This window comes from Pseudomonas sp. 05N36 (assembly GCF_056397385.1).
Genome location: NZ_JBFTNH010000025.1, coordinates 1 through 56,511, shown reverse-complemented (window position 1 = coordinate 56,511; position 56,511 = coordinate 1). Strand labels below are relative to the sequence as shown.

52 protein-coding genes (1 of these 52 only partly in view) are annotated in these 56,511 nt (G+C 58.9%); 25 read left to right on the top strand and 27 right to left on the bottom strand.

The features are described 5' to 3' along the window. The 3 genes from rpoD to rpsU form a co-directional block, all read right to left on the bottom strand. Positions 1-1,735, bottom strand: partial view of an RNA polymerase sigma factor RpoD gene (rpoD, locus tag AC1DIH_RS25215; RefSeq protein WP_429538946.1) — the 5' portion only. It extends 113 nt beyond the left edge of the window; the window shows 1,735 of its 1,848 coding nt (coding positions 1-1,735); its start codon is at positions 1,733-1,735; its stop codon lies beyond the left edge, outside the window. A 67-nt stretch (positions 1,736-1,802) separates the two neighbouring features. Continuing rightward, entirely contained in the window at positions 1,803-3,764 is a 1,962-nt protein-coding gene (gene dnaG, locus AC1DIH_RS25210) for a DNA primase (RefSeq protein WP_477773690.1), read from the bottom strand. A gap of 489 nt (positions 3,765-4,253) precedes the next feature. Continuing rightward, on the bottom strand, positions 4,254-4,469 hold the full coding sequence (gene rpsU, locus AC1DIH_RS25205; protein WP_002551877.1) for a 30S ribosomal protein S21: 216 nt from the start codon (positions 4,467-4,469) through the stop codon (positions 4,254-4,256). A 199-nt stretch (positions 4,470-4,668) separates the two neighbouring features. Between rpsU and tsaD the strand changes: the two genes are divergently transcribed. Next, positions 4,669-5,694: a tRNA (adenosine(37)-N6)-threonylcarbamoyltransferase complex transferase subunit TsaD gene (gene tsaD / locus AC1DIH_RS25200; RefSeq protein WP_054594322.1), complete on the top strand. Its 1,026-nt coding sequence runs from the start codon at positions 4,669-4,671 to the stop codon at positions 5,692-5,694. 35 nt (positions 5,695-5,729) lie between these two features. Here tsaD and plsY read toward each other — a convergent pair whose 3' ends face one another. Continuing rightward, positions 5,730-6,299, bottom strand: coding sequence for a glycerol-3-phosphate 1-O-acyltransferase PlsY (gene plsY, locus AC1DIH_RS25195; RefSeq protein ID WP_145014434.1), 570 nt, complete (start codon positions 6,297-6,299; stop codon positions 5,730-5,732). 74 nt (positions 6,300-6,373) lie between these two features. Between plsY and folB the strand changes: the two genes are divergently transcribed. Both folB and folK read left to right on the top strand, forming a co-directional pair. Further along, entirely contained in the window at positions 6,374-6,727 is a 354-nt protein-coding gene (gene folB / locus AC1DIH_RS25190) for a dihydroneopterin aldolase (protein WP_477773689.1), read from the top strand. Next, complete coding sequence (gene folK / locus AC1DIH_RS25185; RefSeq protein WP_477767330.1) at positions 6,718-7,236, top strand: 2-amino-4-hydroxy-6-hydroxymethyldihydropteridine diphosphokinase; 519 nt, start codon at positions 6,718-6,720, stop codon at positions 7,234-7,236. Before folB ends, folK begins: the two co-directional genes overlap by 10 nt. 90 nt (positions 7,237-7,326) lie before the next feature. On the opposite strand, the gene AC1DIH_RS25180 is transcribed toward folK, so the two are convergent. The 11 genes from AC1DIH_RS25180 to AC1DIH_RS25130 form a co-directional block, all read right to left on the bottom strand. Next, the gene (locus AC1DIH_RS25180; RefSeq protein WP_477773688.1) at positions 7,327-8,556 is read right to left on the bottom strand and encodes a multifunctional CCA addition/repair protein; all 1,230 of its coding nucleotides are present in this window, start codon (positions 8,554-8,556) and stop codon (positions 7,327-7,329) included. A 63-nt stretch (positions 8,557-8,619) separates the two neighbouring features. Next, complete coding sequence (locus AC1DIH_RS25175; RefSeq protein WP_477773687.1) at positions 8,620-10,182, bottom strand: SpoVR family protein; 1,563 nt, start codon at positions 10,180-10,182, stop codon at positions 8,620-8,622. Next, entirely contained in the window at positions 10,179-11,450 is a 1,272-nt protein-coding gene (locus AC1DIH_RS25170; protein ID WP_054594316.1) for a YeaH/YhbH family protein, read from the bottom strand. Before AC1DIH_RS25170 ends, AC1DIH_RS25175 begins: the two co-directional genes overlap by 4 nt. A gap of 207 nt (positions 11,451-11,657) precedes the next feature. Next, positions 11,658-13,580: a PrkA family serine protein kinase gene (locus tag AC1DIH_RS25165; RefSeq protein ID WP_019693927.1), complete on the bottom strand. Its 1,923-nt coding sequence runs from the start codon at positions 13,578-13,580 to the stop codon at positions 11,658-11,660. Between the two features lie 288 nt (positions 13,581-13,868). Next, complete coding sequence (glpE, locus tag AC1DIH_RS25160) at positions 13,869-14,198, bottom strand: thiosulfate sulfurtransferase GlpE (protein ID WP_477773686.1); 330 nt, start codon at positions 14,196-14,198, stop codon at positions 13,869-13,871. A gap of 33 nt (positions 14,199-14,231) precedes the next feature. Then, the gene (locus AC1DIH_RS25155; RefSeq protein ID WP_477773685.1) at positions 14,232-15,113 is read right to left on the bottom strand and encodes a symmetrical bis(5'-nucleosyl)-tetraphosphatase; all 882 of its coding nucleotides are present in this window, start codon (positions 15,111-15,113) and stop codon (positions 14,232-14,234) included. Further along, on the bottom strand, positions 15,113-15,493 hold the full coding sequence (gene apaG, locus AC1DIH_RS25150) for a Co2+/Mg2+ efflux protein ApaG (RefSeq protein WP_477773684.1): 381 nt from the start codon (positions 15,491-15,493) through the stop codon (positions 15,113-15,115). Before apaG ends, AC1DIH_RS25155 begins: the two co-directional genes overlap by 1 nt. Positions 15,494-15,611: 118 nt before the next feature. Then, complete coding sequence (gene rsmA, locus AC1DIH_RS25145) at positions 15,612-16,430, bottom strand: 16S rRNA (adenine(1518)-N(6)/adenine(1519)-N(6))-dimethyltransferase RsmA (protein WP_477773683.1); 819 nt, start codon at positions 16,428-16,430, stop codon at positions 15,612-15,614. Then, the gene (gene pdxA, locus AC1DIH_RS25140) at positions 16,427-17,416 is read right to left on the bottom strand and encodes a 4-hydroxythreonine-4-phosphate dehydrogenase PdxA (RefSeq protein WP_477773682.1); all 990 of its coding nucleotides are present in this window, start codon (positions 17,414-17,416) and stop codon (positions 16,427-16,429) included. The genes rsmA and pdxA overlap by 4 nt, the downstream gene beginning before the upstream one ends. Then, positions 17,413-18,735: a peptidylprolyl isomerase SurA gene (gene surA, locus AC1DIH_RS25135; RefSeq protein WP_477773681.1), complete on the bottom strand. Its 1,323-nt coding sequence runs from the start codon at positions 18,733-18,735 to the stop codon at positions 17,413-17,415. Before surA ends, pdxA begins: the two co-directional genes overlap by 4 nt. Continuing rightward, positions 18,710-21,511 (bottom strand): LPS-assembly protein LptD, encoded by a 2,802-nt coding sequence (locus tag AC1DIH_RS25130; protein ID WP_477773680.1) that lies wholly within the window; start codon positions 21,509-21,511, stop codon positions 18,710-18,712. The genes surA and AC1DIH_RS25130 overlap by 26 nt, the downstream gene beginning before the upstream one ends. A 130-nt stretch (positions 21,512-21,641) precedes the next feature. Here AC1DIH_RS25130 and AC1DIH_RS25125 point away from each other — a divergent pair, with 130 nt between their 5' ends. Genes AC1DIH_RS25125 through AC1DIH_RS25115 form a run of 3 tightly spaced genes read left to right on the top strand, consistent with a single transcriptional unit; the run spans position 21,642 to position 24,104 of the window. Beyond that, positions 21,642-22,667: an aminoglycoside phosphotransferase family protein gene (locus AC1DIH_RS25125; RefSeq protein WP_477773679.1), complete on the top strand. Its 1,026-nt coding sequence runs from the start codon at positions 21,642-21,644 to the stop codon at positions 22,665-22,667. Next, positions 22,664-23,335 carry an N-acetylmuramate alpha-1-phosphate uridylyltransferase MurU gene (gene murU / locus AC1DIH_RS25120; protein ID WP_477773678.1) on the top strand — a complete coding sequence of 224 codons (672 nt, stop codon included), beginning with the start codon at positions 22,664-22,666 and terminating at the stop codon, positions 23,333-23,335. Before AC1DIH_RS25125 ends, murU begins: the two co-directional genes overlap by 4 nt. 1 nt (position 23,336) lies before the next feature. Continuing rightward, positions 23,337-24,104 (top strand): TerB family tellurite resistance protein, encoded by a 768-nt coding sequence (locus AC1DIH_RS25115; protein ID WP_477773677.1) that lies wholly within the window; start codon positions 23,337-23,339, stop codon positions 24,102-24,104. 187 nt (positions 24,105-24,291) lie between these two features. Here the strand turns inward: AC1DIH_RS25115 and AC1DIH_RS25110 are convergent, their stop codons facing one another. Beyond that, positions 24,292-25,284 carry an alpha/beta hydrolase family protein gene (locus AC1DIH_RS25110; RefSeq protein WP_477773676.1) on the bottom strand — a complete coding sequence of 331 codons (993 nt, stop codon included), beginning with the start codon at positions 25,282-25,284 and terminating at the stop codon, positions 24,292-24,294. 74 nt (positions 25,285-25,358) lie between these two features. Here AC1DIH_RS25110 and AC1DIH_RS25105 point away from each other — a divergent pair, with 74 nt between their 5' ends. The 10 genes from AC1DIH_RS25105 to trpE all read left to right on the top strand — a co-directional run bounded on the left by AC1DIH_RS25105 (position 25,359) and on the right by trpE (position 37,766). Further along, the gene (locus tag AC1DIH_RS25105; protein ID WP_477773675.1) at positions 25,359-27,755 is read left to right on the top strand and encodes a PAS domain-containing sensor histidine kinase; all 2,397 of its coding nucleotides are present in this window, start codon (positions 25,359-25,361) and stop codon (positions 27,753-27,755) included. A gap of 40 nt (positions 27,756-27,795) precedes the next feature. Next, positions 27,796-28,425, top strand: coding sequence for a response regulator (locus AC1DIH_RS25100; RefSeq protein ID WP_017341106.1), 630 nt, complete (start codon positions 27,796-27,798; stop codon positions 28,423-28,425). Positions 28,426-28,776: 351 nt separating this feature from the next. Then, positions 28,777-29,901, top strand: a complete 1,125-nt coding sequence (locus tag AC1DIH_RS25095; protein ID WP_477773674.1) for an ABC transporter ATP-binding protein — start codon at positions 28,777-28,779, stop codon at positions 29,899-29,901. A gap of 46 nt (positions 29,902-29,947) precedes the next feature. Further along, entirely contained in the window at positions 29,948-30,988 is a 1,041-nt protein-coding gene (locus AC1DIH_RS25090; protein ID WP_477773673.1) for an ABC transporter substrate-binding protein, read from the top strand. A gap of 194 nt (positions 30,989-31,182) precedes the next feature. Beyond that, positions 31,183-32,430, top strand: a complete 1,248-nt coding sequence (locus AC1DIH_RS25085) for an ABC transporter permease (protein ID WP_477773672.1) — start codon at positions 31,183-31,185, stop codon at positions 32,428-32,430. A gap of 13 nt (positions 32,431-32,443) precedes the next feature. Beyond that, positions 32,444-33,268, top strand: a complete 825-nt coding sequence (locus AC1DIH_RS25080) for an ABC transporter permease (protein ID WP_477773671.1) — start codon at positions 32,444-32,446, stop codon at positions 33,266-33,268. Positions 33,269-33,483: 215 nt separating this feature from the next. Beyond that, the gene (locus tag AC1DIH_RS25075) at positions 33,484-34,632 is read left to right on the top strand and encodes an iron-containing alcohol dehydrogenase (protein ID WP_477773670.1); all 1,149 of its coding nucleotides are present in this window, start codon (positions 33,484-33,486) and stop codon (positions 34,630-34,632) included. Positions 34,633-34,724: 92 nt separating this feature from the next. Next, complete coding sequence (rpe, locus tag AC1DIH_RS25070; RefSeq protein ID WP_019693907.1) at positions 34,725-35,399, top strand: ribulose-phosphate 3-epimerase; 675 nt, start codon at positions 34,725-34,727, stop codon at positions 35,397-35,399. Continuing rightward, entirely contained in the window at positions 35,396-36,214 is an 819-nt protein-coding gene (locus AC1DIH_RS25065; RefSeq protein ID WP_477773669.1) for a phosphoglycolate phosphatase, read from the top strand. The genes rpe and AC1DIH_RS25065 overlap by 4 nt, the downstream gene beginning before the upstream one ends. 70 nt (positions 36,215-36,284) lie before the next feature. Beyond that, positions 36,285-37,766 (top strand): anthranilate synthase component I, encoded by a 1,482-nt coding sequence (gene trpE, locus AC1DIH_RS25060; RefSeq protein WP_103319664.1) that lies wholly within the window; start codon positions 36,285-36,287, stop codon positions 37,764-37,766. Between the two features lie 175 nt (positions 37,767-37,941). Here trpE and estP read toward each other — a convergent pair whose 3' ends face one another. Then, the gene (estP, locus tag AC1DIH_RS25055; RefSeq protein WP_477773668.1) at positions 37,942-39,852 is read right to left on the bottom strand and encodes an esterase EstP; all 1,911 of its coding nucleotides are present in this window, start codon (positions 39,850-39,852) and stop codon (positions 37,942-37,944) included. A gap of 399 nt (positions 39,853-40,251) precedes the next feature. On the opposite strand from estP, the gene AC1DIH_RS25050 reads away from it, so the two are divergent. The 4 genes from AC1DIH_RS25050 to AC1DIH_RS25035 all read left to right on the top strand — a co-directional run bounded on the left by AC1DIH_RS25050 (position 40,252) and on the right by AC1DIH_RS25035 (position 43,506). Next, a complete protein-coding gene (locus AC1DIH_RS25050; protein WP_019693903.1) occupies positions 40,252-40,845 on the top strand; it encodes an aminodeoxychorismate/anthranilate synthase component II in 594 nt (197 codons plus the stop codon). 9 nt (positions 40,846-40,854) lie between these two features. Beyond that, positions 40,855-41,904 (top strand): anthranilate phosphoribosyltransferase, encoded by a 1,050-nt coding sequence (trpD, locus tag AC1DIH_RS25045; RefSeq protein ID WP_054594295.1) that lies wholly within the window; start codon positions 40,855-40,857, stop codon positions 41,902-41,904. Beyond that, positions 41,901-42,737 (top strand): indole-3-glycerol phosphate synthase TrpC, encoded by an 837-nt coding sequence (trpC, locus tag AC1DIH_RS25040; protein ID WP_427544811.1) that lies wholly within the window; start codon positions 41,901-41,903, stop codon positions 42,735-42,737. Before trpD ends, trpC begins: the two co-directional genes overlap by 4 nt. Before the next feature lie 67 nt (positions 42,738-42,804). Then, complete coding sequence (locus tag AC1DIH_RS25035) at positions 42,805-43,506, top strand: lipoate--protein ligase family protein (protein ID WP_216743856.1); 702 nt, start codon at positions 42,805-42,807, stop codon at positions 43,504-43,506. On the opposite strand, the gene crp is transcribed toward AC1DIH_RS25035, so the two are convergent. Continuing rightward, positions 43,503-44,147, bottom strand: a complete 645-nt coding sequence (crp, locus tag AC1DIH_RS25030; protein ID WP_054594293.1) for a cAMP-activated global transcriptional regulator CRP — start codon at positions 44,145-44,147, stop codon at positions 43,503-43,505. The two genes, AC1DIH_RS25035 and crp, sit on opposite strands and share 4 nt — an antisense overlap. Before the next feature lie 235 nt (positions 44,148-44,382). On the opposite strand from crp, the gene AC1DIH_RS25025 reads away from it, so the two are divergent. Beyond that, positions 44,383-44,805 (top strand): OsmC family protein, encoded by a 423-nt coding sequence (locus AC1DIH_RS25025; protein WP_017138086.1) that lies wholly within the window; start codon positions 44,383-44,385, stop codon positions 44,803-44,805. 238 nt (positions 44,806-45,043) lie between these two features. Continuing rightward, the gene (speD, locus tag AC1DIH_RS25020) at positions 45,044-45,838 is read left to right on the top strand and encodes an adenosylmethionine decarboxylase (protein ID WP_054594292.1); all 795 of its coding nucleotides are present in this window, start codon (positions 45,044-45,046) and stop codon (positions 45,836-45,838) included. A gap of 76 nt (positions 45,839-45,914) precedes the next feature. Here speD and coq7 read toward each other — a convergent pair whose 3' ends face one another. From coq7 to hemJ, 6 genes are all read right to left on the bottom strand, one after another. Next, complete coding sequence (gene coq7 / locus AC1DIH_RS25015) at positions 45,915-46,562, bottom strand: 2-polyprenyl-3-methyl-6-methoxy-1,4-benzoquinone monooxygenase (RefSeq protein ID WP_019693897.1); 648 nt, start codon at positions 46,560-46,562, stop codon at positions 45,915-45,917. Between the two features lie 198 nt (positions 46,563-46,760). Further along, entirely contained in the window at positions 46,761-47,099 is a 339-nt protein-coding gene (locus tag AC1DIH_RS25010) for a histidine triad nucleotide-binding protein (protein WP_007906873.1), read from the bottom strand. Between the two features lie 88 nt (positions 47,100-47,187). Next, the gene (locus AC1DIH_RS25005) at positions 47,188-47,976 is read right to left on the bottom strand and encodes an SDR family NAD(P)-dependent oxidoreductase (protein ID WP_477773667.1); all 789 of its coding nucleotides are present in this window, start codon (positions 47,974-47,976) and stop codon (positions 47,188-47,190) included. 62 nt (positions 47,977-48,038) lie between these two features. Further along, positions 48,039-48,959 (bottom strand): DUF805 domain-containing protein, encoded by a 921-nt coding sequence (locus AC1DIH_RS25000; RefSeq protein ID WP_477773666.1) that lies wholly within the window; start codon positions 48,957-48,959, stop codon positions 48,039-48,041. An 81-nt stretch (positions 48,960-49,040) separates the two neighbouring features. Beyond that, positions 49,041-50,009: an NAD(P)H-dependent flavin oxidoreductase gene (locus AC1DIH_RS24995; RefSeq protein ID WP_477773665.1), complete on the bottom strand. Its 969-nt coding sequence runs from the start codon at positions 50,007-50,009 to the stop codon at positions 49,041-49,043. A 34-nt stretch (positions 50,010-50,043) separates the two neighbouring features. After that, complete coding sequence (gene hemJ, locus AC1DIH_RS24990; RefSeq protein WP_477773664.1) at positions 50,044-50,475, bottom strand: protoporphyrinogen oxidase HemJ; 432 nt, start codon at positions 50,473-50,475, stop codon at positions 50,044-50,046. Positions 50,476-50,770: 295 nt separating this feature from the next. On the opposite strand from hemJ, the gene argC reads away from it, so the two are divergent. Next, a complete protein-coding gene (gene argC, locus AC1DIH_RS24985; protein ID WP_477773663.1) occupies positions 50,771-51,805 on the top strand; it encodes an N-acetyl-gamma-glutamyl-phosphate reductase in 1,035 nt (344 codons plus the stop codon). 168 nt (positions 51,806-51,973) lie between these two features. Beyond that, positions 51,974-52,324, top strand: coding sequence for an iron-sulfur cluster insertion protein ErpA (gene erpA, locus AC1DIH_RS24980; protein ID WP_007906865.1), 351 nt, complete (start codon positions 51,974-51,976; stop codon positions 52,322-52,324). Positions 52,325-52,391: 67 nt separating this feature from the next. Here the strand turns inward: erpA and AC1DIH_RS24975 are convergent, their stop codons facing one another. Beyond that, positions 52,392-53,483 (bottom strand): anhydro-N-acetylmuramic acid kinase, encoded by a 1,092-nt coding sequence (locus AC1DIH_RS24975; protein ID WP_477773662.1) that lies wholly within the window; start codon positions 53,481-53,483, stop codon positions 52,392-52,394. 3 nt (positions 53,484-53,486) lie between these two features. Continuing rightward, a complete protein-coding gene (locus AC1DIH_RS24970) occupies positions 53,487-54,905 on the bottom strand; it encodes a peptidoglycan DD-metalloendopeptidase family protein (protein WP_477773661.1) in 1,419 nt (472 codons plus the stop codon). 209 nt (positions 54,906-55,114) lie between these two features. On the opposite strand from AC1DIH_RS24970, the gene tyrS reads away from it, so the two are divergent. Beyond that, entirely contained in the window at positions 55,115-56,314 is a 1,200-nt protein-coding gene (gene tyrS, locus AC1DIH_RS24965; RefSeq protein ID WP_477773660.1) for a tyrosine--tRNA ligase, read from the top strand. Here tyrS and AC1DIH_RS24960 read toward each other — a convergent pair. Further along, on the bottom strand, positions 56,301-56,511 hold a 211-nt coding region (locus AC1DIH_RS24960), incomplete at its 5' end, for a hypothetical protein (protein ID WP_477773659.1). The two genes, tyrS and AC1DIH_RS24960, sit on opposite strands and share 14 nt — an antisense overlap.

The window sequence follows — 56,511 nt, the reverse complement described above, 5'->3', positions numbered from 1 at the left end:
CAACCTCCTCGAGGGTGTGGTCGGTATTCATGTCGATACCGAAGCGCATGCGCAGAACCTTGGCTTCACGGGCAGTGAGGCCGGAGAGAACTTCGCGAGTCGCTTCTTTAAGGCTCTCAACGGTAGCAACATCGATTGGCGACTGCATGGTCGAGTCTTCGATGAAGTCACCCAGATGGGAGTCTTCGTCATCACCGATCGGGGTTTCCATGGAGATCGGCTCTTTAGCGATCTTCAATACCTTGCGGATCTTGTCCTCAGGCATTTCCATGCGTTCACCCAGCTCTTCCGGGGTCGGTTCGCGACCCATTTCCTGCAACATCTGGCGGGAAATGCGGTTGAGCTTGTTGATCGTCTCGATCATGTGCACCGGAATACGGATGGTGCGGGCCTGGTCGGCGATCGAGCGAGTGATCGCCTGACGGATCCACCAGGTGGCATAAGTCGAGAATTTGTAGCCGCGGCGGTATTCGAACTTGTCTACCGCTTTCATCAAACCGATGTTGCCTTCCTGGATCAGATCGAGGAATTGCAGGCCACGGTTGGTGTACTTCTTGGCGATGGAGATCACCAGACGCAAGTTGGCTTCGACCATCTCTTTCTTCGCGCGGCGGGCCTTGGCCTCACCGATCGACATGCGACGGTTGATGTCCTTGATCTCGGCAATCTTCAAGCCGGTTTCGGCTTCAAGTGCGGTCAGCTTCTGCTGGCAGCGAACGATGTCGGCTTGCAGGCGACCAATGGCTTCAGCGTATTTGCTTTTGCCTTTGGCCAGCGCTTCGGTCCAGCTTTCGTCAACTTCGTTGCCCGGGAACTGGCGCAGGAAGTCGGCACGCGGCATGCGTGCATCACGAACGCAAAGCTGCATGATCGCGCGCTCTTGCTGACGCAGACGATCCAGGGCGCTACGTACACGCTCAACCAGGCCTTCGAATTGCTTCGGAACCAGTTTGATCGGCATGAACAGCTCAGCCAGTGCCAACATCTCGGCAATGGCCTGCTTGTTTTCACGACCGTACTTTTTCAGCGCCTTGCGGGTGATTTCCGCTTGATCGGCCACTGCGCCAAAACGCTGCGCAGCGATGACCGGATCCGGACCGCTTTCGGCTTCTTCTTCGTCGTCACTGGCTTCAGCGTCGTCGTCATCGGTGTCGTCATCCGCTTTCACGGCTTTCGGGTCGACAGGCGGCGGCACTTCTGCAGCAGGTGGCGCAATGCCGTCGTCCGGGTCGATATAACCGCTCAGGACGTCGGACAGGCGGCCACCTTCGGTGGTGACGCGAGTGTATTCGGAGAGAATGTGGTCAACCGTGCCAGGGAAGTGCGCAATTGCGCCCATCACTTCACGGATGCCCTCTTCAATACGTTTGGCGATTTCGATTTCGCCTTCACGTGTGAGGAGCTCTACGGTACCCATTTCGCGCATGTACATGCGCACCGGGTCGGTAGTGCGACCAATGTCGGTCTCAACCGCTGCCAACGCTGCCGCCGCTTCTTCTGCGGCTGCTTCGTCGGTATCGGCGTCGGCCAGCATAAGGGAATCCTTATCTGGCGCAACCTCGAATACGTTGATCCCCATGTCATTGATCATGCGGATGATGTCTTCCACCTGTTCCGGATCTGAAATATCCTCCGGCAGGTGGTCGTTGACCTCCGCGTAAGTCAGGTAACCCTGCTCACGACCAAGGGTGATCAACTCTTTGATACGAGACTGCTGTTGCGCTTTTCCGGACATAACACCCTATCCACTGAAGGTCTTGGCGGGCAAAAAACAAGCCGAGGATTATACCTTAGCTATGACCTCACGCGCCACTTGAGGTCGGGTTTGATGTGGAAACATTCCGTTTTAGTAGGTCGCGCATCTGATTTGCTATTTGATGCGCTTCCTCGGCAGTCAATCCTGGCTGCCGTGCTTTCTTGATAAGGTCGTCGAGGGTCTGCGTGTGCTGACCGGCTGATAACCTAGTAATGGTGTCTAAAAACTGTTGTTCAAGGTTGTCGCCTTCAATTAGCCACTCCTTTTCTGCGAGTGCTTTAAGCAGGCGTCCTTGCTCGGTTCCATGCCAGCGGGCCATTAGCTGGATAGAGTTTAGCTTAGGATTTTTTTGCACAGCCTCGATCAGGGCTATTAGCAGTTGCGCATAAGTGTTGCTTTCATTTGCGAAGTGGTCGGCGGTTTCAACTTTACCGGCCAGTTGCGGGTGATGAATTAGCGTGCGCAACGCAATCAAGGTGGGGGCCTCGACAGCAATCGGAATGCGGGGAGGGCTGCGCTCATCGCGTTTGCCTTTCTTGTCCCAGGGTTTGTTATCCCACTTCTTGCCGCCGCTGCCCGGTTTTTTCGGCGTCCACTCCTGTTGAGGTATGTAGGCCTCTTGCGGTTGGTGGTAGTCGGAATAATCCGGCATGGCGTCGTAATCGATGCCAGGGTCGTAGGCGGGAGGAGCATCCTGTGGTGCGCTGTGCACCAGTTGGCTGACGGCTTCGCTGTTCAGGCCGGTAATTTCGGTCAGGCGCTGGCGCATCAGGGTGCGCAGGTTGGCCCCCGGCACTTTGTCGATCAGCGGCGCGGCAAGGGTGGCCATGTGGGCCTTGCCTTCGAGCGAGCGCGGATCGGACTCCTCGGTCAGTTGCTGAAAGAAATAGTCGGCCAATGGCTGGGCGTGTTGATTGATGCGCGCGCGAAAGGCGTCAGTGCCTTCGGAGCGGATCAGCGTGTCCGGGTCTTCGCCTTCGGGCAGGAACAGGAAGCGCGCACGCCGTCCGTCTTGCAGGCTCGAAAGCGTTGACTCCAGGGCGCGCCACGCGGCATTGCGGCCAGCCTGGTCGCCGTCGAAGCAGAACAGCACGTTGGGCACCACGCGAAACAGCCGCTTCAAGTGTTCTTCGCTGGTGGCGGTGCCGAGCGTGGCAACGGCATTGCGCAAGCCTTGCTGGGCCAGGGCGATGACGTCCATGTAGCCTTCGACGACGATGATTTCGTCGAGATTGCGGTTGTTCTTACGTGCTTCATACAGGCCGTAGAGTTCCTGGCCTTTATGAAATACCGGGGTTTCCGGTGAGTTCAGGTATTTCGGTTTGTCATCGCCCAGTACCCGGCCGCCAAACGCGATGATCCGCCCGCGGCTGTCGCGAATCGGGAACATCACGCGGTCGCGAAAGCGATCATAGCGTTTGCCGGTTTCGGCGTTCTCGATCAGCAGGCCGGCGTCGATCATGGCTTTTTGTTGCAGGGTGTCGCTGCTCAGATGCTTGAACAGGTTGTCCCAGCCTGGAGGTGCGAAGCCGAGGCCGAAATCGCGGGCGATCTCGCCGGTCAGGCCGCGGCCCTTCAAGTAGTCGACAGCTGCTTTTCGCGCCGGATGGCTTTTCAGTGCCTGGCGGTAGAAATCAGCAGCGGCGGTCAGCAGTGGGTAGAGTGGCGAGTCGGTCGGTTGTCGCGGTTTATGCGGGCGACCGCTTTCCTCGCGGGGTATTTCCATGCCGACGGCTTTGGCCAGTTCTTCGACAGCCTGGGGAAAATCCAGGTTGTCGTGGTCCATGATGAAGCCGAGGGCATTGCCACCAGCGCCGCAGCCAAAGCAGTAGTAGAACTGTTTGTCCGGGCTGACACTGAAGGAGGGGGTTTTTTCTTTGTGAAACGGGCAGCAGGCGGTGTAGTTCTTGCCGGCTTTTTTCATTTGCAGGCGCGAGCTGACCACATCGACGATGTCGGTGCGGTTCAGAAGGTCGTCAATAAAGCTCTGGGGAATTAGCCCGGCCATGGCGTTCTCGTCATCACTGCGCTGAAAATCTGACCCGCGCGAAAGGCGGCCTGATGCTGGTCATTATGTTGAGGCGCGGAGAATGTGCGGCTCGACCAGGTATCGTCTGCGTATTCGCTGTCGGGAAGTGTATCTGCCGAAAATCCGTTGACGTTAGTGCTCATCGGTATTCGACTGTTTGAAAGTGTTGCGCTGAGTCCGCATTGGCCAAAGGGAGGCCTCGGATAGCTCATAAGTGGGCACGCAAAATCGTGCCTTGGGCTGATCGTCGTGAGAGGAGTCAGTAAAAGGTTGTGCTCGTCAGTAGCCTTGGAAGGCTCGTCAGAAGAGACGTGCACCGCTGGCAAAAGAGCCAGGTCTGACGTGTGAAGCAGGTTTGTCTCGGTCGCGTCTGCGGCTTTGACAGTGAAGCATCAAGCGATATCCGCAAATGCCATAAGCCCGGCTGAGGGCCGGGCTTGGCAGAAGCTTGCTACGAACGTCTGTGTATTAGTACAGACGAACGGCGCGGCGCTGTTCGCGCTGAACTTTCTTGGCGTGACGCTTAACAGCGGCTGCTGCTTTACGCTTACGCTCAGAAGTCGGCTTCTCGTAAAATTCGCGGCTACGAACTTCAGCCAGAACACCGGCTTTTTCGCAGGAGCGCTTGAAACGACGCAGAGCTACGTCGAAGGGTTCGTTCTCTTTAACTTTGACGGCTGGCATCCAGAGCTACCTTCATTCATTACCGGGGTCAACATCCTCGCGGCAAAAGTGCACTTGAAGACGTCGGTTTTTAAGGGTTGCGGATGTTAACCCCTCATCGCTCGGAATGCAAAGCCTCTGATCGAAAACCGCTGGTCGGGGCATCACGTGGCGACTATTATGCGCGCCTTCGAATTTAGCCTAAACAAGGCGCAAACCCATGCTAGTACTGGGATTAGAAACCTCCTGCGACGAAACCGGCGTCGCACTTTACGACAGTGAAAAAGGCCTGCTGGCCGATGCACTGTTCAGCCAGATCGACCTTCATCGCGCCTATGGTGGCGTGGTGCCGGAGCTGGCTTCGCGTGATCACGTCAAACGTATGCTGCCCTTGATTCGTCAGGTGTTGGCTGAAGCCGACTGCGTGCCGACCGAGATCGATGCCATCGCCTACACCGCGGGTCCTGGCCTGGTCGGCGCCTTGCTGGTGGGAGCGTCCTGCGCTCAGGCGCTGGCGTTTGCCTGGGGTATTCCAGCCTTGGGCGTGCACCACATGGAAGGTCACTTGCTGGCGCCGATGCTGGAGCCGCAACCTCCCGAGTTTCCGTTCGTCGCTTTGTTGGTGTCCGGTGGTCATACCCAGCTGGTTCGGGTCGATGGCATCGGTCAATACGAGTTGTTGGGCGAGACGCTGGATGACGCTGCCGGCGAGGCGTTCGACAAGACCGCGAAAATGATGGGCCTCAATTACCCTGGCGGTCCGGAAATCGCGCGATTGGCCGCGCAAGGCGTTGCCGGACGCTTCGTATTTCCACGTCCGATGTGCGATCGGCCAGGTCTGGATTTCAGTTTCAGCGGCTTGAAAACCTTTGCCTTGAACACGTGGCAGCAGTGCGTCAGCGCTGGGGACGACGGCGAGCAAACACGCAGCGACATCTCGCTGGCCTTCCAGCAGGCGGTGGTGGAGACTCTGACCATCAAGTGCAAGCGTGCCCTGAAACAGGCCGGTCTCAAGCGTCTGGTGATCGCTGGCGGCGTCAGTGCGAACAAGGCTTTGCGCGTTTCCCTGGAGAAGATGCTTGGCGACATGAAGGGCGACGTTTACTACGCACGCCCGGAGTTCTGCACCGATAACGGCGCGATGATCGCTTTTGCCGGGTGTCAGCGGTTACAGGCCGGTCAGCAGGAAAGTCTGGCGATCAGCGTGCAGGCGCGTTGGCCGATGGAGCAGTTGTCGCCTGTGTAAAGACGGGTGAGCCAGGGCGTACTCGGCGAACGTATTTAAAAATGCCGTTCGCGCCCGGCAAACAGGTCGCGTAGATTGCCGCGATGGCGCCAGACGATCAGTGCTGTCAGCGCGCTCATGGGCAGCAATGCTCCCGGCTCCTGCCAGGCCAGCAGTGGCAGGGTCAGGGGCGTAGCGATCAGGGCGGCCAGCGAGCTGGTGCGTGTGAGGTAGAAGGTCAGTAGCCATGCGCCGATAGCCAGGAGCGCCGCCGGAGGGTAAAGCCCCAGCAGCATGCCGGCAGCCGTTGCAACACCTTTGCCGCCGCGAAAGCGGAAGTACAGCGGATACAGATGGCCGATCACGGCATAGACGCCGACCCAGGCCTGTTGCTGTACCGAGAGACCCGCAAGCCCTGCAACCAACACGGGTAGCAGGCCTTTGCAGAGGTCGCCGAGCAAGGTCAGGACGGCGAGTTTTTTGCCGGCCAGGCGTAACATGTTGGTGGCACCGGCATTACCCGAGCCACTCATTCGCGGATCGGGGTTACCGGTCAGGCGGCTGAGCAAAATGGCAAAGGACAGAGAGCCAAGCAGGTAGGCGAGGATCGCCAGTAACCAAAACATGCTAACTATTCCGGGCGAGGACGCCCTGATTCTAACGGCGCATTGCGCCCTTGTCGTGCTGCGGAGAAGAGTGCTTGGACAGAGTGTTTATCGAGGGCCTGGAAGTCGACACGGTGATCGGTGCCTACGACTGGGAGCGCGGCATCCGTCAGTGTCTGCGCTTTGATCTGAATTTCGCCTGGGACAATCGCCCGGCAGCGGCCGGTGATGACCTGGCCCTGGCGCTCGACTACGCCAGCGTGACAGCGCGTATTCAGGCGTTCGCCGAGCAGGCGCAGTACCAGCTGGTTGAAACCTTTGCCGAGCGTCTGGCCGAAGTCTTGATGAGTGAATTCAAGATTACCTGGCTGCGCCTCAAGCTGACCAAGCCGGGGGCTATCCCGGCTGCAACGGGCGTGGGCGTGGAGATCGAGCGCGGATGTCGCTAACTCAGGTATTTCTTGGGCTCGGCAGTAATGTCGAGCGCGAAGCTCATTTGCAGGCTGGGCTGGAAGCACTTGCCGGTTTTCTGGTGGATATACGCTGTTCGGCGGTGTTCGAAAGTCAGCCGGTGGGGATCAAGAGCGGGCCTTTTTTCAATTTCGTGGTGTCGGCGTTTACCGATCTGCCGTTGATGGAACTGGACCGTCGGTTGAAGTTTATCGAGGCCGACAACGGTCGTTATGCCCCTGATCGCAAGGGTTTGCCGTTGGATATCGACGTGCTGTTGTATGGCGATCTGGTGGGTAATTTCGACGGATTGATCCTGCCGCGAGCGGAAATCCTGAAAAATGCCTTTGTGCTGTGGCCGTTGTCGCTGATAGCGCCGGACAGGGTGCATCCCGGCGTAGGTAAAAGTTTTGCGACGCTGTGGGCGGAGGCGCAGATTGATCAGGTTCTGGCGCCTGTGGCGTTTGAGTGGCGCGGTGAGCAGTTGACCCCTTCGGATCTGCTGTGACCTGATTGACGCCTTCGCGAGCAAGCTCGCTCCCGCAAGAGTCAGCACAAAGCCTGTGGGAGCTTGCTCGCGAAGGCGATCCGATGATGCTCAGGAGGAGGCAGTTTCCTTGTAGGCCTTCAGCGCTTTGAGCCGTTCGCGCTTCAAGGCCTCGCCCAGCTCCGGGCCTTTGAATCCCTGTTCCAGCAAAGGCTGAACCGCCACGGTGCGTGCGGCGGTCGCCGCGCCTCGCAAATAATCCGCTTGTGGATAACTTCTCTGCTCGAGGCCTTTGCGGCCGCGGGCGTCCATTTCGCAGGCGTTGATGAATTCTTCAAAGCGCTGCGGCCGTCGGTAAACGTCGAAACTCTGCAGCAACTCCAGCAATGTCGAAGGCTTCAGTTCCAGTGCGCGATGACCATGGGTGTGATATTCGCCCACCAGCAACGCCAGATCCTGGCAGTCGCGCGGCGCCTTGAAGCGCTCGTTGACTGCTTTGATCAGCTTCAGGCCCTTGCGCTCGTGAGCGATGTGTTGGGGCCACTGGCTCTCAGGTGTCAGGCCTTTGCCCAGATCATGCAGCAGGCAGGCCCAGCGCACGGTCAGCGGCTGCTTGTGCAGGGCAGCCTGCTCGAGAACGGCCAGGGTGTGCACGCCGCTGTCGATTTCCGGGTGGTGGGCTTCGGGTTGTGGCACGCCGAACAGCGCTGCAATCTCGGGGATCAAGACGTTCAGGGCGCCACAGTCACGCAAAACCTGGATGAATACTTGCGGCTGATCTTCCATCAGCGCGCGGGAAATTTCTTTCCAGCTGCGCTCTGCGGTCAGGGCCTCAAGCTCGCCTGACTCGCTGAGCTGGCGCATCAGTTCCAGGGTCTCCGGGGCTACCGTGAACCCGAGCCCGGCATAACGCGCGGCGAAACGGGCAACGCGCAGAACTCGGAGAGGATCTTCGGCGAACGCGGGGGAAACGTGGCGAAGCAGACGTGCTTCAAGGTCGCGCTGGCCGTGATACGGATCGGTCAATTGACCGTGATCGTCTTCGGCCATGGCATTGATCGTCAGATCGCGACGAATCAGGTCTTCTTCCAGGGTGACTTCCGGGCTGGCATGGAAGGTGAAGCCGCCGTAGCCGCGTCCGCTTTTGCGTTCGGTGCGGGCAAGCGCGTATTCCTCGCCGCTTTTGGGGTGAAGGAATACCGGAAAATCGGCGCCTACCGGGCGATAGCCCTTGGCGAGCATTTCTTCGGTGCTGGCGCCCACCACCACCCAGTCGATGTCGGTAACAGGCTTGCCGAGCAGGCGATCACGGACCGCACCGCCGACTTTATAAATCTGCATAAAAAACCTCCGTTAGCCCGACAGGATAACCCTTGCGTCGAACTTTCGGAGGTCCGGCTGACATCAAAGATGAATGACGGCGAGGTCCATCCGACCGTATTCACCCTCGCTATGCTCGCCTTTTGGCGGGACATGATGGGTTTTCATTACCAGGTCACCTTGCAGGGTTTCCAGGTGAATATCGAAGCCCCAGAGGCGGTGCAGGTGCTTGAGCACTTCCTCGGTGGAGTCTCCGAGTGGTTTGCGATCATGTTGTTGATGGCGCAGTGTCAGCGAGCGGTCCCCGCGCCGGTCGATGCTGTAGATCTGTATGTTCGGTTCGCGGTTGCCCAGGTTGTACTGCGCTGCCAGGGTTTCACGAATGGTCCGATAGCCTTCTTCGTCATGAATGGCTGGCACCAGCAGGTCGTCCTTCTGGTCGTCATCGAGAATGCTGAACAGTTTCAGGTCACGAATCACTTTGGGTGACAGGTACTGCAGGATGAAGCTTTCGTCCTTGAAGCTGCTCATGGCGAACTTGATGCTCGACAGCCAGTCGGTCCCGGCGATTTCAGGGAACCAGCGGTAATCCTCTTCAGTAGGGGATTCGCACATGCGCCGAATGTCGCGGTACATGGAAAAACCCAGGGTATAGGGATTGATCCCGTTGTAGTACGGGCTGTCGAACCCGGGCTGGAAGATTACGCTGGTGTGGGAGGCCAGGAACTCCATCATGAAGCCGTCGGTCACCAGGCCCTCGTCGTACAGGTCGTTCATCAGGGTGTAGTGCCAGAACGTCGCCCAGCCCTCGTTCATGACCTGAGTCTGACGCTGCGGATAAAAGTACTGCGCGATCTTGCGCACGATCCGTACGATTTCCCGTTGCCATGGCTCCAGCAGCGGGGCGTGCTTTTCGATGAAGTAGAGGATGTTCTCTTGCGGTTCTGCCGGAAAGCGTGCGTTGTCCTTCTCGTTGTACTTGTCTGCGCCTTTTGGAATGGTGCGCCACAGGTCGTTGATCTGCTTTTGCAGGTGTTCTTCACGATCCTTTTGCCGGCGTCGCTCTTCTTCCGCGGAAATCGGATAAGGACGTTTGTAGCGATCGACACCGTAGTTCATCAGCGCATGACAGGAGTCCAGCAGGTCTTCCACGGCATCGATGCCGTGGCGTTCCTCGCATTGCATGATGTACTGCTTGGCAAACACCAGGTAATCGATGATCGAACTGGCATCAGTCCAGGTGCGGAACAGGTAATTACCCTTGAAAAAGCTGTTGTGGCCGTAGCAGGCATGGGCCACTACCAACGCCTGCATGCAGATGGTGTTTTCTTCCATCAGGTAGGCGATGCACGGGTCCGAGTTGATCACGATCTCGTAGGCCAGCCCCATCTGGCCGCGACTGTAGGACTTCTCGGTACTGAGGAAGTGTTTGCCATAGGACCAGTGGTGATAGCCCAGCGGCATGCCGACAGAGGCGTAGGCATCCATCATCTGCTCGGCAGTAATCACTTCGATCTGGTTTGGGTAGGTATCGAGCGCGTAGCGGGCCGCAAGACGACTGATTTCCCGGTCGTAGGCCTGGATCAGCTCGAACGTCCATTCGGAGCCTGTAGATATGGGTTGGCGCTTCTGCTCTTTGGCGGTCATGTCACTAACCTGCGCTGGAAGAGTTCACGGAAAACCGGATAGATATCCCCGGCCGAGACCAGTTGTTGCTGGGCAAACGTGTCGGAAAAGGCTTCGCTGATACGCTCGTATTCGTACCACAGGGCCTGGTGTTCGCGGGGGGTAATCTCCACATAAGTGTAGTACTGCACGAATGGCATGATCTGGTTGATCAGGATGTCGCGGCAGATCGGCGAGTCATCGTTCCAGTTATCACCGTCGGAAGCCTGCGCCGCGTAAATGTTCCAGTCGTTGCTTGGATAACGCTCAGCCATGATCTCCTGCATCAGTTTCAGGGCGCTGGAAACGATGGTGCCGCCGGTTTCGCGAGAGTAGAAGAACTCTTCCTCATCAACTTCCCGGGCGCTGGTGTGGTGGCGGATGAACACCACATCGATTTTCTCGTAGTTACGCTTGAGGAACAGGTACAGCAGGATGAAGAACCGTTTGGCGATGTCCTTGGTGGCCTGGGTCATGGAGCCGGAAACGTCCATCAGGCAGAACATTACCGCCTTGGAGCTGGGGTTGGGCTGCTTGATCAGCAGGTTGTACTTGAGGTCGAAGGTGTCGAGAAATGGCACGCGATTGATGCGCGCGCTCAAACGCTCGATTTCTGCCTCGATTTCCTGAATATCGCCGAAGTTGTCCGGTTCTTCCTGTTTAAGTCGCGCCAGTTCCTCTTTTGCTACCCGCAGTTTCTCCCGGCTGCTGCCTGACAGCGCAATGCGCCGTGCATGGGCCGAGCGCAGGGTGCGGATGATGTTGATCCGTGAAGGGTTGCCTTCGTTGCTGATACCGGCGCGCACGGTCTTGAAGGTGTCGGTGCCGCTCAGGTTGCGTTTGACCAGGTTTGGCAGCTCCAGGTCCTCGAACATGAATTCGAGAAATTCTTCCTGGGTGATCTGGAACACAAACTCGTCCATGCCCTCGCCGGAGTTGCCGGCCTTGCCGGGGCCTCTGCCGCCGCCACCTCCCGGCGGACGAGCAATATGCTCACCGCTGGTGAACTCCTTGTTGCCGGGATGCACGATGGTCTGCTTGCCACCGCGACCATGGTGAAGCACTGGCTCGTCGATATCGCGACCAGGAATGCTGATTTGCTCACCGTGTTCCATATCGGTAATGGAACGCCGGCTAACCGCCTCTTCGACAGCCTTCTTGATGTGATCACGGTAACGCCGCAGAAACCGCTGACGGTTTACCGTGCTCTTGTTTTTGCCATTGAGACGTCGGTCGATCACATAGCTCATGACTGCTCCTTAGAAGCTGTCTTGAGAAATCGCGAGCAAGTCTGGCGGTAATGGGCGCGGGGCAGGAGGCGCGATCTTGCGCCTCCCGTACCACCTGCGCGTTGCCTGGACTTCGCTGCCGATTTCCAAACACCTTCCTGAAACCTGTGTAACAGAAATTTATTACGCAGGCCCGGGCTAACGACAACCGGTCTGACCGGCAGCGTGTTACTGCGATTTCCTGACCCGCAGGTACCACTCGGAGAGCAGTCGTACCTGTTTGTCGGTGTAGCCGCGCTCGACCATACGTGTAACGAAGTCGTTGTGTTTCTGTTGATCCTCTTTGCTGGCCTTGGCGTTGAAGCTGATGACCGGCAGCAGATCCTCGGTGTTCGAGAACATTTTCTTCTCGATGACCACCCGCAGCTTCTCGTAGCTGAGCCAGGTCGGATTCTTGCCGTTGTTGTTGGCCCGGGCACGCAGGACGAAGTTGACGATTTCGTTGCGGAAATCCTTCGGATTGCTGATGCCCGCCGGTTTCTCGATTTTCTCCAGCTCTTCGTTGAGGGCTACGCGGTTGAGGATCTCGCCGGTTTCCGGATCGCGGTATTCCTGATCCTGAATCCAGAAGTCCGCGTAGAGCACATAGCGGTCGAAGATGTTTTGCCCGTATTCGCTGTAGGACTCCAGGTAGGCGGTCTGGATTTCCTTGCCGATGAACTCGATATAGCGCGGCGCCAGGTACTCTTTCAGGAAGCGCAGATAACGCTCGCGGGTTTCTGCCTGGAACTGTTCCTGTTCGATCTGTTGTTCCAGCACATAGAGCAGATGCACCGGGTTGGCGGCGATTTCATGCGGGTCGAAGTTGAAGACTTTCGACAGGATCTTGAAGGCAAACCGGGTCGAAAGACCGTTCATGCCTTCGTCGACACCCGCGTTGTCGCGGTATTCCTGGATCGATTTGGCCTTCGGATCGGTGTCCTTGAGGTTTTCACCGTCATACACGCGCATTTTCGAGTAGATGTTCGAGTTTTCCGGCTCTTTGAGGCGCGAGAGCACCGTGAACTGGGCGAGCATCTTCAGGGTGTCGGGTGCGCAGTGGGCCTTGGCCAGGGAGCTGTTGAACAGCAGCTTGTCGTAGATCTTCACTTCGTCACTGACCCGCAGGCAATACGGCACTTTGACGATGTAGATCCGGTCGATGAAGGCTTCGTTGTTCTTGTTGTTGCGGAAGGTGTGCCACTCCGATTCGTTGGAGTGCGCCAGCAGGATCCCGGTGAACGGAATCGCGCCCAGGCCTTCGGTACTGTTGTAGTTGCCTTCCTGGGTGGCGGTCAGCAATGGGTGCAGCACCTTGATCGGCGCCTTGAACATTTCGACGAATTCCATCAGGCCCTGGTTCGAGCGGCAAAGTGCACCCGAGTAGCTGTAGGCGTCGGCGTCGTTCTGCGGGAATTCTTCCAGCTTGCGGATATCGACCTTGCCCACCAGTGCCGAGATGTCCTGGTTGTTTTCGTCACCCGGTTCGGTCTTGGCCACGGCGATCTGGTTGAGGATCGACGGGTAGAGCTTGACCACCCGGAACTGGCTGATATCGCCACCGAATTCGGCCAGGCGCTTGGTTGCCCAAGGCGACATGATGGTGTTCAGGTAGCGCCGCGGAATGCCGAAATCCTCTTCGAGGATTGCACCATCTTCGGTGGCGTTGAACAGCCCCAGCGGAGACTCGAACACCGGAGAGCCCTTGATCGCATAGAAGGGCACTTTTTCGATCAGCTGTTTCAGCTTCTCGGCCAGGGATGACTTACCGCCACCGACGGGGCCGAGCAGGTAGAGGATCTGTTTCTTCTCTTCCAGGCCCTGAGCTGCATGGCGGAAGTAGGAGACGATCTGGTCGATGCATTCTTCCATCCCGTGGAAGTCTTCAAAGGCCGGATACCGACGGATCACCTTGTTGGAAAAGATGCGCGACAGTCTCGAATTGGTCGAGGTGTCGAGCAGCTCCGGTTCACCGATGGCCAACAATAGTCGCTCAGCGGCGGACGCGTAAGCGCTGCGGTCCTTTTTGCACAGTTCGAGATACTCCTGCAGAGTGAGCTCTTCCTGCCGTGTGGACTCGAAGCGTTGTTGGAAGTGGCTAAAGATACTCATGACGTCACCTCGCTCGATACCTGGAGCCGACGTCGGATCAATCAGTGGATGCTGGCAAGCAACTGAAAGTGCAGTTGCCTTTTACCCCCCTGAACACCTTCAAAGCTATCAACCCTGAAAGCTACTCCCGATGATCCGTGCGCCGGTGTACCGGCTCTCCCCTGTTTTGGATGGCCTGAGGCTAAGGATAGTTCGGAATCCGCAAGGTAAAGGGGGCAATGCGTAGTTTTGTTATGGCTACCGTTCGTCAGCCCACGGCGGGCGTGGGCTGGAGCGTGTAAAAAAAAATTATTCGGCAGTGCCTTGCGCTGTTTCCGAGGGATAAATCGTACGCCACAACTCGAATCCGCCGTCCATGCTGTAGACGTCGGAAAAGCCTTGGCTGACCAGATATGCCGCGGCGCCCTGGCTGGAATTGCCGTGATAGCAAACCACTACGGTCGGTGCGTCGAGGTCGGCTGCGGTGATGAATGCGTGCAGGGAATGATTGTCCAGATGCTTCGATCCGCTGATGTGCAGTGCGGCAAAAGTTGCCGGATCGCGGACATCGACCACCACCGCGCCTTGTTCGCGCAGTACTTGGGCCTGTTCTGGGGGGATGCGTTTGAATTCGCTCATGGCGGGCTCCTGTGGCCTGACGGAAAGCGCAGCCTAGCGCTTGGCGCTGGCCGACAATAGTTCGGGGGTCGTTGGGGGGATATACGGCTGGGTGTTGCCCTGGGCATCGCATTTGCAATGCAGGCGCTCGCCGGTGTCGACGTTCATCAGGGTCATCGAGCCACCCCAGACGCAGCCGGTGTCCAGGGCGAAGATGCCGGGTTCATTACATTTACCTTGGAGCGCTGCCCAGTGGCCGAAAATGATTTTCTGGCCGCGGGTCTTGCGTTGCTGGTGTGCATACCAGGGGGCGTAACCCGGTAGCGCGGTCTCCAAGCCTTCCTTGCTCTTGAGATCAAGCTTGCCGTCGCTGGTGCAAAAACGCATGCGGGTGAAGTAGTTGGTGATCACGCGGAGGCGGGCTGCACCTTTAAGGTCGCCGTCCCACTTAAGCGGTTCGTTCCCATACATGCCATCGAGGTAGGGCGCGATACGGTTGTCGTCACGCAATGCTTCTTCGACTTCGGCGGCGCACTTCAAGGCTTTGCGCAGGGACCACTGCGGCGGTATACCGGCATGGACCAAGGCAATATCGCGTTGTTCGTCGTAGTGCATGAGCTTTTGCTGGCGCAGCCACTCAAGCAGGTCTTCGCGATCCGGGGCTTCGAGGATTTCACGCAGGGTGTCGGCTTTGCGCAAGTGTTCGATGTTGTAGCCGGCAGCCAGCAAGTGCAGGTCATGGTTGCCCAGTACGCACACCAGCGATTCGCGGATGCTATAGAGAAAGCGCAGGGTTTCCAGCGATTGCGGGCCGCGGTTGACCAGGTCGCCGACCAGCCACAGATGATCCTTTGCAGGATCGAAGGCCACCCGCTTGAGCAGGCATTGCAGGGGCTCAAGGCAGCCTTGCAGGTCGCCGACGGCGTACGTCGCCATCAGTGCAGGGCTCCGGGCACCGCCAGGCGGAATGGCGCGATGACAGCGTCGAAGTGTTTACCGTCTTCAGCGAGCATTTGATAAGTCCCCTGCATGTTACCAACGCGGGTAGTCATCACGGTGCCGCTGCTGTAGGTGTGGCTCTGGCCGACGCCGATCAGCGGCTGCTGACCCACCACGCCTGCGCCGCGAACCTCTTCGACATGGCCGTCGCCATCGGTAATCACCCAGTGCCGCGAGAGCAACCTGGCCGGTACTAGGCCATTGTTCCGTACGGTAATGGTGTAGGCAAAGGCAAAGCGGTTCTGCTCGGGTTGCGATTGTTCTGCCAGATAGTGGGTGACGACGCTGACGTCGACCTGATAACGAGGATCGGACATGCAAGAGGCCTTAAAAGCAAAGCGGGGCGCGTAACTGATTGAGGTCAGTCTAGGCCAGGTACCGGGTAGTAAACCAGACTGGAAGGCTGGTGTCCTACCCGATAACGCTTCCGGCCTGTCAGATGTCGGCAGGCTGCTCGACGACTTGTTCGCTGAGCTTGTCAGCCAGACGAACGAAGGCCGCCAGATCGAGCTGCTCCGGGCGCAGGCTGCCATCGACGCCGGCGGCTTCGATTTCAGCATTGCTCAGCAGGGCCTTGAGGGTGTTGCGCAGGGTTTTGCGGCGCTGGTTGAAGGCTTCGCGAACGACGCGCTCCAGCAAACGATGATCTTTGGCCGGGTGCGGCAGCACGGCGTGCGGTACCAGGCGGACGATCGCCGAGTCGACTTTTGGTGGCGGGTTGAAGGCGCCAGGGCCGACGTTGAACAGGTGTTCGACCCGGCAGTGGTACTGAACCATGATCGACAGACGGCCCCAATCGCCACCGCCAGGACCCGCGGCCAGACGCTCGACCACTTCCTTTTGCAGCATGAAGTGCATGTCGCGGATGATGCCTGCGTTGTTCAACAGGTGGAAAATCAGCGGCGTGGAGATGTTGTATGGCAGGTTACCGACGACGCGCAGACTGTTGGGGGCGGCATTCAGGCTGTTGAAGTCGAACTTCAGCGCATCGCCCTGGTGCAGATGGAAATTGTCCTTGCCGGCAAATTGCTGGTTGAGGATCGGGATCAGGTCCTTGTCCAGTTCAACCACGTCCAGTTGGGCACCGCTGTTGAGCAGGCCTTCGGTGAGCGCCCCCTGGCCCGGGCCGATTTCCAGCAGGCGGTCTTCTGCTTTGGCGTGTATGGAGCGCAGGATGCGGTCGATAACGCCGGCATCGTGCAGGAAGTTCTGGCCGAAACGCTTGCGCGCCCGGTGTTGGTAATGCTCGGTCATAAACGGGTCTCGGCCATCTGGTAGGCGGTTTCCAGGGCGACTTGCAGGCTGCCGGTGTCGATTTTTCCGCTGCCAGCCAGGTCCAGGGCGGTGCCGTGGTCGACTGAGGTGCGGATGATCGGCAAGCCGAGGGTCACGTTGACTGCCGCGCCGAAGCCTTTGTATTTCAGCACGGGCAGGCCCTGGTCGTGGTACATCGCCAGCACCGCGTCGCAGTGCTCCAGATATTTGGGGGTAAACAGAGTGTCGGCGGGCAGGGGACCGCGCAGGTCCATGCCTTCGGTGCGCAGACGCTCCAGGGTTGGTTCAATGATGTCGATTTCTTCGTGGCCCAGGTGTCCGCCTTCGCCGGCATGCGGGTTGAGCCCGCAAACGAGGATGCGCGGCTGGGCGATGCCGAACTTTTGTTGCAGGTCGGTGTGCAGAATCCGTGTGACCCGCTCCAGGCGTTCAGGGGTGATTGCGTCGGCAATCTCCCGTAACGGCAGGTGCGTGGTAACCAGCGCGACCCGTAAACCGCGGGTGGCAAGCATCATCACCACTTGGGGGGTGTGAGTCAGGTCTGCGAGGAACTCGGTGTGGCCGGAGAAGGCAATGCCCGACTCATTGATCACGCCCTTGTGCACAGGGGCGGTGATCATTCCGGCGAAGTGCCCGTCCAGGCAGCCAACGCCTGCGCGGGTCAGGGTTTCCAGGACAAAGGCGGCATTGGCCTTGTCCAGTTGTCCGGCGGTAACCGGTGCGCTGAGCTGCGTATCCCAGACATACAGGCTGTTGGCCGGAGCGGGAACGTCCGGCCAGTTGTCCGGTGTTACCGGCAGCAAATCGACAACCACGCCCAGCTGCGCGGCCCGCTCAAGGAGCAGGTCGCGGCTGGTAATGGCAATCAGGGGATGTGGCTGGGCTTGCGAGGCGAGTAGCAGGCACAGGTCGGGACCTATGCCGGCCGGCTCGCCGGGTGTCAGCGCGAAACGCTTGGGGCTCACTTCGCCGCCTGGTCGACGCCAGGGAGCTTGATTTCAACGTAGGCTTCGTCACGGATCTGACGCAACCAGGTTTGCAGCTCTTCGTCGTATTTGCGGTTACGCAGTACGGTCATGGCCTGCTGTTCACGCGCCTGGCTGGTGCTGTCGGTGGCGCGGCGGCCAAGGACTTCCAGAACGTGCCAGCCATATTGAGTCTTGAACGGCTTGGACAGCTGACCTTGTTGAGTCTTGGCCATGACTTCGCGGAATTCCGGTACCAGCGCGTTCGGGTCGATCCAGTTGAGGTCGCCGCCGTTAAGGGCAGAACCCGGGTCTTCCGAGTAGCTTTTCGCCAGTTCAGCGAAGTCTTCGCCCGCAGAAATACGGGTGTAGAGCGATTGAGCCAGAGCCTTGGTTTTTTCTTCGTCGCGGATCGGGCTTGGTTTGACCAGAATGTGGCGAACGTGTACTTCGTCACGCACCTGATTGCCGCCGCCGCGTTTTTCCAGCACTTTGAGGATGATGAAACCGCCCGGTGTACGTGCCGGTTGGGTGACTTCACCCACTGACATCGCGCTCAGCTCGCGGTCGAACGGAGGTGGCAGTTGAGCGGCTTTACGCCAGCCCATGTCGCCGCCTTCCAGTGCGTTGTCGCTTGCGGATTTGGCGATGGCCAGTTGAGAGAAATCAGCACCCTGCTTGAGTTGTTGATAAATCTCCATGGCCTGACGCGCAGCGGTCTGGATCGCTTCCGAATTGGCGCTTTCCGGGGTCGGGATCAGGATGTTGGCCAGGTGCAGTTCTTCAGAGAGTTGCACTTTGCCCAGGTCGGAGGCGAGGAAGTTTTTCACTTCCTGTTCGGACACCTGAATTCGTTCGGCCACACGACGCTGACGGACGCGGCTGATGATCATCTCGCGACGGATCTGGTCACGGGCGTCGTTGTAAGACAGGCCATCGTGAGTCAGTGCCGCACGGAACTGATCCACCGTCATGTTGTTGCGCTGGGCAATGGTGCCAACGGCCTGGTTCAGTTCTTCATCGGTAATGCGGATGCCGGAACGCTCGCCAATCTGCAGCTGCAGGTTTTCGACGATCAGGCGTTCGAGCACCTGTTGTTCCAGCGCGCTGACTGGCGGTGTTCCGCCGCCGCGCTTGGCGATGGTTTGCTGAACTTCATGAACCCGCTGGTCCAGCTGGCTCTGCATGATCACGTCGTTGTCGACGATAGCGACCACTTTGTCGATGGACTGTACCGCGGCGCTAGCCGCGGTACCCAGGAACAGCGCGCCCAGCATCAGCGGGCGCAGACAATCAGAAAGCTTGGTCTTCACGTTCACGATAACCTTGAATGCCTTTGTCGAGGAAGCTCTCTACCTTGGCGCCAGTAACGCCACCGAGACCTTTCAGAACAATTTGGAGGAAGAGGCCATGGTCGCCTTTTTCGTTTTGCGGAGCTTCTTGACTGAACTCGTCATATGAAACCCAGTAACGGTTGATCAGGCGCAGTTTCCAGCAGCAGTTGTCGTACTCGAAACCACCGAAGGCTTCCAGGGTCCGATTGCGGTTGTAATCGTACTGCCAGCGACTGATGGCATTCCATTGCGGCACGATTGGCCAGATCACCGAGAAGTCGTGCTGTTTGATCTTGTAGTAATCCTTCACGAAACCAGGCGTGCCAGGGGTGCCATAGTCGCCGCCACCCACTGCCCACTTACCAGTGGTCTGGTCATAACGGACCTGGTCATTGCGATAGCGATAACCGGCGTTGATGACCTTGTTCGGATTGTCTTCCGGCTGGTAGTGGAACATCGCGCTGCCCGAGCGGGGTTTGCGGCTGTCCGGGTCCCAGTTGTAGTCAGCCGTGGTACGCCAATCGCGGTTCCAGCGATATTCGTACTCCAGGGCGTACGGCGAGACGTTGGAGTGCGCATCGGCGCGGGTTTTTGCATCGATACCCGGCAACTGGACTTCGCGGTCCTTGAAGTACATGGCCTGGCCAACGCTGATGCGTTGACGTTCGAAACCGTTGTCTTCGATCCAGCGGTTGGTTACGCCCAGCGACAGTTTGTTTTCGTCGCCGACACGGTCGGAGCCGGTGAAGCGGTTGTCGCGGAACAGCGAGGCGTAGTTGAACGTGCTTTCGCTGGTGTCGAATACCGGGATATCAGACTGGTCTTTCTCGGGTACATAAAGGTAGTACAGACGAGGTTCCAGAGTCTGGCGGTAGTTCTTGCCGAACCATTGGGTGTTACGGTCGAAGTACAGGCCGCTGTCGATACTCGCGATTGGAACACCGCGACTCTGATTGCGACTGTAGGTGCCATTCAGGCGATCCGCATCCGCGCCTTGCGCAGCGATCTGGCTCTTGCCGGTACCGTCGAGGTCCAGGTCATATTGGGTGTACTGATACTTGAGCGACGGCTTCAGGAAACCGTAAGTCCAGTTCATCGGCAGGCTGATTGCCGGTGCGAGGTTCAGGCGATCACCGGTGGCACGTGCCAGGCCTTGAACGTTGGTATCCAGGAAAGGTGACTGGATACCATTTTCGTCAGTGAAGTTGCCGGTTCTCAGGTTCCGGTCAAATCGCACCAGTTCGGTGTTGTAGGTCATGTCCAGGCCGCCAGGATGTTGCGGCAGGAAACCATTGAAGGTGATCTGCGGCAGGCGGTTGTAGGGCGTAATGTTGGAGATCGTTGCCAGCTGATATGCCTGTGCGTTCACGCGGGCGGAGTAGGTATCGCCCCGGTAGGTGACCGCACCTTGCTGATTCACGAAGTCGCGGCTTTGAACACCTATCTGATCGCTTTGCAGATCCTGGAAGTAATACGGGTCGCTGATTTTGGTGTAGTCGACCTCGGTCATTACCCGCGAATCCAGCCCGCCCTTGTGCTGCCAGTTGAGCAGGTAGCGGGTTTTTTCGTAGTCGGTCTGCTTGCTGCGTTCGGTGTCGTCATCGTTGAGGTACGAGGCGCCGAACTGACCTTCGCTGGACTTGGTCAGGTAGCGGAACTCGCTTTCCATCAACAGGCCGCGCTTGCTCATGTAGCGCGGATACAACGTGGCATCGTAGTTCGGTGCCAGGTTGAAGTAATACGGTGTGACCAGCATGAAGCCGGTTTTGGTGCTGGTGCCGAAGCTTGGCGGCAGGAAGCCGGACTGGCGACGGTCATCGATCGGGAAATAGATATACGGTGTGTAGAACACCGGAATGTCCTTGACCCGCAGCGTCACGTTGGTCCCGGTACCGAAGCCGGTCGCCGGGTTCAAGGTGATGTTGTTGCCCTTGAGCTGCCAGGCGTTGCTGTTCGGTTCACACGTGGTGTACGTACCATCCTTGAGGCGGATGATCGCGTTCTCGGCGCGTTTCGCATACAGCGCGCTGCCGCGGACACGGGATTTGTGCATCACGTATTCGGCGTTGTCGACCTGGGCTTCACCGGTATCGAGCTGCACGTCAGCGTGGTCGCCGACGATCAGTGCACCGTTGTCGCGCACGCGAACGTTACCACTCAGCTCGCCACGGTTTTCGGCTTGATGCAGGCTGGCCTCATCGGACTCGATCTGCATGCTGCCCTGACGCATGACCACGTCACCGGCGAGGGTCGCCACCTGTTCTTCCTGCTGGTAGCGGGAGGCTTTGGCGCCGATAAACGTCGGGGCGTCACTTTTATTCGTCGTGTCATTCATGCCAGGACGAATTGGTTCGATATAGGAACCAGAGCAATAAGGACCTGTTTCGGCCAATTGGGCAGCGGTGAGCTTCTCACGCGGGACCCAGTCGAGGTGACTGTAGTCGGCGCTACGCGACTTCAGGGCGCGGCCCTTGGCTTCGGTGACCAGCACAGGCTTGTTGGCGGTTTCGCCACCTGCAGTGCTGCTCTCGGCTGTTGACTCGTTGCCCGAACTGACCGCGCTACCCTCATGTACAGGGCGCGGTGGTAATTGGGCTGCGTTGGCTTTTGGCGCGCAGTCCCAGGAACCCGAAGCAGAGACTGAGCAGTCATACTGTTCCGCGGCGACCACGAACGAAGTGGCTAGAGGTTGCAGGGCCAGCAAACTGCCGGTAACCAACAACGGAAATTTTTTACGAAACGCGGGGGATTTCAATGCCATCTTATTAGTCCGGGCTTCCTGCGTGCCATCTGCCCGCGGTGTGGGCCGCACGCCTCTCGATGGTCTGAAAAAGATGCTGGATAATAAAGCATGACCCGCTTGACGGCTAGCGCCGTCGGAGACCCTTGTAATGCCTGACCAAGATGTACGCCTGCAACACCTGAAAGTTTGGCTTGATGAGCAATTGGCACCGCTGTTTGCCGCGCAAGGATGGGGTGCCGTGCCCCCGGCCACGTTGACTGCGGCCAGTAGCGACGCGAGTTTCCGCCGTTATTTCCGTTGGGAAGGTGACGGTAGAAGCTTCGTCGTGATGGATGCTCCGCCGCCCCAGGAAAACTGTAAACCGTTCGTGGATATCGCCTTTTTACTGGCGAAATCCGGAATTAACGTGCCGAAAATCTACGCACAAGACCTTGAACGCGGTTTTCTTTTGCTCAATGACCTGGGCAACAAGACCTATCTGGATGTGATCGACAGCGAAAATGCCGACGATTTGTTCAAGGATGCCTTGCAAGCGTTGCTGGCTTTTCAGCAGTTGCCGATGGATGCGCCACTGCCCAGCTATGACGTGGCACTGTTGCGCCGTGAGCTGGAACTGTTCCCGGAGTGGTACGTGAAGCGCGAGCTGGGCATCGAGTTCGATCCGGCGCAGCAAATGCTCTGGCAGCAAGTCAGTGACAAACTGATCGACAGTGCCCTGGCCCAGCCCAAAGTGCTGGTGCATCGCGACTACATGCCACGCAACCTGATGCTCAGCGAGCCTAACCCCGGCGTGCTGGATTTCCAGGACGCGGTGTACGGGCCGGTGACTTATGACGTGACGTGCCTGTTCAAGGACGCCTTCCTCAGCTGGCCCGAGGAGCGTGTGCTCGGTTGGCTGGCGGACTACTGGCAACAAGCGGCTGCGCTCGGTATTCCGGTTCAGCCCGATTTCGAAGACTTCCTGCGTGCCAGTGACCTGATGGGGGTGCAGCGTCACCTGAAAGTGATCGGCATTTTCGCCCGCATCTGCCACCGCGACGGCAAGCCGCGTTACCTCGGCGATGTGCCGCGCTTCTTTGCTTATATAGACGCAGTGGTTGCTCGTCGTCCTGAGCTGGTGGAACTGGATGTGTTGCTGGCCAGTCTGCGCCAGTCCGTCGGAGTGACTGCATGAAGGCAATGATTCTGGCAGCTGGTAAAGGCGAGCGCATGCGCCCGCTGACCCTGACCACACCCAAGCCGCTGGTGCGCGTTGGCGGAGTGCCGCTGATCGAGTACCACCTGCGAGCGCTGGCGGCGGCAGGTTTCAGCGAGGTGGTGATCAATCACGCCTGGCTGGGACAGCAGATCGAAGATTACCTGGGCGATGGATCGCGTTATGGCCTGAGCATCCAGTACTCGCCGGAAGGTGAACCGCTGGAGACGGGCGGCGGGATCTTCCGCGCCTTGCCGCTCCTGGGGGATGACGCCTTTGTGGTGGTCAACGGTGATATCTGGACCGATTACGACTTCACTTCTCTGCGTCAACCTATAGCGGGCCTGGCCCACCTGGTGCTTGCCGATAACCCGGCGCACCACCCGACCGGTGATTTCAGCCTGGTCGACGGCCAGGTGCGCGACGGCCAGCCAGGTGCGCAAACGCTCACCTACAGTGGCATCGCGGTGCTGCATCCGAAGCTCTTCGCTGCGTGCGCGGACGGTGCCTTCAAGCTGGCCCCGCTGTTGCGCGATGCCATGGCGCAAGGGCAGGTGAGCGGCGAGCGCCTGCTGGGGCATTGGGTAGATGTCGGCACTCACGAACGTCTGGCCGAAGTTGAACACTTGATAGAAGCGAGCTACTGATATGTTGTGGCCAGGGACTCTGATCGGAGCCGGAGCGGGCTTTGCCATAGCCAGCATTCCGGGGGCCATACTCGGTGCATTGTTGGGGCAGGCGCTGGACCGGCGCTTGCAGCTGCAAAGCCTCGGGCAGTTGCGTGAGCGACTCGGTGGTCGGCCGATGTTGCGTAACGATGAATTACTGTTTGTATTGCTGGGACGCCTGGCCAAGAGCGATGGCCGGGTGGTGGATGGTCATATCCACCAGGCGCGTCAGGAAATGCGTTCGCTGGACATGAGCGAATCGGCGCAGAAACGTGCAATTGCGGCGTTCAATCGTGGCAAGTCGGGGCATGATCACTTGCGCGGCTACCTGCGCCGTTTAAGCACGCAGCCGCATGCCGCCGAAGGTGTGTTGCGCGCCTGTTGGCGGATGGTCTGGGCCGACGGGCGTGCCGGAAGCGCCGAGCGTGAGCTGATTTCGCAGTGGGGTAAGTGGCTGGGCTGGACGCCGGAGCAGGTGCAGGCCCTGGCCAGCGATTACGAGCCACAAAAGAAGACTCTGGTTAACAGCGCGGTGGCGTATCAGGAGGCGTTGCGGCTGCTCGGGGTGTCTGCCACCAGCGAGCCGTCGCAAATCAAGCGTGCGTATCGACGTTTGCTCAGTCGCCATCACCCGGACAAGATTGCCGGCACGGGGGCGACACCTTCCCAGGTGCGCGAAGCGACCGACAAGACTCGCGAGTTGCACAGCGCCTATACGTTGATTCGCGAGCGACGGAATTTTCGTTAACGGCTAATGGAGGGAAAACCCTGTGGCGAGGGAGCTTGCTCCCGCTGGGGCGCGAAGCGGCCCCAAAACGACCACCGCATTCCGTCAGGGATACCCAATGCGCAGAGTTTGCGACGGCTGCGCAGTCGAGCGGGAGCAAGCTCCCTCGCCACAGTTATAGGTCAGACGATAAATCTGTATCCGCCGATCAACTCCCGGTGTTCTGCGGATTCAACCAACCGCGCACACGGCGGAACAATTGCTCCTGTTCGGCAGCACTATTACCCGGCAACGTCTTGAGCGCCAGCTGACTGAACGTCGAGGCCTTCAGGCGTTTGCTGGCCTGCAAACGCTCCAGGGCAGCGCTCTGCACCAGCACCTTGTCCTTGTAGTAGATGTCGAAGGTCGCCAGCTTCAAGGTGGTGGTCAATTCCGCCAGTCCGGGCTTCGCAGTCACGGGTGTCTGTGCGGCAACCATCACGAACTTCTCGATGCGCGATGGCTGTTTTTCACTCAGGTAGCGAGCAGCCCAATAAGCCCCCGTACCGTGACCGAGCAAGACGATGCTGTGAGCATTTTGTTGTTCGGCGAACGCAATGGCTGCGTCGATCCGGGCGTAGATCCGCTCGGCGTCAGCCTTGGCTTGCTCTTCGCTGGTCTCGGCAACTGCGCGATCGGCGATATCCCCTTCACCGCCGGCCACTTGCTCGATGGGGGGCGCGGTGCTGGCGTCTTTGCTGCCTGCCTCGGTTTTGGCCGGCGCGGGTGCGACGTTGACGACACGCGCTTGCGGGGCATTGCTTTGCAGGTCCGGCAGAGTAAGACTCAGGCTACCCCAGTCGGCATCGGGCAGTTTTTGCCGCAAAGGACTGATCGCTTGAGGCCAGTCAGCGGTTTCTCCAGCACCGGGGATGATAATCACCGCACCTTTGGGGGTGCTGGTGTTGGCCGGTTTCCACAGCGCGAGAAAGCTGTCACTGCCAGCCTGCAATGACTGTTGCTCTTGCGCGGGAACCGTTCGTTCGAGAGCGACGGCTTCTTCCTGGCTACGCTCTGGCAGAGGCTGGCGTTCGGCCGGTTTTACTTCGGCGGGTTTTTCCGCGGCAGCGGATGCCGGGGCGGCAGCCTGAGCTGAAAAGGCACAAGGCAGGATCAGCGACAGGCACAATGCTGGCAGTGCCAAGCGGTAGACAGGGGGCATCGGATATTCCAGGCCAGAAGTAATCCCGGCAGCCTAATGGGTTGGTCAGTATTTGTCAGTGTGTGAGATTTCGGATGATGCGTTTTCGCTGCCTGTTGGTTATCGGCTGTTGCTGGCTTCCCTTGATGGCATGGGCGGCACCGGCGTTGCCTGCGCATAGGGCACCGTTGAGCGTCGAGCAGCGCCAGTGGCTTGCTGAACACAACGAGCTGCGCGTGGGTGTGGTGCTGCAAGCGCCTTTTGCACAGTACGACCGGCGCTTGCAGCGGTTGTCCGGAGCCAATATCGAACTGATGCAGTGGCTGGCCCGCTCGTTGAATATCGAGTTCTCGTGGCGCAACTTTCCTGATGTGGCACAACTGGAAGAAGCGGTGCGCGAAGGTGAAGTCGATCTCGCGCCGGGCATGATCCAAACCCCCGCCGGCTTGCGTCTGTGGCAATTCAGCGACCCGTATATGCGTGTCCCGCAACTGGTGGTCGGCGAGCAGAAGGGCGCCGGCGCTATCGAACTGGAAAAGCTCGACAGCCAATCGCGGGTCGCTGTACGCATGCCTAGTGCGATTGCCGACTATCTACGCAACACTTACGGCAATCTCAACTTGCAAGGCGTGCCGATGGAGCGTGAGGCCCTGCAACTGCTGCTGGCTCAACAGGCCCGCTACGCCGTCGTCGATGAAGCCCAACTCAGCCGTTTGTCGACTGAACCCGAATTCTCCGGGTTGGTGGTGGTCGGCGATATCGGCCTGCCGCAATTGCTGCGGGTGGCGACTCGCCGCGACTGGCCGGAGTTGGCCGGCATCGTCGAAAGTGCCTTGCATGTCATCCCGGCCAAGGACCTTGAGCAACTGCACGCGCGCTGGCTGCAACCCAAATACCCGCGCCTGGCCGAGTCGCCGGGGTTCTGGCAAAACCTTTGCCTGTTGTTGGCCGTGTTGTTCCTCAGCAGCATGGCCATCGTGCTGTGGCAGCGTCGTCAGCAACAGACCCTCGAGCAGCGTTTACTGGCGGCCCGCGAAGACATTGCCCTGCGCGAGGCCAGCGAAGAAGCGCTGCGCCTGACGCAGTTTTCGATTGATCAAAGCACGGTCGGGATCCTCTGGGTCAATTGGGACAGTCATGTGCGTTACGCCAACCGTGCGGCGGAGGCGATGCTCGGTTATGCGCCGGGTGGCGTCATTGATCGGCCACTGATCGACTTCGAGCCCGGGTTGCACATGGACCGTTGGTTGAGTCTATGGAGGAGTGCCCGGGCCAGCGAGGACGCGCCACAAAGTTTCGAAACCAACTGCGTGCGCGCCGATGGCAGTATTCTCCCGGCCGACGTGTCGTTGAGTTTCCTGCGGTTTCGCGACAGCGAATATCTGGTGGTTTACCTCAACGACGTCACCGAGCGCCGTCGGGCACTGGCAGCCTTGCAGGAAAGCGAAGCACGGTTGCAGGGGATTGCTGCCAACGTGCCAGGCCTGGTCTTTCGCCTTGAGCGGGCACCGGTGACCGGGCAAATCGATTTTGCCTACATCAGCGAAGGCAGCGAGAGCCTGGTGGGCTATTCACCGGCAACCTTGAGCCGTCGCGACATGGGCCTGCGCAGTCTGGTGCATCCGGATGACAAGGCGAGTTATCACCAGACCCAGGATCACGCACTGGACACCGACAGTGACTGGTCGTGGCAAGGCCGGATTCTCACTCGCCAGGGCGAGGAGCGATGGGCCGAGATCAAGGCCATCACGCGTCGGCTCGACGATGGTGCATTCGTCTGGGACGGGATTGTCTGGGATATCAGCGAGAGCAAGCGTATCGAGCTGGAGCTGGCGAGCTCCCGCGAGCAGTTGCGTGAACTGTCTGCGCACCTGGAAAGCGTTCGGGAAGAGGAAAAGGCCCGGATTGCCCGGGAAGTCCACGATGAGTTGGGGCAGATGCTGACGGTGCTGAAGCTGGAAACCTCGATGTGCGAACTGGCCTACGCCGAACTCGATCCGGGCTTGAGTGAGCGTCTCAACAGCATGAAGCGCCTGATCGCCCAACTGTTCCAGCTGGTGCGGGACGTGGCCACGGCCTTGCGCCCGCCGATTCTCGACGCCGGGATCGCGTCGGCCATCGAGTGGCAGGCCCGGCGTTTCGAAGCGCGCACGCAGATCCCGTGTCTGGTGCAAGTCCCGGATAACCTGCCGACCCTCAGCGACGCCAAGGCGATCGGCCTGTTCCGGATACTTCAGGAGGCGCTGACCAATGTCATGCGCCATGCACAGGCGCATACTGTTGAATTGACACTGGCGCTGGAAGGCGATGAGTTGTGCCTGACGGTCAGCGATGACGGCGTAGGTTTTGTCGCCCCCGAGGGTAAGCCGACTTCCTTTGGGGTGGTCGGCATGCGTGAGCGGGTGCTGATCATGGGCGGCCAGTTGTCGCTGGAGAGTGAGCCGGGCGAGGGCACCACCCTGTGCGTGTGTGTGCCGCTGGATGAGGCCTGATGATTGATCTTGGCTCTGAATAAGAAGAATGGAGAAAAACGTGATCCGTGTACTGGTAGCCGAAGACCACACCATCGTCCGTGAAGGCATCAAACAGTTGATCGGCCTCGCCAAGGATTTGCTGGTGGTGGGGGAGGCGAGCAATGGTGAGCAACTGCTCGAGACCTTGCGCCACGTTCCCTGCGAGGTGGTGTTGCTGGATATCTCCATGCCCGGGGTCAACGGGCTGGAGGCGATTCCACGGATTCGCGCACTGAACAATCCGCCGGCGATCCTGGTGCTGTCGATGCATGACGAGGCGCAAATGGCGGCTCGTGCACTGAAGGTCGGCGCTGCCGGTTATGCCACCAAGGACAGTGATCCGGCGTTGCTGCTGACGGCGATCCGCAAAGTCGCGGCGGGTGGGCGTTACATCGATCCGGAACTGGCGGACCGAATGGTCTTCGAAGTCGGCCTGACGGATTCGCGGCCGCTGCATTCATTGCTCTCGGAGCGCGAGTTTTCGGTGTTCGAGCGCCTGGCCCAGGGCGCCAACGTCAATGAGATCGCCCAGCAACTGGCGTTGAGCAGCAAAACCATCAGCACCCACAAGGCGCGGCTGATGCAGAAACTCAACATCACCTCCCTCGCCGAACTGGTGAAGTACGCGATGGAACACAAGCTCCTCTGAAGAACACCGCTATACCCTGTGGGAGCGAGCCTGCTCGCGATGAGGGCATGTCATTCAGCATCGATGTCGACTGACCCACCGCTATCGCGAGCAGGCTCGCTCCCACAGAGATCGCGTACGCATATCCATTTACGACATCTCTCAAGACCGTCTTTGCCGACTCTTGCGGCTTGCAGCTAACAGCATGCCGCTGCATATGCCAAAACCCGCCATCCTTGTAGGGGAATCCCTACAGCCAACCTTCCATCCGGCTGAGGCGATTCTCTCCTGCGTCCCGATTTGCGCGGTCTCCAGGCTCCACTAGGCTTAGTCCTCAGCAGTCCTACATATAAAGAATACAAAGGTGCGGGTATGAGCGAGGTCAATTCAAGCGCTGGAACGAATGATGTTCTGGTCAGCTTTCGTGGAGTGCAAAAGAGCTACGACGGCGAGAACCTGATCGTCAAAGACCTCAACCTGGAAATTCGCAAAGGCGAATTCCTCACCTTGCTCGGGCCGTCCGGCTCCGGCAAGACCACCAGTCTGATGATGCTCGCCGGTTTCGAAACGCCGACCGCCGGCGAAATCCTGTTGGCCGGACGTTCGATCAACAACGTGCCGCCGCACAAGCGCGACATCGGCATGGTGTTCCAGAACTATGCCTTGTTCCCGCACATGACGGTGGCCGAGAACCTCGCGTTCCCGCTGACCGTCCGTGGTCTGAACAAAAGTGACGTCAGTGACCGGGTCAAGCGCGTGCTGAGCATGGTTCAGCTTGAAGCGTTCGCCCAGCGTTATCCGGCACAGCTTTCCGGTGGTCAGCAACAGCGCGTGGCGCTGGCCCGGGCGCTGGTGTTCGAACCACAACTGGTGCTGATGGACGAACCGCTGGGGGCACTGGATAAACAACTGCGTGAACACATGCAGATGGAGATCAAGCACCTGCACCAGCGCCTCGGCGTGACCGTGGTCTACGTGACTCACGACCAGGGTGAAGCCCTGACCATGTCCGATCGCGTGGCGGTCTTCCATCAAGGCGAAATCCAGCAGATCGCGCCACCGCGCGAGCTCTATGAAAAGCCGAAAAATACCTTCGTCGCCAACTTCATTGGCGAGAACAACCGTCTCAACGGCCGTTTGCACAGCCACACCGGTGACCGCTGCGTGGTTGAGCTGGGGCGTGGTGAAAAGGTCGAAGCGCTGGCCGTGAATGTCGGCAAGACCGGCGAGCCAGTGACGCTGTCCATTCGTCCGGAGCGCGTGAGCCTCAATGGTTCCAGCGAATCGTGCGTCAACCGCTTCTCGGGAAGGGTGGCGGAATTCATCTATCTGGGCGACCACGTCCGTGTTCGCCTGGAAGTCTGCGGCAAGACCGACTTCTTCGTGAAACAGCCGATCGCCGAGCTCGATCCGGCGCTGGCGGTCGGAGACGTAGTACCGCTTGGCTGGCAGGTCGAACACGTTCGCGCGCTCGACCCACTTCTAGAGGCGAACTGATCGCCCCGGCTTCACCAACACCAACCGCACGTGGAGAGAACAATAAATGTTGAGATCCCTGAAACTCACAGCACTGGCACTGGGCATGATGGGCGCGGCCCATGCAATGGCCGGCCCCGACCTGACCGTGGTGTCATTTGGCGGCGCGAACAAGGCGGCGCAGGTCAAGGCCTTCTACGCACCGTGGGAAGCCGCGGGCAACGGCAAGATTGTCGCCGGTGAATACAACGGTGAGATGGCCAAGGTCAAGGCCATGGTCGACACCAAGAGCGTGTCCTGGGATCTGGTAGAGGTTGAATCGCCAGAACTGTCCCGTGGTTGCGACGAAGACATGTTCGAGCCGCTTGACCCGGCACTGTTCGGCAAGTCCGAAGACTACGTGAAGGGTGCCATCCAGCCATGCGGCGTGGGCTTCTTCGTGTGGTCGACCGTGTTGGCCTACAACGCCGACAAACTGGCAAGCGCACCGACCAGTTGGGTGGATTTCTGGGACACCAAGAAATTCCCGGGTAAACGTGGCCTGCGTAAAGGCGCCAAGTACACCCTGGAATTCGCATTGATGGCCGACGGCGTTGCGCCGAAAGACGTCTACAAAGTGCTGGCCAGCAAGGACGGTCAGGACCGCGCGTTCAAGAAGCTCGATGAGCTCAAGCCAAGCATTCAATGGTGGGAAGCCGGCGCTCAGCCGCCGCAGTACCTGGCTTCCGGTGACGTGGTCATGAGCTCGGCCTACAACGGCCGGATCGCTGCCGTGCAGAAAGAAAGCAACCTGAAAGTGGTATGGAACGGCGGCATCTACGACTTCGATGCCTGGGCGATTCCAAAAGGCCTGGATAAAACCCGTGCCGCCGCCGCGAAGAAATTCATCGCGTACTCGGTCATGCCGCAACAGCAGAAAACCTACTCGGAAAACATCGCCTACGGCCCGGCCAATACCCAAGCCGTACCGCTGTTGTCCAAGGACATTCTGAAAGACATGCCGACCACCCCGGAAAACATCGCCAACCAGGTGCAGATCGACGTCAGCTTCTGGGCTGACAACGGCGAGCAACTGGAGCAGCGCTTCAACTCGTGGGCTGCGAAGTAAGCAGAGGGCTCGCCCTCCTGTGAGGGCGAGCGTTGTGGCGAGGGAGCTTGCTCCCGCTTGAGTGCGTAGCACTCACAAAATTGGTGGTTGTTAACAGAATTTTGGGGCCGCTTCGCAGCCCAGCGCGAGCAAGCTCGCTCGCCACAAAGCTCGCTCCCACATTAACGATTGATCCAAGAATTTCGGAGTTCGCCATGGCCATCGCCGTTCCCCTGAACGAGGGCACCCATCGCACCTTGAAGCAGCGCCTTGCGCATGCCGAGCGGGTCAACCGCTGGAAGGCCCAGGCCTTGATCGCGCCGTTGGTGCTGTTTCTGTTGTTGGTGTTTCTGGTGCCGATCGTGGCGCTGCTCTACAAAAGTGTCGGTAACCCCGAAGTGGTCGGCGGGATGCCGCGCACCGTGGCTGCCATTGCGAGCTGGGATGGTCGAGGCTTGCCGGCGGATCCGGTCTTCAAGGCTGCCAGCGAAGACCTCCTTGAGGCCCGCAAGAATCAAAGCCTGGGCGATCTGTCCAAGCGACTGAATATGGAACTGGCCGGCTATCGCAGCCTGCTGACCAAAACCGCGCGAGCGCTGCCGTTCAAAACCGAGCCGGCTTCCTATAAAGATGCACTCGAAGCGCTGGATGAACGTTGGGGCGACCCGGCCTACTGGCAAGCGGTACGCCGCAACACCAGCAGCATCACGCCGTATTACCTGTTGGCGGCGGTCGACCACCGGATCGACGACCTCGGCGAAATCGCCCCGGCGACCCCCGATCAGGCGATCTACCTCGAGATCTTTGCCCGGACCTTCTGGATGGGCCTGGTCATTACCGCGATCTGCCTGGTGCTGGCCTATCCGTTGGCGTATCTGCTGGCCAACCTGCCGTCACGTCAAAGCAATCTGCTGATGATTCTGGTGCTGTTGCCGTTCTGGACCTCGATTCTGGTGCGGGTGGCGGCGTGGATTGTCTTGTTGCAATCGGGCGGGCTGATCAACAGCGCGTTGATGGCCATGGGCATCATCGATAAGCCGCTGGCACTGGTGTTCAACCGCACCGGTGTTTACATCTCGATGGTGCACATCCTGCTGCCGTTCATGATTCTGCCGATCTACAGCGTGATGAAAGGTATTTCGCCGACCTACATGCGTGCGGCGATTTCCCTGGGTTGCCATCCGTTCGCCAGCTTCTGGCGGGTGTATTTCCCGCAGACTTATGCCGGTGTTGGCGCCGGTTGCCTGTTGGTGTTCATCCTGGCGATTGGTTACTACATCACCCCGGCGCTGCTCGGCAGCCCGAACGATCAGATGGTCAGTTACTTCGTCGCCTTCTACACCAACACCAGCATCAACTGGGGCATGGCGACCGCACTCGGTGGGCTGCTGCTGTTGGCGACCGTCGTGCTCTATCTGATTTACAGCTGGCTGGTGGGCGCGAGCCGCCTGCGCTTGAGCTAAGGGGAGAATCGAAATGCTGAGTCCTTATAAGTCACCCATTGAGCGGGTGTGGTTCTACAGCTTGCGCATTCTCTGCGGGCTGATCCTGTTGTTCCTGATTCTGCCGGTGCTGGTGATCATCCCGTTGTCGTTCAACTCGGGGAGTTTTCTGGTCTACCCGCTGCAAGGGTTCTCGCTGCACTGGTACCAGGACTTCTTCGCCTCGGCCGAATGGATGCGTTCGCTGAAGAACAGCATGATCGTCGCCCCGGCGGCGACGGTGCTGGCGATGGTCTTCGGCACGCTGGCGGCGATTGGCCTGACCCGTGGCGACTTCCCCGGCAAGGCGCTGGTGATGGCGCTGGTGATTTCGCCGATGGTGGTGCCGGTGGTGATCATCGGTGTGGCCAGCTACCTGGCTTTCGCTCCGCTGGGGTTTGGTAACAGCTTTGTCTCGCTGATCGTCGTGCATGCGGTGTTGGGTGTGCCGTTCGTGATCATTACCGTGTCGGCGACGTTGCAAGGTTTTAACCAGAACCTGGTGCGTGCGGCTGCCAGCCTGGGGGCTTCGCCACTGACGGCGTTCCGCCGCGTGACCTTGCCGTTGATTGCACCGGGGGTGATTTCCGGGGCGCTGTTTGCCTTCGCGACATCATTCGATGAGGTGGTGGTCACGTTGTTCCTTGCCGGCCCTCAACAGGCGACATTGCCACGGCAGATGTTCAGCGGCATCCGCGAAAACCTCAGCCCGACCATCGCCGCCGCCGCAACGCTGCTGATCGCCTTCTCGGTGTTCCTGCTGCTGACCCTGGAATGGCTGCGTGGCCGTAGCGAGAAACTGCGTACCGCACAGGTTTAACGCTACGCCTCGACCAACTGTGGGAGCGAGCCTGCTCGCGATAGCGAATTGTCAGTCGACATCAAGAGTGAATGTCAGGCCGTCATCGCGAGCAGGCTCGCTCCCACAGGGTGAATTTCTGTGAGCGTCTGCTCATTCGCTCGCGCAATAACAGACAAACCCCAATCCCCAGCTACTATTGTGCCCAGCTCCCCTATTCATAAGAGGCTGCGCACATGAGTATTTCCTCTTTCAAAATCGCTCACAAATTGCTCACCGGTGCAGGCGCCATCGAGCAATTGGCCGACGAGCTGACCCGTCTGGATGTCGACAACCCACTGATCGTCACCGATGCCGCGCTGGTCAAGTCCGGCACGGTGGAGCTGGCGCTGGCGCAACTGGGTGGACGCACCTACGAGATTTTCGATCGGGTATTGCCCGATCCGGAAATCGCCATCGTTGAAGACTGCATGCGCGTCTACCGCGAAGGGGGGCATGACGGCCTGATCGGACTCGGCGGCGGCAGCGCCATCGACATCGCCAAAAGTGTTGCAGCCTATGCCGGTTACCACGGTGCGCTCGAAGACTTGTTCGGTATCGATCAGGTGCCGCGCAAAGGCCCGCCGCTGATTGCGATTCCGACCACCGCCGGCACCGGTTCGGAAGTCACCAACGTGGCGATACTGTCCGACAGGGTCGCGCAGCTGAAAAAAGGCATCATCAGCGATTATCTGTTGCCGGACGTGGCGCTGGTCAGTCCGCAAATGACCCTGACGTGCCCGCGTAGCGTGACGGCCTCCAGTGGTGTCGATGCGCTGGTGCACGCCGTCGAATCCTACCTGTCGCTCAACGCCTCGCCGATCACCGACGCACTGGCCATCGGCGCTATCAAGCTGATCATCAAGGCATTGCCCAAGGCCTACACCAATCCTTCGAACCTGCAGGCCCGTGAAGACATGGCCACCGCCAGCCTGATGGCCGGCATGGCGTTCGGTAACGCCGGGGTCGGCGCGGTGCATGCCTTGGCGTATCCGCTGGGCGGACGCTTCAACGTGACGCACGGTGTCAGCAACGCCTTGCTGCTTCCGTATGTCATGGCCTGGAACAAAATGGCGTGCATCGAACGCATGCAGGATATCGCCGAGGCGCTTGGCGTGAGAACGGCGCAGTTGAGCGCTGAGGAGGCGGCGGATAAAGCGGTCGAGGCGATGGCGCGACTCTGTGCCGCAGTGGAAATCCCCCAGGGCCTGCACAGCCTTGGCATACCGGAAGATGCAATCCCGGCGATGGCTGTGGAGGCCGCGGGAATAGAGCGATTGATGCGCAACAACCCGCGTAAACTGAGTACCGCCGATATCGAGAAGATCTATCGAGCGGCCTACTAGGGCCTGACCCAATCATCGCAGTCACGGTGCGCGCGCCAAAGCATGAGGTATACAATGCGCGCCATTGTGATTCTGCTCAAAAAAGGTGCGTCATGCAGCCCTTCGCTATTGCTCCGTCGATTCTCTCCGCTGATTTCGCCCGTCTGGGCGAGGAAGTAGACAACGTTCTGGCCGCTGGCGCCGACATCGTTCACTTCGATGTCATGGACAACCACTACGTGCCAAACCTGACCATCGGGCCGATGGTTTGCTCGGCACTGCGCAAGTACGGCATCACCGCGCCGATTGACGCACACCTGATGGTCAGCCCGGTAGACCGCATCATTGGCGACTTCATCGACGCCGGCGCGACCTACATCACCTTCCACCCGGAAGCCACGCTGCATGTCGACCGCTCCCTGCAAATGATCCGCGAAGGCGGTTGCAAGGCAGGCCTGGTGTTCAACCCGGCGACCCCGCTGGACGTGCTCAAGTACGTGATGGACAAGGTCGACATGATCCTGCTGATGAGCGTCAACCCGGGCTTCGGCGGGCAGAAGTTCATTCCCGGCACCCTCGACAAGTTGCGTGAAGCGCGCGCGCTGATCGATGCCTCGGGCCGTGACATTCGTCTGGAAATCGACGGTGGCGTGAACGTGAACAACATCCGCGAAATCGCCGCCGCTGGCGCTGACACCTTCGTCGCCGGTTCGGCCATCTTCAACGCGCCGAACTACCAGGAAGTGATTGAAAAGATGCGCTCCGAACTGGCGCTGGCTCGCCCATGAGTGGTTTTGAGCAGTTGTTCCCGGGGCATCTGCCGCGGCTGGTGATGTTCGATCTGGATGGCACATTGATCGATTCGGTGCCGGACCTCGCAGTGGCTGTGGATAACATGCTGCTCAAACTCGGGCGTGCCCCGGCCGGTCTTGACGCGGTGCGCGAATGGGTGGGCAACGGTGCTCCGGTGCTGGTCCGTCGTGCACTGGCGGGCAGTATCGATCACGCGAGTGTCGATGATGTCGAGGCCGAGCACGCGCTCGAGATCTTCATGGAAGCCTACGCGGAGGGCCATGAACTGACGGTGGTCTACCCTGGCGTACGCGATACCCTGAAGTGGCTGCACAAGCAGGGCGTCGAAATGGCGCTGATCACCAATAAGCCGGAGCGCTTCGTCGCGCCATTGCTCGATCAGATGAAGATCGGCCGCTACTTCCGCTGGATCATCGGCGGTGACACCCTGCCGCAGAAAAAGCCTGACCCGGCGGCGCTGTTTTTCGTGATGAAGATGGCCAACATACCGGCCTCGCAATCGTTGTTTGTCGGCGACTCGCGCAGCGACGTGCTGGCGGCCAAGGCGGCCGGCGTGAAGTGCGTAGCCCTGAGCTATGGCTATAACCATGGCCGGCCGATTGCCGAAGAGTCCCCGGCGCTGGTGATTGACGATCTGCGCAAGCTAATTCCCGGTTGCCTGGATCCAGCCGCTGAGATAACGTTGCCCGACGCTGTTCAATCCCCTCCTGGAAACTCCATCGTGGTGGTCACTCGCAAACTCTGGATGAAAGTCATCAAGGCCCTGGCCCGCTGGCGTTGGCGCGCCTGACTCGATCCTGGCCGGCTATCCGGCGCGTTTGCACACTTGACTGTTAGACCCTCACGCCACGAGGCACCTCATGATCCGCGAAGAATTCCTGCGTTTGGCCGCTGCCGGCTACAACCGCATCCCGCTTGCCTGCGAAACCCTTGCCGACTTCGACACGCCGCTGTCGATCTACCTGAAACTGGCCGATGAGCCCAACTCCTATTTGCTGGAGTCGGTGCAGGGCGGCGAGAAATGGGGCCGTTACTCGATCATCGGGCTGCCGTGCCGTACGGTGCTGCGGGTGCATGATCACCACGTCAGCGTGACCGTCGATGGCGCCGAGGTGGAAAGCCACGAGGTTGAAGACCCGCTGGCTTTCGTCGAAGCGTTCAAGGCGCGCTACAACGTGCCGACCATAGCCGGACTGCCTCGCTTCAACGGTGGCCTGGTGGGTTACTTCGGTTATGACTGCGTGCGTTACGTGGAGAAGCGTCTGGGCAAGTGCCCGAACCCGGATCCGCTGGGCGTGCCGGACATTCTGCTGATGGTCTCCGATGCGGTGGTGGTGTTCGACAACCTGGCCGGCAAGATGCACGCCATCGTGCTGGCCGACCCGTCGCAGGACAACGCCTTCGAGCAAGGTCAGGCGCGTCTGGAAGAGTTGCTGGAAAAACTCCGTCAGCCAATCACCCCACGCCGCGGCCTGGATTTCAGCAAGCAGCAAGCGGCTGATCCGGTGTTCCGTTCCAGTTTCACCCAGGACGATTACGAGCGGGCGGTGGACACCATCAAGGAATACATCCTTGCGGGTGACTGCATGCAGGTGGTGCCGTCGCAACGGATGTCCATCGACTTCAAGGCCGCACCGATCGATCTCTACCGGGCGTTGCGCTGCTTCAACCCGACGCCGTATATGTACTTCTTCAACTTTGGCGACTTCCATGTCGTCGGCAGTTCGCCGGAAGTGCTGGTGCGGGTCGAAGACAACCTGATCACCGTGCGCCCGATCGCCGGCACCCGTCCACGCGGAGCCAACGAGGAAGCCGATCGGGCGCTTGAAGAAGACCTGCTGTCGGACGACAAGGAAATCGCCGAGCACCTGATGCTGATCGACCTCGGCCGCAACGACACCGGTCGCGTGTCGGAAATCGGTTCGGTGAAACTCACCGAGAAAATGGTCATCGAGCGTTATTCCAACGTGATGCACATCGTCTCCAACGTCACCGGCCAGCTGAAAGCCGGCCTGACCGCGATGGATGCACTGCGGGCGATTCTGCCGGCAGGTACGTTGTCGGGTGCGCCGAAGATTCGCGCGATGGAAATCATCGACGAACTGGAGCCGGTCAAACGTGGCGTCTACGGTGGTGCGGTCGGTTACTTCGCCTGGAACGGCAACATGGACACTGCGATTGCCATTCGCACCGCAGTAATCAAGAACGGCGAACTGCATGTGCAGGCCGGTGGTGGCATCGTGGCTGATTCGGTACCTGCGCTCGAATGGGAAGAAACCCTGAACAAGCGCCGCGCGATGTTCCGCGCCGTGGCCCTGGCCGAGCAAACCCCGCAAGACTGAGCTGTAACGAAGGAGCTTGTTGTGGCGAGGGAGCTTGCTCCCGCTGGCCTGCGTAGCAGGCCCCTTCATGGCGACTGCTTCGCAGCCGAGCGCGAGCAAGCTCGCTCGCCACATCAGAGAGCACCCAAAAAAACGCGGCGCCTGTGAAGGCGCCGCGTTTTTTATGGCCTGCGGTTTAGAAGTCCAGACTGACACCCACGTTGATGCCTTGTTGGGTGAAGTCGTCATCCTTGCGAATGTTGTAGCTGGCCCGTAGCGCCAGGTCTGGGGTCAACTTCTGGCTGACGCCCAGGTTCAGGCGGTTCAGGTTGGTTTGCGGGGTGTAGCCCTGCAGGGTGAAATGGTTGTCGGGCAGGCTGTTGAGGTTCATGGTCAGGTCCTGGGTGTCGTCCTTATATTCGCGTTCGTGGGCGAACTCGCCGAACACCTGAGTCTGCGGGGTGATTTGGTACTTGCCCTGCAAACCGACGCCGAGGCGCTTCGAGGTGCGCTTCTGGTCTCCGAAGGTCAGTGCCGTGGAGTCGTTGCCGTTCTCCGAGTAACCATCGACTTGCACCTTGGCGTAGTCGGCGCTGATGAATGGCGACAAGTGCCACGGGCTGCTTGCCTGCTGCGCGATGTCGTAACCCAGGCGGCCGGTGATGGCCAGCACAGTGCCGTTGGTATTGCCTTTCTCACCGCGTTCGTTGACGCCCAGGTCGAACTTGCGTTTGAGACTGTCGTAGTCCAGATGCCCAGCCGTCATTGCCGCGTCAGCCCACCAGCGATTTTGCTGATATTGAGCGAACGCCGTACCCATGTACGTGTTGAGTTTGTATTGTGAGTTGTCGTTGCCCGCTTCCAGCTTCTGACGATAGAAACCGGCAGCCACGCCAACACGCCAGGCCTCGTCGAGACGGTAGCTACCGCCAATGTTCAGGTTGTAGCCGTTGCCATCGGCACTGGCTGCGCTGCGCTGATCATCGAAATTCAGGTGCTGACCGCCACCGGCGACAATCGCGCGCCACTGACCGACGTTTTGCCAGTTTTCCCAATCGGATTGCCATTGGTTGCGCAGTTCATCCTGATGCGCGCGCAGGGTGGCGTGGGCCATTTCCGGTAACAGCGTCAGCTCCCAGGGGGCTGCCAGTATGGAATACGCGTAATCGGCGATCAGGCGTTGCCCGGTTTCGGTCGGGTGCACCGAGTCGTTGTAGATCAGCTTGGTCGGGTCCGGCGTGGCGCTGTTGATCCCGTACCGGGCGTTTTCCGTACAGCTGTCACCGCTGAAGCAGGTCGCGGTGAGATTCTGGTCGGTGGCCAGGCCAAATTGCGCCGGGTTGGCGAAGGTCTCTTTGAGCAGCGCCGGAATGTTGAGCGGGATGACTTCGGCATTGACGTGCTGCAACTGGCTGACCAGTTCGGTGTTGAACTGGGCGCTGAGTTGGGAGGTAAAGGCCTGCAACGGGCTGCCATTGATCGCCGGGGTCAGCCCGATATCAGGCAGTAGCCAGACCATGATGTATTTGGCGCCGGCCTGTTGCAGCGTTTGCACGCTGCTGACCAGTCGATCGGCTGCGGCATTGGCCAGATCAAGACTCGTTACCCGGCCCTGGAGGAAATCGTTGCCGCCACCGGAGAGGTAGTAGAGCGCGTTCGGGTCTGCTCGAAAGCCGTTGCTCGGCAGATAACCGGGCCTACTGCGCTCACCGGTGTCCGAGGTGGTGGTGATCGAGTCGAGGATCTGATCGGTACGGAAGCCCCCCGTGGCCCAGTTGTTGCCGTCTGGCAGGCCTTCACTGGCACGGACCGCCGAGGTCGAAGCGGCAGTCTGGTCAGGTGAAAACCCCAGTTTCCCCCCCAGCAACTGCGTCGAGTTGGCGGCTTTTACCTCGCCGCTACCGTCCATGTAGGTCGGTCCGACACGGTTGGTGAAGCGTAACGTCGAACCGGCGGGGCCGCCCGGATCGGCGAACTGCCCGGCATCGTTCAGGCTGTCGCCAAAGACAATGAATTTCGTATAGGGGGCGGGGGCCGCAACGGCTTGGGCGCAGGCCATTGCAAGAACACAACTGGCGAGCGGTACAAACATCGTCTGTTTTATCATGAGCAAGTCCATTTATTTATTGTTGTAGTGAACGGAACGACAGTACCAAAATCTTTCGCGTTTTAGCTATGGCTAAAGGCCGCATCGATTGCTTGCTCCGCGCCATATTGCACCCTCTGCTCAGCTAAGTTACTGTGCGGGAACGTATGAATGAGACCTTCCCCGTGTTGATCGTCAGCAAACTCTTGGATCAAGTCATCAAGGCCCACGCCCGTTGGCGTTGGCGCGCCTGAACTTTCTCTGCCGGCCCGGCCGGACCTGTGCCTGTTTGCCTTCTTTACCCGTATGAAATGCCGCTTTTGCCGGTTCCATTCCAGCAACTGACCGAGCGTTGCAAGACTGCGGGTAAATCATTCGAAGGCCGTCTCAAAAGTCAGTGAATTCAAGAGGTTTCAAACCATGTTGCTGATGATCGATAACTACGACTCTTTTACCTACAACGTTGTGCAGTACCTTGGTGAGCTAGGCTCCGAGGTCAAGGTTGTGCGCAACGATGAGCTGACCATCGCCGAAATCGAAGCACTCAAGCCTGAGCGCATCGTCGTGTCCCCCGGTCCATGCACCCCGACCGAAGCCGGCGTGTCCATCGAAGCCATCAAGTATTTCGCCGGCAAACTGCCGATTCTCGGCGTTTGCCTGGGTCATCAATCCATCGGCCAGGCGTTCGGTGGTGATGTAGTGCGCGCCCGCCAGGTTATGCATGGTAAGACTAGCCCGGTATTCCACGAGGACAAGGGCGTGTTCGAAGGTCTGAACCGTCCGCTGACGGTCACCCGCTATCACTCGCTGATTGTGAAGCGTGAAACCTTGCCCGATTGCCTGGAATTGACCGCCTGGACTCAGCTCGAAGACGGCTCGGTCGATGAAATCATGGGCCTGCGCCACAAGACACTGAACATCGAAGGGGTGCAATTTCACCCCGAGTCAATCCTGACCGAGCAGGGCCATGAGCTGTTCGCCAACTTCCTCAAACAAACCGGCGGCACGCGCTAAGGACTTTCCATGGATATCAAGACTGCCCTGAGCCGTATCGTCGGCCATCTGGACCTGAGCACTGATGAAATGCGCGATGTGATGCGCGAAATCATGACCGGGCAATGTACAGACGCGCAGATTGGCGCCTTCATGATGGCCATGCGCATGAAAAGCGAGAGCATCGACGAGATCGTCGGCGCCGTTTCGGTCATGCGTGAGCTGGCGGACAAGGTCGAGCTGAAAACCCTCGACGGTGTTGTCGATGTCGTCGGCACCGGCGGTGATGGTGCAAACATCTTCAACGTCTCGACGGCTTCTTCGTTCGTGGTGGCGGCGGCGGGTTGCACCGTGGCCAAGCACGGTAACCGAGCGGTATCGGGTAAAAGCGGCAGTGCCGACTTGCTGGAAGCGGCCGGGATCTACCTGAACCTGACGCCGGTTCAAGTGGCACGTTGCATCGACAATGTCGGCATCGGCTTCATGTTCGCCCAATCACACCATGGTGCGATGAAACACGCTGCCGGCCCGCGCCGCGATCTCGGCCTGCGTACACTGTTCAACATGCTCGGCCCGCTTACGAATCCGGCCGGCGTGAAACATCAGGTGGTGGGTGTGTTCAGTCAGGCGTTGTGCCGACCGTTAGCCGAAGTCTTGCAGCGCATGGGCAGCAAACATGTGCTGGTGGTGCATTCGAAGGATGGCCTGGACGAGTTCAGTCTGGCGGCGCCAACCTTTGTCGCGGAATTGAAGAATGACCAGATCAGCGAGTATTGGGTCGAGCCTGAAGACTTGGGCATGAAGAGCCAGAGCCTGCACGGCCTGGCGGTGGAAAGCCCGGCGGCTTCGCTTGAACTGATTCGCGATGCCTTGGGGCGCCGCAAAACCGAGAACGGTCAGAAAGCTGCAGAAATGATTGTGCTCAATGCCGGTGCTGCGTTGTACGCCGCTGATCATGCGGTCAGCCTGAAAGAGGGCGTTGCCCTGGCTCATGACGCGCTGCACACCGGCCTTGCGCGTGAAAAGCTTGAAGAATTGGGTGCGTTTACCGCGGTATTCAGAGTGGAGAATGAGGCATGAGTGTACCGACGGTTCTGGAGAAGATCCTCGCCCGCAAAGTCGAGGAAGTGGCTGAGCGTAGCGCTCGTGTAACGCTTGCCGAGCTGGAAGCACTGGCCAGGGTGGCCGATGCTCCGCGTGGTTTTGCCAAGGCGCTGATTGCCCAGGCCAAGCTCAAACACCCGGCGGTGATTGCTGAAATCAAGAAGGCTTCGCCGAGCAAGGGCGTGATTCGCGAGAACTTCGTGCCGGCCGAAATCGCCAGGGACTACGAGAAGGGCGGGGCAACGTGCCTCTCGGTGCTGACCGATGTTGATTTCTTCCAGGGCGCCGACATCTATCTGCAGCAGGCGCGTGCGGCGTGCAAGCTGCCGGTGATTCGCAAGGACTTCATGATCGATCCTTATCAGATCGTCGAAGCCCGTGCGCTGGGCGCTGATTGCGTGCTGTTGATCGTTTCCGCGCTGGATGACGTGAAAATGGCCGAACTGGCAGCCGTCGCTAAAGGTGTTGGCCTCGACGTGCTGGTCGAAGTCCATGACGGTGATGAGCTGGAGCGGGCCTTGAAGGTTCTCGATACTCCGCTGGTCGGCGTGAACAATCGCAATCTGCACACCTTTGATGTCAGCCTGGAAACCACGCTCGATCTGCTGCCGCGCATCCCGCGCGATCGCCTGGTCATTACTGAAAGTGGCATCCTCAATCGCGCCGATGTCGAGCTGATGGAAATCAGCGAGGTGTATTCGTTCCTGGTCGGTGAAGCATTCATGCGCGCCGAGAACCCGGGCACTGAACTGCAACGCTTGTTCTTTCCAGAGCGTGGCGTGGCGGTGAGCGGTTCTACACTCGACTGAACCTGATTCAATGAAGAAGCCGGCGTTGCCGGCTTTTTTGTATCCACCGTAAAGGATTCGCACTGCCATGACTCACCCTATTGCCTTGACTGTCGAAGCCGGTCTGCGTGCCGAGCAGGATTTGTTGGCGACGGTTTGTGCCGGCGACCAGGAGTTTGGTTTGTTGTTCTGGCAGCCGAGCGATCGCGCGCTGGTCATGCCCCGGCGCTTGAGCCGTTTGCCGGGGTTCGAGGCCGCTTGCCAGGCCTCGGCGGCACATGGTTGGCCGGTTCTGTTGCGTGAAACCGGTGGTGAGCCGGTGCCGCAGTCGGCTGCGACGGTCAATATCGCGCTGGTGTATGCACCGCCGCGCAGCGAAGGCGACCACGGTCGGATCGAAACCGCTTATCGGCGTCTGTGCGACCCTATTTGCGCGCTGCTGACGGAGCTCGGCGGAAAGCCTTCATTGGGTGAAGTCGAGGGCGCTTTCTGTGATGGACGTTTTAACGTCAATCTCGATGGCCGCAAAATGGTCGGCACCGCTCAGCGCTGGCGCCAGAGCAAGGGTGGTCAGCGTCCGGTGGGTTTGGTGCATGGTGCGCTGTTGCTGGACGACGAGCGGGAGTCGATGGTTGAGGCGGTGAACCGTTTTAACGAGGCGTGCAGTCTGGAGCAGCGGGTTCGCGCGCAGAGCCATATCGCCCTGCATGAACAATTCGCCGCCCCGGATGCCATCGCGCGGCTGGACACCTTGTATCGGCAAATGCTCGCCGAGGTGATGTCGGCTTAGCGGGTACCGAATACCACCATGGTCTTGCCTTTGACGTTGACCAGGTTGCGTTCTTCCAGGTCTTTGAGCACGCGCCCGACCATTTCCCGCGAACAACCGACGATCCGACCGATTTCCTGGCGGGTAACCTTGATCTGCATGCCGTCCGGGTGGGTCATGGCGTCGGGCTGTTTGCACAGCTCCAGCAAGCAGCGCGCAACCCGGCCGGTGACGTCGAAGAACGCCAGGTCGCCGACCTTGCGCGTGGTATTGCGCAGGCGCTGGGCGATCTGGCCGCTGAGCACATAGAGAATGTCCGGGTCTTGCTGGGACAGCTCGCGGAACTTGCAGTAGCTGATCTCGGCCACTTCGCATTCGACCTTGGCGCGAACCCAGGCGCTGCGCTCCTGTTCCTGCCCGGCTTGTTCGAACAGACCCAGCTCGCCGAAGAAGTCTCCGGCATTGAGGTAGGCGATGATCATTTCCCGGCCATCGTCGTCCTCGATAAGAATGGTGACCGAGCCCTTGATGATGAAAAACAGCGTATCCGAACGGTCGCCAGCGCAAATGATATTGCTCTTGGCCTGATAGCGACGGCGCTGGCAATGCATCAATAACTTGTCGAGGTTCTTGATTTTGGGTGTTGGGGTAATAGCAACCATGGTTGTATCCCGAAAAGACTGCACGGTGTGTTGTGGTTTTTTATGAATCGCTGATGACGGCCGAAAAAAAGCAGGCTAAGTGCCATGAAATTGGCGCCAGCTTAACAGACGCATTCCGTCGTTATTCGATAATTTATCAATACTGTAAGTGTGGTGCTTGTGCTGATGCCAGTCGCTGTCAACCGAAGGCCCTGTGCTAAGCTGGCGACCCTTTTTTGACAGTGGAGTCTTGGTGATGAAGGCACGCATCCAATGGGCTGGTGAAGCCATGTTCCTCGGTGAGTCCGGTAGCGGTCACGTGGTGGTCATGGACGGTCCGCCTGATGCCGGCGGTCGGAACCTGGGTGTCCGTCCGATGGAAATGCTCCTGCTCGGTGTGGGCGGTTGCAGCAATTTCGACGTGGTCAGCATCCTGAAGAAGTCCCGCCAGGCCGTGGAGAGCTGCGAAGCCTTCCTCGAAGCCGAGCGTGCGACTGAAGATCCCAAGGTCTTCACCAAAATTCACATGCACTTCGTGGTCAAGGGCCGGGCGCTGAAAGAAGCCCAGGTCAAACGCGCCATCGAGCTGTCGGCCGAGAAGTATTGCTCGGCGTCGATCATGCTCGGTGCGGCCGGTGTCGCCATCACCCACGACTACGAAATCATCGAACTCGGCTGATTCGACATTCAACTATCATAAATGCAGTGCAGACTCTGGCGATCATTGGCCCAGGTCTGCATAATGCGCCACTTTTTTCAGGGCCGTGATCGGTCAACCGACAGATCACACACCCGAACAGACAACCAAAATCGCCATCGCGAAGAGGTGTTAACCGTCCTACGCTGGTGCGTCGTTCGCATCTGACGGGCATGCTTGATCACGCGGCCGGGCCGCATACATAGAGAGTTTTTAAACGGTGAAAAGCAAACTCAAGCTCCATGGGTTCAATAACCTGACAAAGACCTTGAGCTTCAACATCTATGACATCTGCTATGCGGAAACTCCGCAAGACCAGCAGGCTTACGTTGAGTACATCAATAAAGAGTACAACGCCAAGCGCCTGACGCAGATCCTCACAGAAGTTGTCGATATCATTGGTGCCAATATCCTGAACATCGCCAGTCAGGACTATGAACCCCAGGGCGCCAGCGTCACGATTCTGATCTCTGAAGAGCCGGTGACCCCGACCGACAGTCAGATTGAAGAGTCGCCGGGCCCGTTGCCCGAAATCATCCTGGCCCACCTCGACAAGAGCCACATCACGGTGCACACCTACCCGGAAATCCATCCGGTGGACGGTATCGCAACGTTCCGTGTGGATATTGATGTGTCGACTTGTGGCGTCATTTCACCGCTTAAGGCGCTCAACTTCCTGATTCACCAGTTCGATTCGGATATCGTGACCGTGGATTACCGCGTGCGCGGTTTCACCCGTGATATCGAAGGCAAGAAGCACTTCATTGATCACGAGATCAACTCGATTCAGAACTACCTCTCCGAAGACACTCGCGACGCGTATCAGATGACCGACGTGAACGTGTATCAGGAAAACCTGTTTCACACCAAAATGCTGCTGAAGAACTTCGAACTGGATAACTACCTGTTCGGCGACGCCACCAGCAACTTGTCCTCTGAGCAACGTGCTCAGGTGACTGAGCGGGTGAAACACGAAATGCTCGAGATTTTCTACGCGCGGAACATGTCGAGCTGATCTTTGAAATAAAGATCGAAGGCAAAAGAAAGGGCGCTGAGATAGCGCCCTTTTTTGTGCCCGAAGATTTTGTGGGTCAGATCCGGTAGGTACTTTTGGTCATGACCTTGGCCATCAGGCTCATGCCGAATTTCACCGGCGCCGGGAAGCGGAAACCTCCAGCATCCAGAGCGCTTTCAGCGTGCTGTTCTTCATCGATGCGCATCTGCTCAAGAATGGCCCGGGATTTCTCGTCCTCGACCGGCAGTTGCTCAAGGTGTTCGTTCAAGTGTTTGCACACCTGATCTTCAGTCGCTGCGACGAAACCCAGGCTGACTTTGTCGCTGATCAGCCCGGCGACGGCGCCGATACCGAACGACATGCCGTAGAACAGCGGATTGAGGATGCTGGTGTGGCTGCCCAGTTGGCGGATGCGCTGTTCGCACCAGACCAGATGATCGATCTCTTCTTCGGCTGCGTGTTCCATTGCCTCACGCACTCGCGGCAGCTTGGCAGTCAGGGCCTGGCCCTGGTACAGCGCCTGGGCACAGACTTCACCGGTATGGTTGATGCGCATCAGGCCGGCGACGTGCCGGGTGTCTTCGTCGCTCATTTTCGCCTCTGGCTGCACGATGGCCGGCGACGGGCGGCAAGGCTGACCACTGAAGGGCAGCAACGTGCGCATGGCGGTGTCGGCTTGCAACAGAAGACGGTCAATCGGCGAGTAGTGACGTTGGGTAGTCATGCTGACCTCCGGGAAAAATCTCGGCGGCCAGTTTACCGCAATCGGCCGGGTAAGGTTTGCGCTGGGTCATTGCGGCGTCGTGGGGTTGCTCTGCGCAGTCATGTTCTGTGTGGGAGCGAGCTTGCTCGCGATAGCGGTGGGTCAGTCAACATTGATGTTGAATGTACTACCGTCATCGCGAGCAGGGCTATCTGGCAATCAGCCCGGCGGCCAGTGCATCTGGCGCTGACCCAGCACGTGCATATGAATGTGGTAGACGGTCTGGCCACCCAGTTCATTGCAGTTCATGACCACGCGAAAGCCTTCTTCACAGCCCAGCTCCAGTGCCAGGCGTTGGGCGGTGAACAGAATGTGTCCGGCCAGTGCCTTGTCGTCCTCGGTGAGGTCGTTGAGCGTGCGCACCGGTTTTTTCGGAACTACCAGAAAATGCACAGGTGCCTGCGGGGCGATGTCGTGGAAGGCCAGGACCTGGTCATCCTCGTAAATGATTTTGGCAGGTATTTCTCTGTTGATGATTTTGGTGAACAGAGTATCCACAGCTGTTTCTCCATTGTGTTGGTCCGGGCTGAGTGTACTCACGGGAGATGCCCGAGCCCAGCCTGTAACCTTTACTTTTTAATGAGGCTCAGCGCGGACAGTGCGCCTTGTTGACCATGCCGACGACGGCTCGGGTCAGCCAGCGCGAGCCGAAGCGCGGCAACAGCGCGAACCAGCGATTGAGGCGTCCGGGAATGATAATTGCGCGGTTCTTCTCCAGCGCACGCACTGTGTAGAGGGCCACTTCCTCGGGGCTCATCAGCATTTTGCTGTTGGCCAGTTTGTCGGTGTCCAGTTGCGCGGTGCGGAAAAACGCCGTGCGTGTCGGGCCGGGGCAAAGGACCGAGACCTTGACCGCGCACTTTTTCAGCTCGACCCGCAAGCCTTCGGAGAAATGCAGTACATATGCCTTGCTGGCGTAGTAGGTGCTCATCCAGGGGCCAGGGTAGAAGGCGGCCATCGAGGCGACGTTCAGAATCTGCCCACCGCCCTGCAAGGCCATGCTGTTGCCAATGGCGTGGCACAGGCGGGTCAGGGCCAGGATATTCACTTCGATCAAGTCTTGTTCGGTCATCCAGTCCTGAGCCAGGAACGGGCCGCTGGTACCGATGCCGGCGCAATTGACCAACAGGTCGATCTGTCGATCACCCTCTTCGAGTTCCAGCAGAAAACCGGACAGGCGCAGCGGTTCACCCAGGTCACAGGCGCGGAACAGCACCTCGACGCCAAAGCGCTGGGTCAGTTCGATGGCAATACTTTCCAGCTGATCACGTTGACGGGCCACCAGAATCAGGCTGCGGCCGCGTCGCGCCAGCGCTTCGGCCATGGCCAGGCCGATGCCGCTGGAGGCGCCAGTGATCAGAGCGTAACGGGTCATGCAATTCTCCATCGCAACGGCTTGGCGCCTGTGGACAGAGATGTCACAGGAACCGAGCGCGTTTATTCTTTCTCATAGTCTACAGGGGGCTGAGCTGCTTTCGCCGTATCGTCTGCCTCAACCGCATCAGCCGGCTCACTGCTTCCATAACTGCTGGCCGAGGTGCTTTCGTATTCTTCGGTCAGGGTGCTGATGCCACCGGCAAGCGCGCCGACAAAAACCACTGCAATCACCACCAGCCACAGACCGCACAGAACTTTGACAGCCGTGCTGTTGGGGGGCTGCGGCGCGCCATAGCGATTCGCCCCGATGTTTCCTGGTAGCACCGCGAGTGCAAATGGAAACAGGCTGCCGATAAAGGGCACCAGGTTCAGAAACCACAACCAGCCGGACCAACCAAGATCGTGCAGGCGTTGCACGCTGATGGTGATGTTTATGTAGAGGTACGCCACGAACGCCACGACACAAACAATCGTGCTCAGCACTATTTGATTGCCGCTCAGCAGGCTGAGTCCAAAAACGCCGGCGATGGCGCCCATGATCAGTAGCGCCACCAATGACCACGCGAGGTAACGCAGACGCCCGATTCGGCCCTGTACGCTAAACACCTTGAGTTCCGAAAACTCTGGCAGTGCTTCACCAACGGGCGCGCGGGGAGGGCTATAGGGGGATTCGTTGTCATTGAGCGTGGGCGCCGTGTAAGCGGCGGACGATGAATCGTGAACGTCGGTCAGATTGAGCTCGATCGATGGCTCGGTTTCAATGCGGGCATCGATGCCGGTTTTCGACAGGGCATTCAGATAGGTTTGGGCGTCTGTGTGGGACAGGTCGTGCTTGAGTGCGACAGGCTTTCCGCTGAACAGGCGTTCGATGGCCGCGACATCGCTTTTGAACAGCTGGGCGAGATTGAGTTTCGCGGTGGTGATGTCGACACCCGGAAGCAGGGCTCCGTCGAAGACGATCTTGAAGCGGTGTTCGCTCATGCTGGGGCATCCTTGTCGCGAGTCTGGGGGCTGTATTCGGCAGTTTAAGCCAGCCAGAATCGGCTGGCCAAACCTTGTGCGTTAGCGCGGCCAGCGTTTGGGCAGTTGAGCTGCAAATTCCTGCGCCTTGCGGTATTCGGCGTCCAGTCTTGCAACCAGTTGATCGACGCTTGGCAGGTCGTCGATTTCACCCACGCCCTGGCCTGCGGACCAGACGGTTTTCCAGGCTTTGGCTTCATCGTTCAAGGGTTTGAGTTTGGCGCCGAAGTTGACTTCACCCTTGCCTTGCAGTGCGTCWACGTCAAAACCGGCGTTTATCAGGCTTTGGCGCATGAAGCTTGCCGGCACCCCGGACACCGCAGGCGTATGGACAATGTCGGCGGCCCTGGAAGTCAGCAGCATCTCTTTATAGGCTTCAGGGGCATGGCTTTCGGTGGTGCCGATAAAGCGCGTGCCGAAGTACGCCAGATCCGCACCGAGCAGTTGTGCGGCGAGAATCTCGTGGCCATGGTTCAGGCAGCCGGCCAGCAGCAGGGTTTTGTCGAAGAACTGACGAATCTCGGCAATCAGCGAGAACGGGCTCCAGGTCCCGGCATGGCCACCGGCGCCTGCCGCTACGGCGATCAAGCCATCGACGCCGGCCTCGGCAGCTTTTTCCGCATGGCGTCGGGTCGTCACGTCGTGGAATACCAGGCCGCCATAGCCGTGCACCGCATCGACCAGCTCTTTCACGGCGCCAAGGCTGGTGATTACGATCGGGACCTTGTGCTCGATGCAGATTGCCAGGTCCGCTTCCAGTCGCGGGTTGCTGTGGTGAACGATAAGGTTCACCGCGTACGGCGCGGGGTTTTCCAATAGCGCCAGCCCCGTTTCGATTTCCTCCAGCCAGGCTTTGAAGCCGCTGCTTTCACGCTGGTTCAGTGCCGGAAAGCTGCCGACCACACCATTGCGGCAGCAGGCGAGCACCAGTTGTGGATTGGAAATCAGGAACATCGGCGCCGCCACGACAGGCAGGCGCAAACGTTGTTCGAGCAAGGCGGGCAGCGACATTGGAAGTACCCCGATAAGTGGCGACTAATTAAGATTAGAACGGCCGTACGACGACCAGACTTACAATAGCCAGCAATATCAGAACCGGCACTTCATTGAACCAGCGATAAAAGACATGGCTGCGGGTGTTTTCGCCACGGGCAAAACGTTTTACCTGCGCGCCGCACATGTGGTGATAGCCGATCAGGATCACTACCAGGGTCAACTTGGCGTGCATCCAGGCACCTTGTCCGAAGTAGACGCTGGGGTTGAGGCTGATCAGCCAGATCCCGAAGGCCAGTGTGGCGATCATCGCCGGGCCCATTATCCCGCGGTACAGTTTGCGCTCCATGATGCTGAAGCGTTCCTTGCTGATGCTGTCTTCACTTTGCGCGTGGTAGACGAACAGGCGCGGCAGGTAAAACAGGCCGGCAAACCAGCAGACCATGCTGACGATGTGAAGCGCTTTGAGCCACAGATAAAGCATTTTTGGTTATTCCCAGGTTCACGGTAGCCCGAATAGTAGAGAAAGTGTCCCGTTTCGGACATAACTGTTCAATTTTGACGGCGTCTTTTGTCGCCATACTGCGTTGCCGCTCCTCGCCATAGCGGGCTATGACTCGTCGCGGCGCCTTGTCTGGCAACAAAATCCACTCGCCAAAACTTGAACGTATGCCCGAGACGGGACACATGAACGGCCGCACGTCACCTTGACGGTTGTCGCAGGGCAGTGCGCGCCCTATTATCGACGGCTTTCCAGTGGGTTCGTTGAGGGCAGGTTTATGGTCAAGGTCGGTATCGTCGGCGGCACGGGTTACACGGGTGTCGAATTGCTGCGTCTGTTGGCGCAACATCCGCAAGCTGAAGTGGTAGTGATCACTTCCCGATCCGAGGCAGGCCTGGCCGTTGCCCACATGTACCCGAACCTGCGAGGCCACTACGACGGCCTGGCGTTCAGCGTTCCGGACATCAAGACCCTCGGTGCCTGCGATGTGGTGTTCTTCGCCACTCCGCACGGTGTAGCGCATGCGCTGGCCGGTGAATTGCTGGCAGCCGGGACCAAGGTCATCGACCTGTCGGCAGACTTCCGTCTGCAGGATGCGGACGAATGGGCCAAGTGGTACGGTCAGCCACACGGTGCGCCAGAGTTGCTGGAAGAGGCGGTCTACGGCTTGCCGGAAGTCAATCGCGAGCAGATCAGGCAAGCACGCCTGATCGCGGTTCCGGGTTGCTACCCAACTGCTACGCAACTGGGCTTCCTGCCGTTGCTCGAAGCAGGTCTTGCCGATACTTCGCGCCTGATCGCTGACTGCAAGTCGGGTGTCAGCGGTGCTGGTCGTGGTGCAAGCGTTGGTTCGCTGTATTCCGAAACCTCCGAGAGCATGAAAGCCTATGCCGTTAAAGGGCATCGTCACCTGCCTGAGATTCGCCAGGGGCTGCGTCGCGCAGCAGGCAAGGACGTCGGCCTGACTTTCGTGCCGCACCTCACGCCGATGATTCGTGGCATTCACTCCACACTCTATGCAACCGTGGTCGACCGCGCCGTGGACTTGCAGGCGTTGTTTGAAAAGCGCTACGCCAACGAACCGTTCGTCGATGTCATGCCGGCTGGCAGCCATCCGGAAACCCGTAGCGTGCGGGGTGCCAACGTTTGCCGTATTGCGGTTCATCGTCCACAGGACGGCGATCTGGTGGTGGTGCTGTCGGTGATCGACAACCTGGTCAAAGGCGCGTCGGGTCAGGCGGTGCAGAACCTGAACATCCTGTTCGGTCTGGACGAGCGCTTGGGTCTGTCCCATGCGGGCATGCTGCCCTAAGGCTTTATCCCGCTCAGCAAAAAGGCCCGTTTAACGGGCCTTTTTGTATTACGGGCTGACCATTGTGTTGATTGATATACCGTAACAATAGTTGACCGATTTTCTGGGAGAAGCGGATAATGCGCGTCATCACGCATTATGGCGGTGTAACACCGGGAGATAGTCAGCATGAGCGTCGAATCCTTCACCCCCACGGCTTTGCAATTCACCCACGGTGCCGCGCACAAGGTGAAGAGCCTGGTCGATGAAGAGGGTAATGATCGCTTGAAGCTGCGCGTATTCGTTACGGGCGGCGGTTGTTCAGGGTTTCAGTACGGCTTCACATTCGATGAAGAAGTGGCCGATGACGACACCATCGTCGAGCGCGAAGGTGTGAGTCTGGTCGTTGATCCGATGAGCTTCCAGTACCTGGCAGGTGCCGAGGTGGATTATCAGGAAGGTCTGGAAGGTTCGCGATTCGTGATCAAGAACCCGAATGCCACCACGACCTGTGGTTGCGGCTCTTCGTTTTCGATCTGATCGCACCTCACTGCATCACCAAGCGCCGCATGGCCTCACGGCTTTGCGGCGTTTTGCTGTCTGGTGTTCAGGCGGGGTAGATGGCGCCGAGGATGCGTAATCCGCGAGCGCCGGTGACGCTTGGGCGATTGGCCGGGATACTTTCGAGGCAGCAATGGGCCAGCCAGGCAAAGGCCATGGCTTCGACCCAGTCCGGGTCTACGCCGTAGGCTGCAGTGCTGCTGACCTTGGCATGTGGCAGCAGGCTGGCGAGCCGTGCCATCAATGTTGCGTTATGGGCGCCGCCACCACAGACCAGTAGCTCTTGCGTATCGGCTTGTGCGGCTTGTAGCGATTCGACGATGGTCAGCGCCGTCAGCTCAAGCAACGTGGCTTGCACGTCTTGTGCGGCAAATGCGGGCAGGCGCGCCAGGTGTTGTGTCAGCCATTGCAGGTTGAACACTTCGCGGCCGGTGCTTTTGGGGCCCTTGGTCAGGAAGAATGGATCGCCGAGCAGGGCCTTCAGCAGCGCGGGCTCTACGGTGCCGCTTGCAGCCCACTGGCCGTCACGGTCGAAGGTCTCGCTGCGTTGCTGGTGAATCCAGGCATCCAGCAGGACATTGCCTGGGCCGCAGTCAAAGCCCGAGACGGGTTTGCCGGTCTCGATCAGGCTGAGATTGCTGAAGCCGCCGACATTCAAGACGGCGCGGTTACCGCTGCTCTGCTCAAACAAAGCTTCATGGAAGGCTGGAACCAGCGGTGCGCCTTGCCCGCCTGCAGCCACGTCGCGGCTACGAAAGTCACTGACGACGGTGATTGCGGTCAGTTCAGCCAGCAGGGCAGGGTTGCCGATCTGCACGGTGAAGCCGCGTGCCGGCTCGTGGCGAATGGTCTGGCCGTGACTACCAATCGCTCGGATGTCGTCAGGCTTCAGCTGTTGAGCTGCGAGAAGGGTATTGATGCCCTGGGCAGCGAGTTTTACCCAGTTTTGCTGGGCGATGGCGCTGCGGGCTATCTCGTCGGGGCCGCTGGCGCACAAGCCAAGCAGCTCGGCGCGCAGGGATTCGGGCATGGGAATGTAGTGCGTGGCGATCAGTTTGATCGCCGGTGCTTGCTCGATCAGCGCAATGTCCAGGCCATCAAGGCTGGTACCGGACATCACACCTATATAGAGCGCCATGGCTTAGCGTTTGCTCGAGGCAAGCAGGGTGGCTTTTTCTTGCGCCATGCGCGCCATCAGCGGCTGGCTTTGTTGCAGGAAGCGTGCGCGCTCGGACTTGGCAATCGGATCGGCCATTGGCAATTTCTGGCCCAGCGGATCGACGTGAACGCCGTTGACCTGGAACTCGTAGTGCAAGTGCGGGCCGGTCGAGAGTCCGGTAGTGCCGATATAACCAATCACCTGGCCTTGCTTGACGTTACCGCCAGTCTTGATGCCTTTGGCGAAGCCTTGCATGTGACCGTACAGCGTACGGTAGGTGTTGCCGTGCTGAATGATCACGGTGTTGCCGTAACCACCGCGGCGACCGGCCAGCAGTACTTTACCGTCACCGGCAGCCTTGATCGGCGTGCCGCGAGGTGCTGCGTAGTCGACGCCTTTGTGCGCGCGAATTTTGTTCAGAATTGGATGCTTGCGGCCCATGGAGAAGCGCGAGCTAATACGGGCGTAGTCCACCGGCGTACGAATGAACGCCTTGCGCATGCTGTTGCCTTCGGCCGTGTAATAGCTGCTATTACCTTGCTTGTTGGTGTAGCGCACGGCGGTGTACGTCTTGCCGCGGTTGGTGAAACGGGCGGAAAGAATGGGGCCATTGCCGACCGCTTTACCGTTGACGACTTTCTGTTCGTAGATCACATCGAACTCGTCACCCTGGCGAATATCCTGGGCGAAGTCGACGTCGTAGCCAAACACGCTGGCCATGTCCATGGTGAGGCTGTGGGACAGGCCGGCACGCGCTGCGGATTGCGAAAGCGAGCTGTTGATCACGCCATGAACATAGGCGGAACGCACGGTTGGCTTGGCGGTGATGCGGTTAAAGGTATAACTCTTGGCGTTTTTGCTCAGGCTGATGCTTTCAACGTCGTTGATCTTGCTGTGCAGATTGGTCAATTGGCCGTCGCGGCCCAGTTCGAACTCGAGTTTCTGGCCGTGTTTAAGCTGGGTGAACTGCTTGGCTTGCTTGTCGCTGGCCAATACGTCGTGCACCAAAGCGGCTGGAAGCCCGACTTTCTCGAACAATGTGGAGAGGGTATCGCCTTTGGCAACGATCACTTCCCGGTGGCCTGGCGCTTTCTTCTCTTCAACCACCGGTGCCGGGGCCGCTTTAGCTGTTTCCTTGGTATCGTCGGTGCTGTCTTCGATCTGGGCGAATGGAGATTCGGCCGGCTCGTTTGTGGCTTGAACGGCTTCAGCAGCGTCTTGATCTTGTGTCAGTTGTTCTGCAGGACGTTCCAGTTCAAGGCTCAGGGTTGTCTTTTTGGCTTCAACGTCACTGGAAGGGAATACCAGGAGCGCCAGGCTGAGGAGCGCGGCAATGCCACTCGCCGCGAGCAGATGAGTCTTCGGATAAAGCGGCGGCGCTTTAGACGGTTCTGTGGTCATAGGTAATTTGACTTTGGAAAAGATGAATTGGAAAAGATGAATGACATGATGAAGATGAAATAACTGTATAAAATATAACCAAATCATCTCTTAAGCAAGTCGCGAATGCTCTGTTCGCGGATTGGTGTCCGTGCGCCGGGCAAAACTTGTATTTGGTGCACGATCTTGTATGGTTGGTTCCCTTTGAATCTGAGCCTTGCGGGTCTGTTATGAAGTCGGTTGAAGAGCAGCTAGCGCTGATCAAACGTGGTGCGGAAGAACTGTTGGTCGAGTCCGAGCTGATCGAGAAGCTCAAGCGCGGCCAGCCGCTGCGTATTAAGGCTGGCTTCGATCCGACTGCGCCGGATTTGCACCTGGGGCACACGGTGCTTATTAATAAGTTGCGCCAGTTCCAGGATCTGGGTCACCAGGTGATCTTCCTTATAGGTGACTTCACCGGGATGATCGGTGATCCGAGTGGCAAGAGTGCTACCCGTCCTCCGCTGACGCGTGAGCAGGTTCTCGAAAATGCCGAGACCTATAAGACTCAGGTGTTCAAGATTCTTGATCCGGCGAAAACCGAGGTGGCTTTCAACTCCACCTGGATGGATCAGATGGGGCCTGCGGATTTCATTCGTCTGACCTCGCAATACACTGTGGCGCGGATGCTTGAGCGCGACGACTTCGACAAGCGCTATTCGACCAATCAACCAATCGCTATCCACGAGTTCCTGTATCCGCTGGTTCAGGGGTATGACTCGGTCGCGTTGCGCGCGGATGTCGAGCTGGGCGGCACCGATCAGAAGTTCAACCTGCTGATGGGGCGTGAGCTGCAGCGCAGTTATGGTCAGGAGGCTCAATGCATTCTGACCATGCCATTGCTCGAAGGGTTGGATGGCGTGAAGAAGATGTCCAAGTCATTGGGCAACTACGTCGGTATCCAGGAAGCGCCGGGTGTCATGTATGGCAAGCTGGTTTCGATTCCGGACGTGCTGATGTGGCGTTACTTCGAGTTGCTCAGCTTCCGGTCCATGGAAGAGATTGATGCGTTGCGTGCAGATGTTGAAGCTGGCGCCAATCCGCGGGATATCAAGATCAAGCTGGCCGAAGAGATTGTTGCGCGCTTCCATGGTGAAGAGGCGGCGGCGAACGCTCACCGTGGCGCGGGTAACCGTATGAAGGAGGGTGAGTTGCCGGATGACTTGCCAGGGATCGAGCTGACTGCGACTGAGGATATGCCGATTGCGGCTGTGCTTAATAAAGCGGGGCTGGTGAAGAACTCGGCAGTCGCGCGTGATCTGCTCGGTTCCGGCGGTGTGCGTATAGATGGCGAAGTGGTTGATCGCACCTTTATATATGCACTGGGTGCGACCCATGTTTGCCAGGCCGGAAAGAAGGCATTTGCGCGTATTACGCTTAAATCCGAGTAAGGCTGAAATTAGGGGTTGACGGCGAATTATATCTGTCTATAATTCGCCCCACTTCCGGCGCAGTCGAAACGGAAAACTCCTTGATAAACAAAGAGTTACGCAGTTTTCGACAGCGGTTACGCTTCAGTTCATCGAAGCCTGAAGGAGTTGAAAGAGCGGTGTTGTTTGGCTCTTTTAACGGTTCTCTTTTAACGGTT

What these genes read in the sequence shown, in the direction of transcription:
- coq7 (WP_019693897.1), bottom strand. Translation starts at nt 46,562, where the DNA reads ATGACTACCCAACGTCACTACTCGCCGATTGACCGTCTTCTGTTGCAA.
- rpe (WP_019693907.1), top strand. Translation starts at nt 34,725, where the DNA reads ATGCAGCCCTTCGCTATTGCTCCGTCGATTCTCTCCGCTGATTTCGCC.
- AC1DIH_RS25165 (WP_019693927.1), bottom strand. Translation starts at nt 13,580, where the DNA reads ATGAGTATCTTTAGCCACTTCCAACAACGCTTCGAGTCCACACGGCAG.
- AC1DIH_RS25170 (WP_054594316.1), bottom strand. Translation starts at nt 11,450, where the DNA reads ATGAGCTATGTGATCGACCGACGTCTCAATGGCAAAAACAAGAGCACG.
- AC1DIH_RS25125 (WP_477773679.1), top strand. Translation starts at nt 21,642, where the DNA reads ATGCCTGACCAAGATGTACGCCTGCAACACCTGAAAGTTTGGCTTGAT.
- dnaG (WP_477773690.1), bottom strand. Translation starts at nt 3,764, where the DNA reads ATGGCCGGGCTAATTCCCCAGAGCTTTATTGACGACCTTCTGAACCGC.
- argC (WP_477773663.1), top strand. Translation starts at nt 50,771, where the DNA reads ATGGTCAAGGTCGGTATCGTCGGCGGCACGGGTTACACGGGTGTCGAA.
- AC1DIH_RS25130 (WP_477773680.1), bottom strand. Translation starts at nt 21,511, where the DNA reads ATGGCATTGAAATCCCCCGCGTTTCGTAAAAAATTTCCGTTGTTGGTT.
- rsmA (WP_477773683.1), bottom strand. Translation starts at nt 16,430, where the DNA reads ATGACCGAGCATTACCAACACCGGGCGCGCAAGCGTTTCGGCCAGAAC.
- trpE (WP_103319664.1), top strand. Translation starts at nt 36,285, where the DNA reads ATGATCCGCGAAGAATTCCTGCGTTTGGCCGCTGCCGGCTACAACCGC.
- AC1DIH_RS25050 (WP_019693903.1), top strand. Translation starts at nt 40,252, where the DNA reads ATGTTGCTGATGATCGATAACTACGACTCTTTTACCTACAACGTTGTG.
- AC1DIH_RS25090 (WP_477773673.1), top strand. Translation starts at nt 29,948, where the DNA reads ATGTTGAGATCCCTGAAACTCACAGCACTGGCACTGGGCATGATGGGC.
- AC1DIH_RS25080 (WP_477773671.1), top strand. Translation starts at nt 32,444, where the DNA reads ATGCTGAGTCCTTATAAGTCACCCATTGAGCGGGTGTGGTTCTACAGC.
- AC1DIH_RS25105 (WP_477773675.1), top strand. Translation starts at nt 25,359, where the DNA reads ATGATGCGTTTTCGCTGCCTGTTGGTTATCGGCTGTTGCTGGCTTCCC.
- AC1DIH_RS25000 (WP_477773666.1), bottom strand. Translation starts at nt 48,959, where the DNA reads ATGAGCGAACACCGCTTCAAGATCGTCTTCGACGGAGCCCTGCTTCCG.
- apaG (WP_477773684.1), bottom strand. Translation starts at nt 15,493, where the DNA reads ATGTCCGATCCTCGTTATCAGGTCGACGTCAGCGTCGTCACCCACTAT.
- AC1DIH_RS25180 (WP_477773688.1), bottom strand. Translation starts at nt 8,556, where the DNA reads ATGCAGATTTATAAAGTCGGCGGTGCGGTCCGTGATCGCCTGCTCGGC.
- plsY (WP_145014434.1), bottom strand. Translation starts at nt 6,299, where the DNA reads ATGTTTTGGTTACTGGCGATCCTCGCCTACCTGCTTGGCTCTCTGTCC.
- trpD (WP_054594295.1), top strand. Translation starts at nt 40,855, where the DNA reads ATGGATATCAAGACTGCCCTGAGCCGTATCGTCGGCCATCTGGACCTG.
- AC1DIH_RS25175 (WP_477773687.1), bottom strand. Translation starts at nt 10,182, where the DNA reads ATGACCGCCAAAGAGCAGAAGCGCCAACCCATATCTACAGGCTCCGAA.
- crp (WP_054594293.1), bottom strand. Translation starts at nt 44,147, where the DNA reads ATGGTTGCTATTACCCCAACACCCAAAATCAAGAACCTCGACAAGTTA.
- AC1DIH_RS25110 (WP_477773676.1), bottom strand. Translation starts at nt 25,284, where the DNA reads ATGCCCCCTGTCTACCGCTTGGCACTGCCAGCATTGTGCCTGTCGCTG.
- AC1DIH_RS25035 (WP_216743856.1), top strand. Translation starts at nt 42,805, where the DNA reads ATGACTCACCCTATTGCCTTGACTGTCGAAGCCGGTCTGCGTGCCGAG.
- AC1DIH_RS24970 (WP_477773661.1), bottom strand. Translation starts at nt 54,905, where the DNA reads ATGACCACAGAACCGTCTAAAGCGCCGCCGCTTTATCCGAAGACTCAT.
- murU (WP_477773678.1), top strand. Translation starts at nt 22,664, where the DNA reads ATGAAGGCAATGATTCTGGCAGCTGGTAAAGGCGAGCGCATGCGCCCG.
- AC1DIH_RS25065 (WP_477773669.1), top strand. Translation starts at nt 35,396, where the DNA reads ATGAGTGGTTTTGAGCAGTTGTTCCCGGGGCATCTGCCGCGGCTGGTG.
- trpC (WP_427544811.1), top strand. Translation starts at nt 41,901, where the DNA reads ATGAGTGTACCGACGGTTCTGGAGAAGATCCTCGCCCGCAAAGTCGAG.
- rpsU (WP_002551877.1), bottom strand. Translation starts at nt 4,469, where the DNA reads ATGCCAGCCGTCAAAGTTAAAGAGAACGAACCCTTCGACGTAGCTCTG.
- AC1DIH_RS25115 (WP_477773677.1), top strand. Translation starts at nt 23,337, where the DNA reads ATGTTGTGGCCAGGGACTCTGATCGGAGCCGGAGCGGGCTTTGCCATA.
- AC1DIH_RS25075 (WP_477773670.1), top strand. Translation starts at nt 33,484, where the DNA reads ATGAGTATTTCCTCTTTCAAAATCGCTCACAAATTGCTCACCGGTGCA.
- estP (WP_477773668.1), bottom strand. Translation starts at nt 39,852, where the DNA reads ATGATAAAACAGACGATGTTTGTACCGCTCGCCAGTTGTGTTCTTGCA.
- AC1DIH_RS25005 (WP_477773667.1), bottom strand. Translation starts at nt 47,976, where the DNA reads ATGACCCGTTACGCTCTGATCACTGGCGCCTCCAGCGGCATCGGCCTG.
- erpA (WP_007906865.1), top strand. Translation starts at nt 51,974, where the DNA reads ATGAGCGTCGAATCCTTCACCCCCACGGCTTTGCAATTCACCCACGGT.
- AC1DIH_RS25155 (WP_477773685.1), bottom strand. Translation starts at nt 15,113, where the DNA reads ATGGCGACGTACGCCGTCGGCGACCTGCAAGGCTGCCTTGAGCCCCTG.
- hemJ (WP_477773664.1), bottom strand. Translation starts at nt 50,475, where the DNA reads ATGCTTTATCTGTGGCTCAAAGCGCTTCACATCGTCAGCATGGTCTGC.
- AC1DIH_RS25025 (WP_017138086.1), top strand. Translation starts at nt 44,383, where the DNA reads ATGAAGGCACGCATCCAATGGGCTGGTGAAGCCATGTTCCTCGGTGAG.
- glpE (WP_477773686.1), bottom strand. Translation starts at nt 14,198, where the DNA reads ATGAGCGAATTCAAACGCATCCCCCCAGAACAGGCCCAAGTACTGCGC.
- AC1DIH_RS24975 (WP_477773662.1), bottom strand. Translation starts at nt 53,483, where the DNA reads ATGGCGCTCTATATAGGTGTGATGTCCGGTACCAGCCTTGATGGCCTG.
- AC1DIH_RS25085 (WP_477773672.1), top strand. Translation starts at nt 31,183, where the DNA reads ATGGCCATCGCCGTTCCCCTGAACGAGGGCACCCATCGCACCTTGAAG.
- tyrS (WP_477773660.1), top strand. Translation starts at nt 55,115, where the DNA reads ATGAAGTCGGTTGAAGAGCAGCTAGCGCTGATCAAACGTGGTGCGGAA.
- AC1DIH_RS25095 (WP_477773674.1), top strand. Translation starts at nt 28,777, where the DNA reads ATGAGCGAGGTCAATTCAAGCGCTGGAACGAATGATGTTCTGGTCAGC.
- tsaD (WP_054594322.1), top strand. Translation starts at nt 4,669, where the DNA reads ATGCTAGTACTGGGATTAGAAACCTCCTGCGACGAAACCGGCGTCGCA.
- folK (WP_477767330.1), top strand. Translation starts at nt 6,718, where the DNA reads ATGTCGCTAACTCAGGTATTTCTTGGGCTCGGCAGTAATGTCGAGCGC.